General features: G+C 59.0%; 55 protein-coding genes, 1 tRNA gene and 1 pseudogene (1 of these 57 only partly in view). 37 read left to right on the top strand and 20 right to left on the bottom strand.

Annotation, left to right across the window (positions count from 1 at the left end; all coding sequences use genetic code 11):
- The 3 genes in view from CYD26_RS18850 to CYD26_RS18840 are tightly spaced (each overlapping or abutting the next) and all read right to left on the bottom strand, a layout consistent with a single transcriptional unit that may run on beyond the window.
- On the bottom strand, positions 1–18 hold the start of the coding sequence (locus tag CYD26_RS18850; protein ID WP_099773812.1) for a TolC family protein. It extends 1482 nt beyond the left edge of the window; the window shows 18 of its 1500 coding nt (coding positions 1–18); its start codon is at positions 16–18; its stop codon lies off the left edge, out of view.
- Positions 11–1219: an ABC transporter permease gene (locus CYD26_RS18845; RefSeq protein ID WP_102053303.1), complete on the bottom strand. Its 1209-nt coding sequence runs from the start codon at positions 1217–1219 to the stop codon at positions 11–13. Before CYD26_RS18845 ends, CYD26_RS18850 begins: the two co-directional genes overlap by 8 nt.
- Positions 1212–1949: an ABC transporter ATP-binding protein gene (locus CYD26_RS18840; protein ID WP_102053311.1), complete on the bottom strand. Its 738-nt coding sequence runs from the start codon at positions 1947–1949 to the stop codon at positions 1212–1214. Before CYD26_RS18840 ends, CYD26_RS18845 begins: the two co-directional genes overlap by 8 nt.
- 397 nt (positions 1950–2346) lie before the next feature.
- Here CYD26_RS18840 and CYD26_RS18835 point away from each other — a divergent pair, with 397 nt between their 5' ends.
- The 4 genes from CYD26_RS18835 (at position 2347) to nadA (ending at position 7645) form a co-directional block, all read left to right on the top strand.
- Positions 2347–3231: a hypothetical protein gene (locus CYD26_RS18835; protein ID WP_178081723.1), complete on the top strand. Its 885-nt coding sequence runs from the start codon at positions 2347–2349 to the stop codon at positions 3229–3231.
- Positions 3232–3931: 700 nt separating this feature from the next.
- A complete protein-coding gene (locus CYD26_RS18825; protein ID WP_256588047.1) occupies positions 3932–4687 on the top strand; it encodes a hypothetical protein in 756 nt (251 codons plus the stop codon).
- 152 nt (positions 4688–4839) lie between these two features.
- The gene (locus CYD26_RS18820; protein WP_065759623.1) at positions 4840–6339 is read left to right on the top strand and encodes a YdgA family protein; all 1500 of its coding nucleotides are present in this window, start codon (positions 4840–4842) and stop codon (positions 6337–6339) included.
- 247 nt (positions 6340–6586) lie between these two features.
- Positions 6587–7645, top strand: coding sequence for a quinolinate synthase NadA (nadA, locus tag CYD26_RS18815; protein WP_065759622.1), 1059 nt, complete (start codon positions 6587–6589; stop codon positions 7643–7645).
- Positions 7646–7709: 64 nt separating this feature from the next.
- Here the strand turns inward: nadA and CYD26_RS18810 are convergent, their stop codons facing one another.
- On the bottom strand, positions 7710–9143 hold the full coding sequence (locus CYD26_RS18810) for a M48 family metalloprotease (protein WP_065759621.1): 1434 nt from the start codon (positions 9141–9143) through the stop codon (positions 7710–7712).
- 125 nt (positions 9144–9268) lie between these two features.
- Between CYD26_RS18810 and CYD26_RS18805 the strand changes: the two genes are divergently transcribed.
- On the top strand, positions 9269–9508 hold the full coding sequence (locus tag CYD26_RS18805) for a sulfurtransferase TusA family protein (protein WP_065759620.1): 240 nt from the start codon (positions 9269–9271) through the stop codon (positions 9506–9508).
- A gap of 27 nt (positions 9509–9535) precedes the next feature.
- Positions 9536–10606, top strand: coding sequence for an AI-2E family transporter (locus CYD26_RS18800; RefSeq protein ID WP_065759619.1), 1071 nt, complete (start codon positions 9536–9538; stop codon positions 10604–10606).
- A 67-nt stretch (positions 10607–10673) separates the two neighbouring features.
- Here the strand turns inward: CYD26_RS18800 and CYD26_RS18795 are convergent, their stop codons facing one another.
- The gene (locus CYD26_RS18795; protein ID WP_065759618.1) at positions 10674–11147 is read right to left on the bottom strand and encodes a peroxiredoxin; all 474 of its coding nucleotides are present in this window, start codon (positions 11145–11147) and stop codon (positions 10674–10676) included.
- 10 nt (positions 11148–11157) lie between these two features.
- Positions 11158–11718, bottom strand: coding sequence for a glycine cleavage system protein R (locus CYD26_RS18790; protein ID WP_102053301.1), 561 nt, complete (start codon positions 11716–11718; stop codon positions 11158–11160).
- 261 nt (positions 11719–11979) lie between these two features.
- Between CYD26_RS18790 and dapA the strand changes: the two genes are divergently transcribed.
- The 5 genes from dapA to CYD26_RS18765 all read left to right on the top strand — a co-directional run bounded on the left by dapA (position 11980) and on the right by CYD26_RS18765 (position 15673).
- Entirely contained in the window at positions 11980–12858 is an 879-nt protein-coding gene (gene dapA / locus CYD26_RS18785; protein WP_065759616.1) for a 4-hydroxy-tetrahydrodipicolinate synthase, read from the top strand.
- 17 nt (positions 12859–12875) lie between these two features.
- Positions 12876–13991, top strand: coding sequence for an outer membrane protein assembly factor BamC (gene bamC, locus CYD26_RS18780; RefSeq protein ID WP_065759615.1), 1116 nt, complete (start codon positions 12876–12878; stop codon positions 13989–13991).
- A complete protein-coding gene (locus CYD26_RS18775; protein ID WP_065759614.1) occupies positions 13992–14759 on the top strand; it encodes an MBL fold metallo-hydrolase in 768 nt (255 codons plus the stop codon).
- A 20-nt stretch (positions 14760–14779) separates the two neighbouring features.
- On the top strand, positions 14780–15490 hold the full coding sequence (gene purC / locus CYD26_RS18770) for a phosphoribosylaminoimidazolesuccinocarboxamide synthase (RefSeq protein ID WP_009399599.1): 711 nt from the start codon (positions 14780–14782) through the stop codon (positions 15488–15490).
- A gap of 93 nt (positions 15491–15583) precedes the next feature.
- A tRNA-Ser gene (locus CYD26_RS18765) sits at positions 15584–15673 on the top strand.
- A gap of 87 nt (positions 15674–15760) precedes the next feature.
- Here CYD26_RS18765 and CYD26_RS18760 read toward each other — a convergent pair.
- Complete coding sequence (locus CYD26_RS18760) at positions 15761–16987, bottom strand: DUF3422 domain-containing protein (protein ID WP_065759247.1); 1227 nt, start codon at positions 16985–16987, stop codon at positions 15761–15763.
- A 284-nt stretch (positions 16988–17271) separates the two neighbouring features.
- On the bottom strand, positions 17272–18171 hold the full coding sequence (locus tag CYD26_RS18755) for a LysR substrate-binding domain-containing protein (protein ID WP_065759248.1): 900 nt from the start codon (positions 18169–18171) through the stop codon (positions 17272–17274).
- A gap of 151 nt (positions 18172–18322) precedes the next feature.
- Between CYD26_RS18755 and CYD26_RS18750 the strand changes: the two genes are divergently transcribed.
- Positions 18323–21340: an FAD-binding and (Fe-S)-binding domain-containing protein gene (locus CYD26_RS18750; RefSeq protein WP_065759249.1), complete on the top strand. Its 3018-nt coding sequence runs from the start codon at positions 18323–18325 to the stop codon at positions 21338–21340.
- Between the two features lie 178 nt (positions 21341–21518).
- Here CYD26_RS18750 and CYD26_RS18745 read toward each other — a convergent pair whose 3' ends face one another.
- Positions 21519–21758, bottom strand: coding sequence for a YdcH family protein (locus CYD26_RS18745; protein WP_065759250.1), 240 nt, complete (start codon positions 21756–21758; stop codon positions 21519–21521).
- Between the two features lie 288 nt (positions 21759–22046).
- Here CYD26_RS18745 and CYD26_RS18740 point away from each other — a divergent pair, with 288 nt between their 5' ends.
- The 4 genes from CYD26_RS18740 to CYD26_RS18725 all read left to right on the top strand — a co-directional run bounded on the left by CYD26_RS18740 (position 22047) and on the right by CYD26_RS18725 (position 26185).
- The gene (locus CYD26_RS18740; protein WP_065759251.1) at positions 22047–23678 is read left to right on the top strand and encodes a phosphoethanolamine transferase; all 1632 of its coding nucleotides are present in this window, start codon (positions 22047–22049) and stop codon (positions 23676–23678) included.
- Positions 23679–23747: 69 nt separating this feature from the next.
- Positions 23748–24881, top strand: a complete 1134-nt coding sequence (gene rnd / locus CYD26_RS18735; RefSeq protein ID WP_065759252.1) for a ribonuclease D — start codon at positions 23748–23750, stop codon at positions 24879–24881.
- Positions 24878–25171, top strand: coding sequence for a YcgL domain-containing protein (locus tag CYD26_RS18730; protein ID WP_065759253.1), 294 nt, complete (start codon positions 24878–24880; stop codon positions 25169–25171). The genes rnd and CYD26_RS18730 overlap by 4 nt, the downstream gene beginning before the upstream one ends.
- A gap of 81 nt (positions 25172–25252) precedes the next feature.
- The gene (locus CYD26_RS18725) at positions 25253–26185 is read left to right on the top strand and encodes a D-2-hydroxyacid dehydrogenase (protein WP_065759254.1); all 933 of its coding nucleotides are present in this window, start codon (positions 25253–25255) and stop codon (positions 26183–26185) included.
- Positions 26186–26245: 60 nt separating this feature from the next.
- On the opposite strand, the gene CYD26_RS18720 is transcribed toward CYD26_RS18725, so the two are convergent.
- Positions 26246–26839 carry a nitroreductase family protein gene (locus CYD26_RS18720; RefSeq protein ID WP_065759255.1) on the bottom strand — a complete coding sequence of 198 codons (594 nt, stop codon included), beginning with the start codon at positions 26837–26839 and terminating at the stop codon, positions 26246–26248.
- Between the two features lie 152 nt (positions 26840–26991).
- Between CYD26_RS18720 and CYD26_RS18715 the strand changes: the two genes are divergently transcribed.
- Positions 26992–27441: a YcgN family cysteine cluster protein gene (locus CYD26_RS18715; RefSeq protein WP_065759256.1), complete on the top strand. Its 450-nt coding sequence runs from the start codon at positions 26992–26994 to the stop codon at positions 27439–27441.
- 50 nt (positions 27442–27491) lie between these two features.
- Entirely contained in the window at positions 27492–28709 is a 1218-nt protein-coding gene (locus CYD26_RS18710; RefSeq protein ID WP_102053300.1) for a hypothetical protein, read from the top strand.
- A 3-nt stretch (positions 28710–28712) separates the two neighbouring features.
- On the opposite strand, the gene CYD26_RS18705 is transcribed toward CYD26_RS18710, so the two are convergent.
- Positions 28713–29183 carry an RNA methyltransferase gene (locus CYD26_RS18705; protein WP_065759258.1) on the bottom strand — a complete coding sequence of 157 codons (471 nt, stop codon included), beginning with the start codon at positions 29181–29183 and terminating at the stop codon, positions 28713–28715.
- Positions 29184–29243: 60 nt separating this feature from the next.
- Complete coding sequence (locus CYD26_RS18700; protein WP_065759259.1) at positions 29244–29615, bottom strand: YajD family HNH nuclease; 372 nt, start codon at positions 29613–29615, stop codon at positions 29244–29246.
- A gap of 128 nt (positions 29616–29743) precedes the next feature.
- Here CYD26_RS18700 and CYD26_RS18695 point away from each other — a divergent pair, with 128 nt between their 5' ends.
- Entirely contained in the window at positions 29744–30022 is a 279-nt protein-coding gene (locus tag CYD26_RS18695) for a hypothetical protein (RefSeq protein WP_065759260.1), read from the top strand.
- Between the two features lie 48 nt (positions 30023–30070).
- Here CYD26_RS18695 and CYD26_RS18690 read toward each other — a convergent pair whose 3' ends face one another.
- Positions 30071–32122: a S9 family peptidase gene (locus CYD26_RS18690; RefSeq protein ID WP_102053299.1), complete on the bottom strand. Its 2052-nt coding sequence runs from the start codon at positions 32120–32122 to the stop codon at positions 30071–30073.
- Positions 32123–32231: 109 nt separating this feature from the next.
- On the opposite strand from CYD26_RS18690, the gene CYD26_RS18685 reads away from it, so the two are divergent.
- From CYD26_RS18685 to CYD26_RS18675, 3 genes are read left to right on the top strand one after another with little or no spacing between them, the layout of a single operon-like run.
- Positions 32232–32717: an MFS transporter gene (locus CYD26_RS18685; protein ID WP_065759262.1), complete on the top strand. Its 486-nt coding sequence runs from the start codon at positions 32232–32234 to the stop codon at positions 32715–32717.
- A 27-nt stretch (positions 32718–32744) separates the two neighbouring features.
- Positions 32745–33521 (top strand): class II glutamine amidotransferase, encoded by a 777-nt coding sequence (locus CYD26_RS18680; protein ID WP_065759263.1) that lies wholly within the window; start codon positions 32745–32747, stop codon positions 33519–33521.
- A gap of 8 nt (positions 33522–33529) precedes the next feature.
- The gene (locus tag CYD26_RS18675) at positions 33530–34051 is read left to right on the top strand and encodes a DUF2937 family protein (protein ID WP_065759264.1); all 522 of its coding nucleotides are present in this window, start codon (positions 33530–33532) and stop codon (positions 34049–34051) included.
- On the opposite strand, the gene CYD26_RS18670 is transcribed toward CYD26_RS18675, so the two are convergent.
- Positions 34048–34959 carry a LysR family transcriptional regulator gene (locus tag CYD26_RS18670; RefSeq protein ID WP_102053298.1) on the bottom strand — a complete coding sequence of 304 codons (912 nt, stop codon included), beginning with the start codon at positions 34957–34959 and terminating at the stop codon, positions 34048–34050. The genes CYD26_RS18675 and CYD26_RS18670 overlap by 4 nt on opposite strands.
- Before the next feature lie 153 nt (positions 34960–35112).
- Here CYD26_RS18670 and CYD26_RS18665 point away from each other — a divergent pair, with 153 nt between their 5' ends.
- Genes CYD26_RS18665 through CYD26_RS18650 form a run of 4 tightly spaced genes read left to right on the top strand, consistent with a single transcriptional unit; the run spans position 35113 to position 38805 of the window.
- Complete coding sequence (locus CYD26_RS18665) at positions 35113–36399, top strand: MFS transporter (RefSeq protein WP_102053297.1); 1287 nt, start codon at positions 35113–35115, stop codon at positions 36397–36399.
- 17 nt (positions 36400–36416) lie between these two features.
- On the top strand, positions 36417–37190 hold the full coding sequence (locus CYD26_RS18660) for a 5-oxoprolinase subunit PxpA (protein ID WP_102053296.1): 774 nt from the start codon (positions 36417–36419) through the stop codon (positions 37188–37190).
- Entirely contained in the window at positions 37187–37891 is a 705-nt protein-coding gene (pxpB, locus tag CYD26_RS18655) for a 5-oxoprolinase subunit PxpB (RefSeq protein WP_099773830.1), read from the top strand. Before CYD26_RS18660 ends, pxpB begins: the two co-directional genes overlap by 4 nt.
- Entirely contained in the window at positions 37888–38805 is a 918-nt protein-coding gene (locus CYD26_RS18650) for a biotin-dependent carboxyltransferase family protein (protein WP_102053295.1), read from the top strand. The genes pxpB and CYD26_RS18650 overlap by 4 nt, the downstream gene beginning before the upstream one ends.
- A gap of 37 nt (positions 38806–38842) precedes the next feature.
- Here CYD26_RS18650 and CYD26_RS18645 read toward each other — a convergent pair whose 3' ends face one another.
- Positions 38843–40021 carry a VWA domain-containing protein gene (locus CYD26_RS18645; RefSeq protein ID WP_102053294.1) on the bottom strand — a complete coding sequence of 393 codons (1179 nt, stop codon included), beginning with the start codon at positions 40019–40021 and terminating at the stop codon, positions 38843–38845.
- A gap of 30 nt (positions 40022–40051) precedes the next feature.
- Complete coding sequence (locus CYD26_RS18640; protein ID WP_065761662.1) at positions 40052–40897, bottom strand: MoxR family ATPase; 846 nt, start codon at positions 40895–40897, stop codon at positions 40052–40054.
- Positions 40898–41129: 232 nt separating this feature from the next.
- Here CYD26_RS18640 and cysK point away from each other — a divergent pair, with 232 nt between their 5' ends.
- The 3 genes from cysK (at position 41130) to CYD26_RS18625 (ending at position 44474) form a co-directional block, all read left to right on the top strand.
- Positions 41130–42104, top strand: a complete 975-nt coding sequence (gene cysK / locus CYD26_RS18635; RefSeq protein ID WP_065761663.1) for a cysteine synthase A — start codon at positions 41130–41132, stop codon at positions 42102–42104.
- Between the two features lie 173 nt (positions 42105–42277).
- Positions 42278–43213 (top strand): aspartyl/asparaginyl beta-hydroxylase domain-containing protein, encoded by a 936-nt coding sequence (locus tag CYD26_RS18630; RefSeq protein ID WP_102053293.1) that lies wholly within the window; start codon positions 42278–42280, stop codon positions 43211–43213.
- Positions 43214–43577: 364 nt separating this feature from the next.
- Positions 43578–44474: a DMT family transporter gene (locus tag CYD26_RS18625; protein WP_102053292.1), complete on the top strand. Its 897-nt coding sequence runs from the start codon at positions 43578–43580 to the stop codon at positions 44472–44474.
- Between the two features lie 82 nt (positions 44475–44556).
- Here the strand turns inward: CYD26_RS18625 and CYD26_RS18620 are convergent, their stop codons facing one another.
- Positions 44557–45444 carry a DMT family transporter gene (locus tag CYD26_RS18620; RefSeq protein ID WP_102053291.1) on the bottom strand — a complete coding sequence of 296 codons (888 nt, stop codon included), beginning with the start codon at positions 45442–45444 and terminating at the stop codon, positions 44557–44559.
- 283 nt (positions 45445–45727) lie between these two features.
- Here CYD26_RS18620 and aceK point away from each other — a divergent pair, with 283 nt between their 5' ends.
- Complete coding sequence (aceK, locus tag CYD26_RS18615) at positions 45728–47449, top strand: bifunctional isocitrate dehydrogenase kinase/phosphatase (RefSeq protein ID WP_102053290.1); 1722 nt, start codon at positions 45728–45730, stop codon at positions 47447–47449.
- A gap of 1 nt (position 47450) precedes the next feature.
- On the opposite strand, the gene CYD26_RS18610 is transcribed toward aceK, so the two are convergent.
- On the bottom strand, positions 47451–48326 hold the full coding sequence (locus CYD26_RS18610; protein WP_099773837.1) for a DUF6279 family lipoprotein: 876 nt from the start codon (positions 48324–48326) through the stop codon (positions 47451–47453).
- Positions 48327–48482: 156 nt separating this feature from the next.
- Between CYD26_RS18610 and CYD26_RS18605 the strand changes: the two genes are divergently transcribed.
- Positions 48483–49319: a S1 RNA-binding domain-containing protein gene (locus tag CYD26_RS18605; RefSeq protein ID WP_099773838.1), complete on the top strand. Its 837-nt coding sequence runs from the start codon at positions 48483–48485 to the stop codon at positions 49317–49319.
- Here the strand turns inward: CYD26_RS18605 and CYD26_RS18600 are convergent, their stop codons facing one another.
- A complete protein-coding gene (locus CYD26_RS18600) occupies positions 49320–49700 on the bottom strand; it encodes a hypothetical protein (protein WP_065761669.1) in 381 nt (126 codons plus the stop codon).
- Positions 49701–50180: 480 nt separating this feature from the next.
- Here CYD26_RS18600 and CYD26_RS18595 point away from each other — a divergent pair, with 480 nt between their 5' ends.
- From CYD26_RS18595 to def, 5 genes and pseudogenes are all read left to right on the top strand, one after another.
- The gene (locus CYD26_RS18595; protein WP_102053289.1) at positions 50181–50699 is read left to right on the top strand and encodes an Hcp family type VI secretion system effector; all 519 of its coding nucleotides are present in this window, start codon (positions 50181–50183) and stop codon (positions 50697–50699) included.
- A gap of 91 nt (positions 50700–50790) precedes the next feature.
- A pseudogene (gene tssI / locus CYD26_RS18590) lies at positions 50791–52263 on the top strand (type VI secretion system tip protein TssI/VgrG); the annotation flags it as partial.
- 469 nt (positions 52264–52732) lie between these two features.
- Positions 52733–53218 (top strand): hypothetical protein, encoded by a 486-nt coding sequence (locus CYD26_RS18585; protein WP_145991800.1) that lies wholly within the window; start codon positions 52733–52735, stop codon positions 53216–53218.
- 292 nt (positions 53219–53510) lie between these two features.
- A complete protein-coding gene (locus CYD26_RS18580) occupies positions 53511–54467 on the top strand; it encodes a YihY/virulence factor BrkB family protein (RefSeq protein WP_065761767.1) in 957 nt (318 codons plus the stop codon).
- A 12-nt stretch (positions 54468–54479) separates the two neighbouring features.
- Positions 54480–55016 (top strand): peptide deformylase, encoded by a 537-nt coding sequence (gene def / locus CYD26_RS18575; protein WP_102053287.1) that lies wholly within the window; start codon positions 54480–54482, stop codon positions 55014–55016.
- Here the strand turns inward: def and CYD26_RS18570 are convergent.
- Positions 55004–55420, bottom strand: coding sequence for a GNAT family N-acetyltransferase (locus tag CYD26_RS18570; protein WP_065761765.1), 417 nt, complete (start codon positions 55418–55420; stop codon positions 55004–55006). The genes def and CYD26_RS18570 overlap by 13 nt on opposite strands.
- A gap of 283 nt (positions 55421–55703) precedes the next feature.
- Between CYD26_RS18570 and CYD26_RS18565 the strand changes: the two genes are divergently transcribed.
- Positions 55704–55961 (top strand): DUF2790 domain-containing protein, encoded by a 258-nt coding sequence (locus CYD26_RS18565; protein WP_065761764.1) that lies wholly within the window; start codon positions 55704–55706, stop codon positions 55959–55961.
- The last annotated feature ends 124 nt before the right edge of the window (positions 55962–56085 follow it).

Here is a 56085-nt window from a genome sequence, read left to right as displayed (position 1 = left end):
TGCGCACGTGTCAGTCATCACGCAGCGCCGTCACGGGTTGCAGGGCGGCCGCACGCTGTGCCGGATGGAGGCCGAAGACCAGTGTACTCAGTAGCGAGCTGGCGATGCCCAGTGGCAGCGAGGTCATTGATAGTGAAAATGACCACCCCGATAGCGTCACAAACATCCAGGCAGCAGCCACGCCGAACAAGGCGCCAGCCAACGCGCCGACCACGGCCAATGCCATGGCCTCCAGCAGGAAGAGGCTGGCGATATCGCGTGGTCGGGCACCGATTGCCATGCGTATGCCGATTTCTTGCCGCCGTTCGGACACGTTCATGACCATCACGTTCATGATGCCCACACCACCGACCAGCAGTGAAATACCAGCCAGCCCGAGGAGCAGGTAGGAAAAGGTTCGGGCCTGTCGTTCCAGCCCATCCAGCAACTGCTGGGGAATTTGCACCTGTACGGTGTGGCCTGGCGCCTTGCGGGCCAGGTAATCACGCAGCGCGTTGGCATCTTCAGCCAGGCGCTCACTCTGTAGCCCCTTGGCGATGATGCTGTTGATCTCGGGGGTGGGTGTTATTCGTCTCATCCCCTCGATAGGCAGGAGGATCGCCTCGTCCACGGGAATGGGTATGAGTGGGTTGTGCCCATGCTCGGCCAGGATGCCGATGATCTCAAACAGGTAGCCCTCAATCGCCACGGGATCCTGATTGTTCAGCGTGCTTACGTTCAGCGCTCTGGCTGCTTGTGCACCCAGCACCGCGTAGGTGCTCTGCTGATCGTAAGGGGAGAGGAATCTACCGTGACTGAGCTGCAGGCCCAATACACCTTCCAGTTCGTGGGAGGTGCCGATGACACTCAAGGGATAGGCTTGGCCGCCGATGTGGACGGTCGTCGAATAGAGTATGGCCGGCGCGATTTCACGAAGACCTGGGACGGCGTGTTTCACAAGCTGGGTGTCCAGTGCCGCAGGTGCGGGGCGCGTTACCGTGTCGGGCGTGGCGGTGAAGCTGCCTACCATTACATCGCTACCCAGGCCCTTGAATGTGCGGATGGCTTCGTGGGCCGCGTTGTGGCCTATGTTCAGCAGTGCGACCACCGAGGCGCAACCTGCGGCGATCCCCAGCAGGGCCAGCAGTGCGCGGCGCCCAAGCAGGCGCAGGCTGCTCAGGGGTTCGCTCAGTGTTTGGCGCAAGGATGGCCCGTAGCGGTTTGGCCGTGCGTCAGGCATGTGCTGGGTTCGGATACTGTTCAAGCAGATGCCCGTCTTTGACCAGCAGGCAGCGCTGCAGTGTCTGGGCCAGTGATTCGTCGTGGGTGACGATCACGAGGGTGACGGCCTGTTCTCTATTCAAGGCCTGTAACAGCGCTAGCACTTCCCCGGCGGTGGCGCTGTCGAGGTTGCCGGTGGGTTCGTCGGCCAGAATCAGGTCGGGGCGGCCGACCAGGGCCCGAGCAATGGCTATGCGCTGGCGTTGTCCGCCGGACAGCTCTGCCGGGCGATGATGGGCGCGATTGGCCAGCCCGACACGCGTGACTTCCTGTAAGGCGAGGCGCTGTGCCTCTGCGTGCCCGTACCCTCGATAGCGCAGGGGCAGTGCCACGTTTTCCAGTGCGCTAAGGCGAGGGAGCAGGTTGAAGCTCTGGAATACGAACCCGATGCGCTGGTTGCGTGTTTGGGCACGTATGTGCGCCTTGGCGCGGGTCATGTCGTGCCCGTCGAGTAACAGGCGACCGGATGTGGGCTGGTCAAGCAGGCCAATGATATTGAGCAGCGTGCTTTTCCCTGAACCGGAAGCGCCGACGATTGCGCAGCTTTGTCCTCGCATGATGGACAGCGACACGTTGTGAAGTGTTGGCCGAAGCCCGGCCGCTGTTGAGTAGGTGTGGCCGATACTTTCCAGCTGTAGAAGGTTTTCGCCTGGCAAGGCGGTTGTGTGGTTGTTTCCGTTGTTCGGCACGGCCTGCTCCAAAGTATTTATCTAGTTTTCTATGGTTTTTGTGAGTCAGGCAATAAACAAGGTGTTGATGAGTGGTGGGTCGAGTTATTCAAAAGGTTAGCGAAGGTTTAATTGATGATGTGTGCTGTCTTGGTTTTGCTGGGTGTTAGGTGTTTATTTTATGCCTGGTTGTTTGTATGAATATTCTGATGTTCGAGAATTTTCTTTGGGTATGAAAAGGTATTGTTCGTGAAAAGGGTTGACGTTATTTGTTGTGCCGACTAAGAATTGCAGCCGGTTACAGCGATAGCAGCAGTTGTGGCAACGTTCTTTACGGTTGTAAATAGCGTGATGAGGTCAGGCTGCAATGTGGTCGGCTTATTTCAAGGGCGCATTGCAAGTGTGATAAGCCGAAGGCATGTCTGTGTCGCTGGAACGCTTCGCGTTAAATAAATACGCAGGGAGGGCCGCCATGGTTGGCGTTACAGGCTATACATCTTTTTCCGGTACCAGTGCGCTGACCCGGGCCAGCCCAAGCTTGCCCGTTAGCACCGACGACACAGCGTGCTCCGCTGCAGTCATCCCGCCAGCGAGTGATGCAAGTACGGTGTCTACGCTGGCTCGGCAGCTCAGCGAGGCGGCTGCTCGCGCCGAGGCGCGCGATGCTGGGCTTGATTACAAGGCGTTGGGTGAGGCGGCAAAAGTGCTGTTGAATCAAATATCGGGTGATAGCTATACACTCAACAAGGCTCGGCACGATGCGGAGCTGCCGAACAGTGATGACCCAGAACTGCTGGAGCGGGCCAGGCAGGCAACCGATTTCGTCAACAGTCGTTACCCAGGCTCCAACATCGTCGGCAAGAATCCTTTTGCGGGCATGTCACGAGATCAACTGGCTTTGATTGCCTATGACGATAGCGGTGCTTTCACGGTCAATGAGCGGCGCGCAGCCTTTTACGAGGCGCATGAGCAGGAGGAAGCTTGGCGTCGGATGGTGCTGGCAAAAGGTGACGCTGAATACAACAGTACCGGCAAGCTCACCAGCTTTTTCACCGAGGTGCTTGAGCATTATGAAAGTCTGCCGGCTATCGAGCAGGCACAGTACCCTGGCAATTATGTGAGCCAGTTGCAGGGATGGATTGATGGCGGTTTCAACTACATCACTCACCAGTCTGAGGGCAACGCTACGACCTTGGTCGGGTTACTCGAAGAGTGGATGACTTCAGCGTCGCCCCAACAAAATGATGCAACGGATGACCTGCCCGCTAGAACAGGTGATGAGGCTGCGAACAAACGCAATTGAGTGCGCAGCGCAATCAGGCGCAGTCAGTTGGGTTTATCGAGAAATCATCAGTTCAGCATTGCTTTTGGCGTCGCTCCAAGAGGAGTCGCTGTAATTTAATAATGCCTGTTCAATCACATGGAAGACATAAAGCATGAATGTACATAAGGTGGTGCTTGCGCTGTTTTCGATCGTTACTTTGTTTGCTGCAGGTGCGGCGCATGCTGGGCCTAAGGTTATGGTGACCTTTAAGAATAACGCGATCTCAGATGCTGTATATGTAATTGAGACGTAAAATGAAGCCAGCACCAATGTAAATGCATCACCAAGACCGATAGCTATAGTGCCTACCGGAGGGACTAGCAGCTATGCGGTTCAGAGCAATATCTCTCCTGATACAAATTTCGCTGCTGTCCGCTACAAGGTTGGCGGCAAAACCTGTGCATTTACCACGACGTATGTGAATACATACAACTCAAGCGGTATCAAAGTGCCGTCCTGGAACAAGACGTTTACCCCCAGTGGTGGTGCCACGTGTACCGCGACTATCACGTCGACCAATTACACGAGTCACGAGTGGTCGGTAGAGTTTGCAATGAAGTAATAATCCCTATGGCCGGTGCGGTATTAGCCGGCCATTTTTTTGCAAGACCTATTCGTCAGTCGAAGGAGGGCCGCCATGGTTGGCGTTACAGGGTATACATCCTTTTCCGGTACCAGTGTGCTGACCCGGGCCAGCCCAAGCGTGCCCGTTAGCCCAGACGACACAGCGTGCTCCGCTGCGGTCATCCCGGCAGCGAGTGAGGCAAGTACGGTGTCTACTCTGGCGCGGCAGCTCAGCGAGGCGGCTGCGCGTGCCGAGGCACGGGATGCCGGGCTTGATCGCAAGGCGCTGGGTGACGTCGCGAAAGCACGGTTGAATGAAATTTTGGGTGACAGTTATTTCTTTAACAAGGCGAAGCATGATGCCGAGCTGCCAAACAGTGATGACCCGGAGCTGTTGGCACGGGCCAAAGACGCGACGGACTTCGTCAATGGCCGTATATATGGCTCCCGTTCCGGGACCAATCCTTTTGCGGGCATGTCACGAGATCAATTGGCCTTGATTGCCTATGACGATAGTGGTGCTTTCACGGTCAATGAGCGGCTTGCCGCATTTTACGAGGCTCATGAGCAGGAGGAAGCTTGGCGCCGGATGGTGCTGGCAAAGTCGGATATTGAATACAACAGCACCGGCAAGCTCACGGGCTTTTTCATGGAAGTGCTTGAGCATTATGAGGGGCTACCTGCCATCGAGCAGGCGCAGTACCCCGATACCTATATGAGCCAGTTGCAGGGATGGATTGACAGCGGTTTCAACTACATTACTCATCAGGCCGAGGGCAATGGCATGAACCTGAGCGGGTTGCTCGAGAAGTGGCTTGTGGAAAGCCCGGATGGCCGCAAGGGCGTGTTGAACAGTATCGACCCCGCATAGTGTGAAGCGTCTCATGATCCTGGTGAAGTACTGGGGGAAAGGGCGGGCAAAGTGATATTCTTCGCGCCTTCGGTCAACCCGTGTCGTCGCGGCATGCCGGTTTGGCTGAACAGTCATACTTCCCCCATTATGGATATCGTTCGGGTCAGTTCATGAAGAAATCAGTAGGCGTACTTTCCGGTCTTGCGGTACTCGCGGCCTTGACGAGTGCAGGTACCTGGTACACCGGCAAGCAGTTGCCTGACGCCTTGAAGGCCTCTATTGCGCAAAGTAACGAGCAGGCCCAGAAGGCATTGCTTGGCACGGGCGCCAGTGCCAGCGTCGAGTTGGTTTCGCTGGAGCAGCACTTCTACACCAGTACCGCCCATTACCGTGTGAAGGTTGCAAACCTGGATGCCGGTGACGAGTCGGTGAGCCTCGAGTTGAACTTCGTTGATCGCATCGAGCACGGCCCGCTGCCATGGTCGCGCTTGAAGGCGTTCAAGCTGATGCCGGTCATGGCAACCAGCAACTATGCGCTGGAGAAAACTGAAGGTACGGCCAAGTGGTTTGCCGCGGCCAAGGAAGTTGCGCCGCTGCAGGGCCAGGTCAGCCTGGGTTATGACCGTTCGGTACAGGGCAGCATGAAACTGTTGCCGCTGGACGTTACCGGTGACGACGGCTCGGTGGTGAAATTCTCCGGCTTCAACCTGGATGTCGACAGCAGTGCCGATGCCGAGAAGGTCAAGGTCAATGGCACCATGGGCAGCCTCGCCATGTCGCTGGTGTCGCCTGACACTGCGCCGGTCAAGATCGACCTCAATGGCATGAACATTACGGGTGACCTGACCAAGACCACCTATGGCTTCTATGTGGGGCAGGTTGACTTCGGGTTGGCCAGCAGCCAGTTCGTGTTCGGTGATCAGCAGTCGACGTTGCTGCTCAAGGCGCTTGAGCAGCGCAACGATTACCGCGCTGAGGGCGACAAAATGTCGGGCCGCCTGACCTACAAGGTCGGCGACATCAGCTACGAGGGCAAGTCGGTCGGCAGTGCGCAGATGGTCATGAGCGTGAAGAGCCTGGACATTCCGGCGCTCCAGTCGTTGATGAGCTGGTATGAAAGCCATCTGCCCGAGATTCAGCAGGCCGCCGCCGAAGGGCGGTCCATGCCGCAGTTGGCGATGAGCCCTGAAGAAGAGGCGAAGGTACGCGAGGATATCCTGAAGATGCTCGCGGCCAAGCCGCAGGTCGCGCTGGAAGATTTGTCCTTCAAGACCGCCAACGGTGAAAGCCGTTTCAGCCTGGCGGTTGAGCTGAACAAGCCGACCTCGTTGGAACTGCCACCGGATCAGTTGGGTCGCCAATTGATCTCCCAGCTCAAGAGCAACCTGACGCTGTCCAAGCCGATGATCGTTGATCTGGCGGTTCTGCAGGCTGCCTTCCAGGGTGAAACCGACACCCAGGCGATTGCCCAGCAGGCGTCCATGACCAGTGAAATGGTCGGGCAGATGGCGCTGCAGACGCAGTTGGCCAAGCTGCAGGGCAGTGATGTCGTTGCCAACTTGAACTATGTCGATGGCCAGGTGGAGTTCAATGGGCAGAAAATGACCCTTGAAGAGTTCGCCGGGCTGGTCATGGCCAACCTCGGTGCCATGGGTCAAATCGGCGGTTGATGTGATGCAAGGGGCGGGCAGCCGAGGCTATGGCTGCCTGCCCTTGGCCGTTTCAGGCCAAAAAAGCCTTTAGAATTCATCTGATTATCTGTAGCCTTCGGCCTCCTATGAAGCCGAGGCCGCAGAGGCTTTACGGTCCAGCCGCAATTGCCGTTCGGGCACTTGCCGACGGAACCTGTAGCCGATTTGCCGGGGCTCGGTGATACACTCGACTTACGCGTATCAGCGCCTGCAGGTCTTGCCGAACATGACGCATATCTCCGAACGCCTTCTGGTTCAAGCTCACTTGGATGCCAAGCAACCCAAGCCACTGACACCGGAAGAAGAAGCCCATTACCGTGCCGCCATCGCTGCTGAGCTCAAGGCGCAGGATGCGGTCCTGGTGGCGCACTATTACTGTGACCCGGTTATTCAGGCACTTGCCGAGGAGACGGGCGGCTGCGTGTCTGACTCGCTGGAAATGGCTCGCTTTGGCAACAAGCACCCGGCCAAGACGGTCGTAGTTGCCGGTGTTCGCTTCATGGGCGAAACCGCCAAGATCCTCAACCCTGAGAAGCGTGTGCTGATGCCAACGCTTGAAGCGACCTGCTCGCTCGACCTGGGTTGCCCGGTGGACGAGTTCTCGGCGTTCTGCGACAAGCACCCTGAGCGTACCGTAGTGGTTTATGCCAATACGTCGGCAGCAGTCAAGGCGCGGGCTGACTGGGTGGTAACCTCCAGTTGTGCGCTGGAAATCGTCGAAAGCCTGATGGATAACGGCGAGACCATTATCTGGGGGCCGGACCAGCATCTGGGTCGTTATATTCAGAAACAGACCGGCGCCGACATGCTGCTCTGGGACGGCGCCTGCATTGTTCACGAAGAGTTCAAGTCGCGACAATTGGCGGACATGAAAGCGCTGTACCCCGATGCGGCGATTCTGGTTCACCCTGAATCCCCTGAGGCAGTGATCGAGCTGGCCGATGCGGTGGGTTCCACCAGCCAGTTGATTGCCGCGGCGCAAAGCATGCCGAACAAAACCTTTATCGTCGCCACTGATCGCGGCATCTTCTACAAGATGCAGCAGCTGTGCCCGGACAAGGTCTTTGTCGAAGCGCCTACCGCAGGTAACGGTGCCGCATGCCGCAGTTGCGCCCACTGCCCATGGATGGCCATGAACACGCTGGAGCGCACCCTGCAGTGCCTGCGTGAGGGCAGTAACGAGATTTTTGTGGACGCTGCGTTGATTCCGCAGGCCATTCGCCCGCTCAAACGCATGCTGGATTTCACCCATGCAGCGCGGATGAAGTTGTCCGGTAACGCCTGATACACGCCGAATCCTGCGTCGGCAGGGCAGCCCCATGTGCTGTGGGGCTGCTGCCGTACGTGGGTTAGCGCATCATTTCCTTGACCATGCGTTGCTGCTCAAGCATTTCCCGTTGCCGTGCATCGAGGCGCGACGCCAACTGGAAGTTGTTGCCGGCACGGCGTTTGGCGTAATCAAGCTGCTGAATTGCCTGGTCGTAGTCGCCGACCAGGGCAAAGTACTCTGCGCGAGCCTGGTGCAGGCCTATCGTGTTGCCTGACAGGCCGCGTGCCTCGGCCACTTCATACCAGACATCCGGATCGTCTGGGCGGTTCTTCAGCAAACCGTCCAGCGCCTTTTCCGCTTCGGCGGGGCGATTCAGTTTCAGCAATACATCGGCCCGGGCCTGCTGCAGTGGGTAGCTGCCGGGGTAGAGGGTGAGCATCTTAGTCACCCGTTGTTCGGCGTCGGCCAGTCGATTATTGGTAATGTCCAGGTCGATTTGCGCCAGGTTGTAGGTGATGTCGTTCGGTGCCTTGGCCAGCAAAGGCTTGAGGTTTTCGCGGGCTTCGTTCAGTTGGCCGCCCTTGGTCTGGGCGATGGCCAGGCCATAGCGTGCGGCATCGAGTGTGGGGTTTTCCTCGAGCATGGCGCGGAAGCGTTTGGCCGCAAGGCCGGGGGTGCCCTCGTAGGTCAATTGCACCCGAGAACGCATCAACTGGTAACGCAGGCTGTCTTCGGTGCCGCCGGCAGGTGCCTGTTCGGCACGGTTGCGGGTGTCGGCAATACGCGACTCGGTCACCGGGTGAGTCAGCAGGAATTCTGGCGGCTTGGCGTCGAAACGGTACTGGCGCATCAAACGCTCGAACATGCTGGGCATGTTCCGTGGGTCGTAGCCAGCCTTTTCCAGGTTGATGATGCCGATACGGTCGGCTTCCTGCTCGTTCTGCCGGGAGAAACGTCGCTGCTCCTGGATCGCGGCAGCCTGAGAGCCGGCGATGGCGGCAATACCGGCATCCCCGGCACCGGAAGCAGCAACCACGATCCCCGCCAGCAGGGCTGCCATCATCGGCAGTTGCATGCGTTGCTGGGCTTCAACACCACGGGCAAAGTGGCGTTGTGACAAGTGCGCCAGTTCGTGGGCGAGTACCGAGGCATATTCGCCTTCGTTCTGGGCGTTGAGGAACAGCCCTCCGTTGACCCCGACAATGCCGCCGGGCGCAGCAAAGGCGTTCAGCTCTTTGCTGTCGATCAGGATGAACTCCAGGCGCCGGTCCTGCAGTTGGCTGGTTTCGGCAAGCCGGTAGACACTGGTCTCGACATAATCCTTGAGCTGGGGGTCGGACAGTTGGCCGACATTGCCCCGCAACAGACTGAGCCAGGCACGGCCCAGTTGGTGCTCCTGTTGCGGCGAGACAATGGCCGAGCTGGCGTCGCCGAGTGACGGAAGGTCGTCGGCATGGCTCGGTAGCGCCAACAGGCAGGCCAGCGTCAGCAAGGTAGGGCGCAAAAAATTCATGCACGAAGCTCTGGTCGACAAAGACCTTACTGTAGCCCGCTCGCACGTCTGCGACCAGAGGCGGTATTCTACCGGGCTTGCTTTGTATCAATGCCCTTGACCGGGCGCCTGCCAGGAGAGAACCGATGACCGATAGCCTGCCCTGTGACGCCGAGCTCGATGCCAGTGGCCTGAATTGCCCGCTGCCTCTGCTCAAGGCCAAGCTGGAGCTGAATCGGCTTGCCAGTGGCGCGGTGCTCAAGGTGATCGCCACCGACGCGGGTTCGCAACGTGATTTTCGCACTTTTGCTCAATTGGCAGGTCACACGCTGCTACTCGAAAAGGCCGAGGCCGGGGTTTTCAGCTACTGGCTGAAGAAAGCCTGAGTCTTCCCCCGTATTTAAGGATTGTTGATGTTCAAAGTGCTTCGCGACTGGATGCAGCGCTATTTCTCCGATGAGGAGGCAGTGGTGCTGGCGGTGCTGCTGTTCCTGGCGTTTGCCGCGATATTGACCCTTGGCGGGATGCTCGCGCCCGTGTTGGCAGGCATGGTCCTGGCGTTTCTCATGCAAGGCCTGGTCAATGCCCTGGAGCGTTTCAAGGTTCCCAGCAAGATTGCCGTGGCACTGGTGTTCACACTGTTCATGGGGGCGCTGGCGGTATTCCTGCTGGTGCTGGTGCCGTTGCTGTGGCATCAGTTGATCACCCTGTTCAACGAACTGCCCGGCATGCTTGGCAAATGGCAGTCGCTGTTGTTGCTGCTGCCGGAGCGTTATCCGCACCTGGTCTCGGACGAACAGGTCTTGCAGGCCATTGAAGTGATGCGTGGCGAGATCGGCAAGTTCGGCCAGTGGGCGCTGACCTTCTCGTTGTCCAGCCTGCCACTGTTGGTCAACGTCATGATCTACCTGGTGCTGGTACCGATCCTGGTGTTCTTTTTCCTCAAGGACCGTGAACTCATCGCACGTTGGGTCAGTGGATACCTTCCGCGTGAGCGGGCCTTGATGACCCGTGTGGCCGAGGACATGAACCGGCAGATCGCCAACTACATTCGCGGTAAGGGTATCGAGATCCTGATTTGCGGGGTCGCGACCTACATCGCCTTTGTCGCCCTCGGGCTGAACTACGCGGCGCTGCTGGCACTGCTGGTCGGTCTGTCGGTGGTAGTGCCCTATGTCGGGGCGGTGGTGGTGACCGTGCCGGTGACATTGATCGCCTTGTTCCAGTGGGGCTGGGGAGACCAGTTCATTTACCTGATGGCGGTGTACGCGATCATTCAGGCGCTGGACGGCAACGTGTTGGTGCCGTTGTTGTTCTCCGAAGCCGTCAGCCTGCACCCGGTCGCAATCATCTGCGCCGTGCTGTTGTTCGGCGGGCTGTGGGGGTTCTGGGGGATCTTCTTTGCGATTCCGTTGGCGACCCTGTTCAAGGCGGTACTGGATGCCTGGCCTCGCCGGGAACCGCCTGTGGCGCCATTGTTGTAACGCCAGGTGGGGTTGATAACCGGCAAGGCCAGCTCCAGCAGGAGCCGGCCTTGCCGACGATAGCGCTTCAGGCCTTGTTCAGCGCCTGCGCTTGGGCCAGCACGGCTTCAACGTGGCCCGGTACTTTCACGCCACGCCACTCCTGGCGCAGTACACCATCCTTGTCGATCAGGAAGGTGCTGCGGTCTACGCCCAGGTATTCCTTGCCATAGAGCTTCTTCAGCTTGATCACGTCGAACAACTGGCACAACGCCTCGTCCTTGTCGCTGATCAGCTCAAACGGGAACGCCTGCTTGCACTTGAAGTTCTCGTGCGATTTGAGGCTGTCGCGGGAAACGCCGAACACCTCGGTGTCGGCCGCCTGGAAGGCCGCGTAGTGATCCCGAAAACCCTGGCCTTCGGTGGTGCAGCCCGGGGTGCTGTCCTTGGGGTAGAAGTACAGCACGACCTGACGGCCTTTCAGAGCTTCCAGGTTGATCTGCTTGCCGCTGGTGGCCTCGGCCTGGAAAGCGGGTACCGATTGATCGAGTTCAACAGCCATGGTGCATTCCTTACATGGGGTTTTGTGGGCGCCAGGGTTCGATCAGCGCATCCAGGTTGAGTGCGTCGGCGAAGTCCAGGAACTGGTCGCGCAGCCAGCTGATCTGTGTGCCCGCAGGCAGCGTCACGGTGAACGTGGCGTTGAGCATGGTGCCGCCGGTTTGCGGTGCCTGATAGGTATCGCAGGTCAGGTTCTCCAGCTCTACCCGGTGGTCGAGGAAGAACTGGCACAGCTCATTGATGATATCGGGCCGATAGGCGGCGCTGATGTAGGCGACGTACGGCAAGGACAGTGGGCGAACCTCCAGGCCTGCGCTGCGCACGACATTGACCGTGAAACTGTGCTTCTTGGCCAGGCTTGGGAGTGCCGCCTCGAGCCGCGCCAGTGCGTCCCAGCTGCCCGATATCTGGAGCACCAGTGCGCTGCATTCCCCGTGGCGTGTCAGGCGCGAGGTTACGACAGAGCAACGGTTGTCGTTGCTGGTGCGGCACAGGATGTTGGTCAGCTCCATGGGATTGGGGCCCAGGGCGCTGATGACAAGGAATTGTTCGCGAACGGTGGGGGTGGACATGCAGCATTCCTAAAGCGATGAGCGGTCAGTACGTGACGTGGCAAGAGGCTGTGCTTTATATCGTTCCGCCGCTCAGAATCGAGGGTCAGGGCGCAGCCGAGGTGCATCATCAGCAAGCCAGGGGGCTGCTGCGTACCGATCAAAGAGGGAAGGGTAGCGAAAACTGCTGCCGAGGGGAATGCTCCGGCCACCTGCTTCGCTTGTGCAAGCCCGATGGCGCCAGTACCATTACCGCTCTCTTTTTCCGGCAGGAGCAGTTTCATGATTGCGGGCAGTATGGTGGCATTGGTCACACCCATGGATGCACAAGGGCGTCTTGACTGGGACAGCCTCAGCAAACTCGTGGACTTTCACCTGAAAAACGGTACTCATGCCATCGTTGCCGTCGGTACGACCGGCGAGTCTGCGACCCTTGATGTCGAAGAACACATCAAAGTCATCGAGGCTGTAGTCAAACAGGTCAACGGGCGTATCCCGGTGATCGCTGGCACCGGCGCCAACTCCACGCGTGAAGCGGTCGAGCTGACCCGCAACGCCAAGAACGCCGGGGCTGATGCCTGCCTGCTGGTGGTGCCGTACTACAACAAGCCTACCCAGGAAGGCTTGTACCAGCACTTCAAGCATATCGCTGAAGCCGTAGACATCCCGCAGATTCTCTACAACGTGCCCGGCCGTACTTCCTGCGACATGCAGGCAGAGACCGTCATTCGTCTGTCGACCGTACCGAACATCATCGGTATCAAGGAAGCCACAGGCGACCTGAAGCGCGCCAAGGCCATCCTGGATGGCGTCAGCAAGGACTTCATCGTCCTGTCCGGCGATGATCCAACCGCCGTTGAGCTGATCCTGATGGGCGGCAAGGGCAATATCTCGGTAACCGCCAACGTTGCGCCACGCGAAATGGCCGACCTGTGTGAAGCCGCCCTCAAGGGCGATGCCGAAACGGCCCGTGCCATCAACGAAAAACTGATGCCGCTGCACAGGGACCTGTTCATCGAAGCCAACCCGATCCCGGTGAAGTGGGCGTTGGTGGAAATGGGCCTGATGCACAAAGGCATTCGCCTGCCGCTGACCTGGCTGAGCGAACCTTGTCATGAAACGCTGCGGCAGGCCATGCGCCAGTCCGGCGTACTGGTTTAACTGAGGAAGTACACCGCATGAAGCGATTGGCTGGTCTTTCCGCCCTTGCCTTGATTATCTCCAGCACCAGCGGGTGCGGCTGGCTGTGGGGTGAAGACGGTTACTTCCGTGACCGTGGCGGCGACTATCTGGAGGCTACCCAGAAGCCGCCGATGCAACTGCCACCGGATGTCAGCAGTGCCAAGCGTCTCGACCCGCTGCTGCCGATCCCGCGTAACGTCGCGGACAGCAGTACCAAGGGCGAGTTCGACGTGCCGCGTCCGCTGCCGTTGTCGGCGGCGGGTGAAGCCAGCGACTTCAGCCTGCAGAAGAGTGGTAACTCGCGTTGGGTACTGGCCCAGCGTGCACCGGCTGAAGTCTGGCCAGTGGCTCGTCAGTTCTTTGAAGACAACGGTTTCCGTATTGCCGAAGAGCGTCCGCAAACCGGTGAGTTCACGACCACCTGGCAGCGTTCCGACGAGCTGTCGGCCGCCATGGCAAAACGCTTGGCAAGCACCGCCACCAGCGGTGACAGTGAAATGCGTGCGCGTGTACGCATCGAACCGGGTGTGCAGCGGGGCACCAGTGAAGTCTATGTGGTGACTGCTGAGCGTCCGGCCGGCAGTACCGCCGAGGTTGATTTCCCGGCGCGTTCCGTCAATACCGCCGCTGATGCCCTGCTGGTCGATGAAATGCTCGCCAGCATGACCCGTAGCGCCGAGAAGGGCGGTTCCGTCTCGCTGCTTGCTGCTCGTGATTTCGATGCCCCTAGCCGTGTCAGCCTGAGCGAAGACGGCAGCGGCAACCCGGTATTGAACCTGGGCGCCGACCTTGATCGTGCCTGGTCCAGTGTGGGCCGCGCCTTGGAGCACGGTGAGTGGCGTGTCGAAGACATCAACCGCAGCCTGGGCCTTTACTACATCAACCTGGCCGAGAAAGCCGAGAAGCACGACCAGGAGCCTGGTTTCTTCGGCAAGCTGTTGGGCAGCGAGCCGAGCAAGGAAGAGCGTGAAGCCCGTGCCGAGCGTTATCAGGTTCGCCTGAGCAAGGTGGGTGACAGCGTCCAGGTTACGGTCGAGAAAAACATCAACACCGTCGCGCCAGCTGATGTCGCTCGTCGTGTGTTGAGTGTCATTCAGGACAACCTGGGTTAAGTGCGCTTCGCCGTACTAGGAAGCGGTAGCCAGGGCAATGGTACGCTGATCGCCAGTGACGACACCTGTGTGCTGGTCGATTGTGGCTTTTCCCTGCGGGAAACCGAGCGGCGCCTGGCGCTGCTCGGCGTAGCGCCAGATCAATTGAATGCCATCGTCGTTACCCATGAACATGCCGACCATGTTCATGGCGTTGGTTTGCTGGCGCGGCGCTACAATCTACCGGTCTACCTCAGCCGTGGGACGTTGCGTGGGATGCGCAAGCCCGTCGAGGTCGCAGGCTTCCTGGCCGGTGACGAGCGGTTACAGGTGGGCAGCTTGAGTATTACCGCTGTTGCTGTGGCGCACGATGCGCTGGAGCCACTGCAGTATGTGTTCAGTGACGGTCATCGGCGATTGGGTGTGCTGACCGACCTGGGTTCGTATGATGATCGGCTGTTGACTCACTATCAGGATCTGGACGCCTTGTTGATTGAGGCCAATCACTGCCGTGATCTGCTGGCGAGAGGGCATTACCCCTATTTCCTCAAGCAGCGGGTGGGTGGTGATCTAGGACATTTGAACAACCATCAGGCCGCGCGCCTGGTGGCCGAGTTGGGTTGGCACAAGCTGCAGCATCTGGTGCTGGCCCACCTCAGTAGCAAGAACAACCAGCCACAGCTGGCCCGGCAGTGTTTTGTCGACGCCTTGGGGTGTGACCCGGGCTGGCTACAGGTGGCCAATCAGGATTCAGGGCTCGACTGGCGCGAAATCGCCCGGCCCATCTAACTTAGCAAGCGGAGCCCATCATGGAAAAACGTGAAGAACTCTACCGCGGCAAAGCCAAGTCGGTTTACAAGACCGATGACGCTGACCGCTTGATCCTGCTGTTTCGCAACGACACTTCGGCGTTCGACGGCAAGCGTATCGAACAGCTCGACCGCAAAGGTATGGTGAACAACAAGTTCAACGCCTTCATCATGCAGAAGCTCGAAGAAGCGGGTATCCCGACTCAGTTCGACAAACTGCTGGGTGACAACGAGTGCCTGGTCAAAAAACTCGACATGATTCCGGTCGAGTGCGTCGTGCGTAACTATGCTGCTGGCAGCCTGGTCAAGCGCCTGGGTGTTGAGGAAGGCATCAAGCTGGAGCCTTCGACCTTCGAACTGTTCCTGAAGAACGACGAAAAGGGCGATCCGTTCATCAACGAATCGCACGTTGTTGCGTTTGGTTGGGGCACTGCCGAGCAACTGGCGAAAATGAAAGCGCTGTCGCTGAAGGTCAATGAAGTACTGACCAAGCTGTTCGACGACGCTGGCCTGCTGCTGGTGGACTTCAAGCTGGAGTTTGGCGTATTCCACGGCGAAATCGTGCTGGGTGACGAGTTCAGCCCGGACGGCTGCCGCCTGTGGGACAAGGAAACCCGCAAGAAGATGGACAAGGACCGCTTCCGTCAGGGCCTCGGTGACGTCATCGAAGCTTACGAAGAAGTGGCCAAGCGCCTGGGCGTACCGCTGTAAGCTGGCGTTTTAACGCAAGCGCCTGATACCACGCGAATTTTTTTCGCAAGGCGCTTTGCCTTTTGGCAAACTGCTGGTATCATGCGCGCCACTGGAGAGATGCCGGAGTGGCCGAACGGGACGGATTCGAAATCCGTTGTACTGGCAACAGTACCTAGGGTTCAAATCCCTATCTCTCCGCCATACATGAAGTACACGAAACCCCTGAAAGCGTTAAAGCTTTCAGGGGTTTCGTGCTTTTGGGTGTCGTTTTTTCAGGCCGCTGCGGTTTCAATGCTCGCTCTTCGCTCTTTTTATCCGGATCAGGATGAGCAGGAGAATGCTGATGGCCAGTGGGCTCATGGTCAGCATGGCTTCTTTCGGGGACATCTCCAGCCCCAGGGTGTGTGCGCCCGAGTAGAGCAGCTTGAGTAGACTCAGCAGGTAGTAGGTGATGGCGATGATCGACAGGCCTTCTACCGCGCGTTGAATTTTTATTTGGGTATCCGCGCGATTGCTCAGGCTCTTGAGGATTTCCGCGTTCTGTTCCTCCATTTCGACTTGTACGCGCGCTTGCAGCAGGTCGCCGAGGTTGGCGACGCTTTTGGCCAGTTGATCCAGGCGTTGTTCGGTGACTGCGCAGTACCTGACGGTGGGCTTGAATCGTCTTTCGATGAAGATACCGAGCCGCTGGCAGTCTCCGACATGGCTTTCCCGTAGTTCGCTCAAGCGCTCAAATACCAGTTGGGCATAGGCTTGTGTGGCGCTGAAGCGGTGCCGGGTTTTCGCGGTACTGCTGACCACTTGTGCCGACAGGTTGGCGATGTCGGCCAGCAGCGCCTTGGCATCGCCGGTCTCGGCGCCGGCGTTGCGCTCTGAGAGGTTGACCAGCGTTCTGTCGAAGGTATTGAGTTGAGTACTCAGGTTTTTCGCGGTGGTGAGTGAAAGCGAGGCCATCATGCGGTAGGTCTCGATTTCCAGCAGGCGCCGGATCATGCGCCCTTGACGGTACGCATTCAGGCGTTTGTTCACGAACAGAAAGCGATTGGTGCCATCTTCGCTCAAGCGGAAGTCGCTCCACACCACCGCATCGCCGCCACCTATGCAAGAGCCGCAGGGGTCTTTGAAACCGAAGCTGGAAAGGTCACCGTTAAAGGACGTATCGGCGCGTACCACAATTTGTACGGCGTTGATCATTTGCTGCAAGTAAGGCGCAACCCGGTCCATGAGGGCCTTTGGCGGCGGGTTCCAGCCAGGTTCGGGGTCGGACGAGGTCACCACCACTGTCAGGGTCAGAAACTCGGCGTGCCGCTCCCATTTCAATGCGTGACCTTCTAGCTGGGTGATGCCCTGAACAGTGTCGGGATCGATGGGGTCGCGGCAGAAGCTGCTCAGGAGGGTGTCGCACGGCACCTCGTGGGTGAGGAATGCCAGGTGGTAGACGTTCGCGGGCTCGTCGAAATACAGCGACGGACGGGCGTGCAACTCATTGTGCAGGGTCTTTCTTTGCGGGTGCATGTCGTTCAAGCCATCTTGGAATTGTTCTTGGCGCTTTCGATGATGCCGATGACGAAGGTGGTCAGTGCTTGTGTCAGGTTCTGCTCACTCACCTGCACCTCACGCCCCTGGTGTCCTCACTCGTTAGCAATGATCGGGCTGAGGATTGATGCGTGGCTGCTTTTCAGCGCATCAATCTGCTGCTGTTCTTGGGACAGGCTGATGTGCGCCCGAGTCACCCGTTGCGGGCGATGAGTTTCCAGAACTGAAGCTGACAACGGCCTGGGTGACGGGTTGCCCGCGATCTATTGAAGCTGCATGTCAGCGTTATCCAGCAGCCAGTCCCTGAACGCCTGTAGCGCGGGCAGGGCCTTGTTACGTGGCGGGTACACCAGGTAGTAGCTGCGTGAACTGGCGTAAGGCAGCGCCGGGCTGCTCAGCTCGCCACGGGCCAGTTCGTCGGTAATCAGGATCCTGGGTACCAGGCCGATACCGATGTCGGCGCGCACGGCCTGGATAAGGTGCGAGGTCAGTTCGAAGCTCGGCCCCAGGCGCATGGCCTGATGCGTCAGGCCATGGTGGATGAACCACTCGCCCCAGGCGTTGAGGTTGTTTGCGACGCTGAGCAGCACCTGTTTGCTGATGTCTTCGGGCGTCCAGCAGGGCCGTGTGGCGGCCAGGGTTGGCGAAAGGATCACCATAAGTTCTTCGGCATGCAGGCGGTGGCAGATCAGCCCCGGCAGGTCGCTGGCCGCGACTACGATGGCGGCGTCGATACCGCTGGTCGCGAAGTCGATGGGTTCGATCCGCGAATTGATATGCACCAGTACCTCGGGGTGGCTGCGGTAGAACTCATGCAGGCGCGGAAGCAGCCATTTGGAGCCAAAGGTTGGCAGGGTCGCCAGGCGCAGGCTGCCGCCGCCGGCTTGATGGGCAATCGCGTGCAGGGTGGCGCTGCGCACACGGCCCAATGCTTCGCTGATTTCTCGCTGGTACAGACGTCCGACATCGGTGAGCTGGACGGCGCGGCCTTCACGACGGAACAGTGTCACCCCCAATTGGCGTTCCAGGATCTGGACCTGGCGGCTGACGGCGCTCTGTGTCAGCGACAGTTCTGCGGCTGCGCGGGTGTAGCTCTCGTGGCGGGCAGCGGCCTCAAAGGCCAGCAGCAGGGACATGGATGGGGTGAGGTTGCGGTAATTCATTCGTAAAAGTCATCGAAGGCTGCGTGAGTATCCGTTTGTGTCTGGCTTGAAGCTCCGGGATCATGGTCATCATCCCCTACCTGATGGTGTGCCAGCCATACCGTTTTAGCAGGTATTCATGATTAAACCGATATAAATGAGGCCATCCCCAATGATCGCCCGATTGACTGGTGTCACGCCGGCCACCCTGTATGCCGATTTCCTTGATGCGTTGCGCGCTGCCGGCTTCCGTGGCCAGATCAGTGCCGACTACGCCACCCGTACGGTACTGGCAACCGACAACTCGATCTATCAGCGCTTACCTCAGGCGGCGGTATTCCCGCAGGATGCCGAGGACGTGGCGCGTGTCGCCGCGTTGATGGCCGAGCCGCGCTTTCGGCAGGTCAAGCTGACGCCACGTGGCGGCGGCACCGGTACCAACGGCCAGTCGTTGACCGATGGCATTGTTGTCGACTTGTCGCGGCACATGAACAACATTCTCGAAATCAATGTCGAGCAACGCTGGGTGCGGGTTCAGGCGGGGGTGGTCAAGGACCAGCTCAACGCCGCCCTCAAGCCCCATGGGCTGTTTTTTGCGCCAGAGCTGTCCACCTCCAACCGTGCCACAGTGGGCGGCATGATCAATACGGATGCCAGTGGGCAGGGCAGTTGCACCTACGGCAAGACTCGCGATCACGTACTTGAGCTGCATAGCGTGCTGTTGGGTGGCGAGCTATTGCACACCGGGCCCATCGATGATGAGGCGTTGGATCAGGCCTGCGCACAGGCCGGGCGCAGCGGTGAGGTTTACCGTATGGCCCGACAGATCCATGAAACCCAGGCTGAATTGATCGAGTCGACCTTCCCCAAGCTCAACCGTTGCCTGACAGGCTACGACCTGGCACACCTGCGCGACGAGCAGGGACGCTTCAACCTCAACAGCGTGCTCTGCGGCGCCGAAGGTTCCTTGGGCTACGTGGTAGAGGCCAAGTTGAACGTGTTGCCGATTCCCAAGTATTCGGTGCTGGTCAACGTGCGTTACAGCAGCTTCATGGACGCCTTGCGCGATGCAAACGCGTTGCTGAGCCACAAGCCGTTGTCCATCGAGACGGTTGACTCGAAGGTGTTGCTGTTGGCCATGAAGGATATCGTCTGGCACAGCGTTGCCGAGTACTTTCCTGCCGACCCAGAGCGCCCGACACTGGGGATCAACCTGGTGGAGTTCAGTGGTGATGAACCGGGCGAAGTGAACGCCAGGGTGCAGGCGTTCGTCAAACACCTGCAGGCTGACACCAGTATCGAGCGTTTGGGCCATACCCTGGCCGAAGGTGCCGAGGCGGTGACCCGTGTCTATACCATGCGCAAGCGCTCGGTGGGTTTGCTTGGCAACGTTGAAGGTGAAGTGCGCCCGCAGCCGTTTGTCGAAGACACCGCCGTGCCGCCTGAGCAGTTGGCCGATTACATCGCCGAGTTCCGCGCCTTGCTGGACAGCTATGGCCTTGCCTATGGCATGTTCGGGCATGTCGATGCTGGCGTGCTGCACGTTCGACCGGCGCTGGACATGAAAGACCCTGCCCAGGCGGCACTGGTCAAGCCGATTTCCGATGCCGTGGCGGCGCTGACCCAGCGTTATGGTGGCCTGCTCTGGGGTGAGCACGGCAAGGGCTTGCGCTCGGAGTACGTACCGAGCTTTTTTGGCGAGCTATACCCGGCGCTTCAGGCGCTCAAGGGCGCATTTGACCCGTACAACCAACTCAACCCCGGCAAGATCTGTACGCCGGACAGCAGCGAGAGCCTGCTCAAGGTTGACGAGGTGACACTGCGCGGTGACCTGGACCGGCAGATTGACGAGCGGGTCTGGCAGAGCTTCGACAGCGCCATGCATTGCAACGGCAATGGCGCCTGCTACAACTTTGACCCCAACGACGCCATGTGCCCGTCCTGGAAAGCTACCCGCGAGCGTCAGCATTCACCTAAAGGCCGTGCTTCGCTGATTCGTGAGTGGTTGCGCCTGCAGGGTGCGGCCAACATCGATGTGCTGGCGGCAGCGAAAAAGAAAACTTCCTGGCTCAAGACGTTGCCCGCCCGGCTGCGCAACAACCGGGCGCGCCAGCGGGGTGAGGCGGACTTCTCTCATGAGGTCTACGACGCCATGGCCGGCTGCCTGGCGTGCAAGTCCTGCGCGGGGCAGTGCCCGATCAAGGTCAATGTGCCGGAGTTTCGCTCGCGCTTCCTCGAGCTCTACCATGGTCGCTATCAGCGGCCACTGCGCGATTACCTGATTGGTTCGCTGGAGTTCACGATCCCGTACATGGCCTATGCGCCAGGGCTGTACAACTGGGTGATGGGTTCGCAATGGGTCAGCCGACTGCTGGAGCGTCATGTCGGCATGCTCGACAGCCCGCTGATCAGTCGCTACAACCTGCAGGCGACGCTGACCCGTTGCAATGTCCGGCCGGCCAGTGTTCCGGCGCTGCGCGAACTGACGCCGGCGCAGCGCGAGCGCAGTATCGTGCTGGTGCAGGATGCCTTCACCCGTTACTTTGAAACACCGTTGCTGGCGTCTTTCATTGAGTTGGCTTATCGGTTGGGCTATCGGGTATTCCTGGCGCCCTACAGTGCCAATGGCAAGCCATTGCACGTTCAGGGTTTTCTCGGCGCGTTCGCCAAGGCGGCGATTCGCAATGCCAGCCAACTCAAGGTTCTGGCCGATTGCGGTGTGCCTTTGATCGGCCTGGACCCGGCCATGACGCTGGTCTACCGGCAGGAATATCAGAAGGTCCCGGGCTTGAGTGAGTGCCCGAAGGTTGCGCTGCCACAGGAATGGTTGATTGACGCGCTACCTGAGCGGGCCGTTTCCAACCCGGAGACCTTCCGCTTGCTGGCTCACTGCACCGAGAAGACCAACGTTCCGGCCAGTACCCGGCAGTGGGAGCAGGTATTTGCTCGTCTGGGGCTGAAACTGGTCACCGAGGCGACCGGCTGCTGCGGCATGTCGGGTACGTACGGCCACGAAGCTCGTAACCAGGAAACCTCGCGGACGATCTTTGAGCAGTCCTGGGCCGGTAAACTGGACAAGCAGGGTGAGGCGTTGGCAACAGGCTACTCCTGCCGCAGCCAGGTCAAACGCATGGCCGACCGCACGTTACGGCATCCTCTGGAGGTGGTGTTGCAGCACCTCTGTCGTTAAGAGCGAGTAGAGAGCCCCTCTTGTTGCTCCACCCTGCATCAGGAGGGGCTGCAGAAGAATGTCTATTGAGGTCGCCAGCATGGCGACCTCAATCGTATCGGGAGCGACTCACCTCAAGCCGCTCCATCAGAGAGCGGGTGTCAGTCGACGTTGAACAATGGCTTTCCCTCCTGCGTACTCAGTTGGGTTTGCCTTTTTGCACGTGAGCAACAATGTCATCCTTGAGTTTCAGTCGCTCCTTGCGAAGCTGGGTGACCCGGTCATCCGAGGCGCCATTGCCCTCTGCCACGACGACTTCGGCATCCTTGGCATTGTACCTTTCATGCAGTCGGTCGAGTTGTGGGTCGGTTTTCCTGAGGGCATCGAACGCTTCCTTGGTCAGATTAAGGTCTGCGAGCAAATCGTGCTTAACCGGCATGTCTCCACCTCTGCGGGCTACTGAGTAAGGGCTTGAGTTATGAGGATAGCCGTCTTTGCCAGGTTCTGTGGCAGGGCTGGTCTGTAGCCGTATTTCTCAATCCTGATGCGCTGCAATGCCTTGTCCTGGCAGGAAGTGCAGCGTGTATGAGGCTGGCTGGCAAAAAGGCATCAAACCCTTTGTTGCCATCTTTTTCACGAAAGTTTTATGAGGCGGCGCCTAGAGTTTCGGCAGTTTTAAAGCCGTGCCAACGCGCACTCTCTCGAATTACTTTTCAAGCGAAGTCTCATGTTCAAGGTAAAGCCGCTGCGTCCAGAATGGGTCACACTGATCGCTAGTTTGTATCTGCTGTTCGGATTCAACTTCACGCTTTGGCAGCACCTGTTCACGATCATTCAGGGCGACGGGCAAGGCATGCTGCTGCGCATGGCCTTCGCATTGATGCTGCTGTGCGCCTTCAATCTGATCCTGACGTTTCTGGCCTTCAAAGCTGTGCTGAAGCCTGTACTGATTGCGCTGTTCATGATCAGTGCCAGCGTTGCGTACTTCATGAATCAGTACGGTGTGCTGATCGACGTGGGCATGTTGCGCAATGCTGTTGAGACCAATGCGACAGAAGTACGTGACCTGCTGTCTCTGAAGTGGCTTGCATACGTCTTGCTGTTGGGCGGTGTGCCGTCATTCCTGCTGATCAAGACCCCGATTCAGTACCGTGCCTGGCACCGTGAACTGCTCAGCAAGCTGGTCGTCAGCGTGGGCTGTGTTGCGGCGCTGGGCGGTGTTGCGTTGCTCAATTATCAGGGCCTTTCTTCGCTGTTTCGCAATCACCATGAACTGCGTCTGATGATCGTGCCCAGCAACTATGTGGGGGCGTCGTTCGGTTTGCTGAGTGAGCGCGCAGGTTCTGCGGTCAAGCCCTTCCAGAAGTATGGTGAAGATGCGCACCTGGCATCGTCCTGGCAGCAGCATCCACGCAAGTCGTTGACCGTACTGGTTGTTGGCGAAAGCGCTCGTGCGGAAGACTTTGGCCTGCTGGGTTATGGGCGTGATACCACCCCGCAGTTGAGCCGTGAGGCCGGCCTGATTGCATTCAATAATGTAACCTCGTGTGGTACCGAGACTGCGGTGTCGGTGCCTTGCATGTTCTCGGGAATGACCCGCAAGGATTACTCGGCCAGTGAGGCCAAGCGCCGTGAAGGGCTGCTGGATGTGCTTCAGCGTGCCGGGCTTGTCGTGCGCTGGCGTGACAACCAGTCTGGGTGCAAAGGTACCTGTGATCGGGTGGTGTTCGAGGATGTCAGCAACCTTCAGGACCCGGCGTTGTGCGCCGACAGCGAGTGCCATGACGAGATCCTGCTCAAGGGGTTGGAGGCTTCCCTCGACAATCTGCAGCAGGACACCGTACTGGTGCTGCACCAGATGGGCAGCCACGGGCCTGAATACTACAAGCGTTATCCGAAAGCCTATGAGCGGTTTACGCCTGTGTGCCAGAGCAACGCACTGAACACCTGTAGCCGTGAAAGCATCACCAATGCCTATGACAACACGTTGGTCTATACCGACCATGTCCTGGCATCGCTGATCGATATCCTGCGCAGCAAGTCAGACAAAGTGGATACCGCAATGATTTACCTGTCCGATCATGGTGAATCGCTGGGTGAATACAACCTGTTCCTGCATGGCACCCCCTATATGCTGGCACCGGAGCAACAGAAACATGTGCCGATGCTGGCGTGGTTCTCCGAGGGTTATCAGCACAGTTTTGCTGTCGATACGGCCTGCCTTGCCAAGAGCAGCAGCCAGCCGCTGAGCCAGGACAACCTGTTCCATTCGATGCTTGGTTTGCTGCAGGTTCAAAGTGGCGTGTACAAGCCTGATCTTGATCTGTTTGCCGGTTGCCGCCAGGTGACGAGCCGCTGACGGTCGTACCGTTTCCCGACGGTGGCCCGCGTTGTATATACTGCGGGCCATTGTTTGTGGGAGAGCCTTGTGGCCATCGATATTCACTGGATTTGCGACGACCGCAGCCTGGCCGAGCACTGCCTGCAGTGGCAGCAACTGCCCTTCGTGGCGCTCGATACCGAGTTTATGCGGGTTGATACCTTTTATCCCAAAGCCGGTTTGATCCAGGTTGGTGATGGGGCACGGGCTTTCTTGATCGATCCCCTACAGATTGGTGACTGGCAGCCGCTGGCGCGCCTGCTTGAAGATCAGCAGGTGACCAAGGTGCTGCATGCCTGCAGCGAAGACCTTGAAGTGTTGATGCGCTTGACCGGTAGCTTGCCTGCGCCCTTGTTCGACACGCAGTTGGCCGCGGGGTACCTCAACCTGGGGTTCTCCATGGGCTACTCGCGGCTGGTTCAGGAGGTGTTGGGCATTGACCTGCCCAAGGGTGAAACCCGCTCTGACTGGTTGCAGCGTCCGTTGTCGGAAACCCAGGTCAGCTATGCGGCCGAAGATGCCGTGCACCTCGCTGAGCTTTACGAGCGCCTGCGTCCGCGGTTGTCGGATGACAAGTACGCCTGGGTACTGGACGATGGTGCGGAGCTGGTTGCGCAGATGCGCCGCGAAACCGACCCGTACGAGTTGTACCGCGAAGCCAAGCTGGCCTGGAAGCTGTCTCGCCAGCAACTGGCCGTCATGCGTGAGCTGTGTGCCTGGCGTGAGCGAGAGGCGCGCGCGCGTGATCTGCCACGCAACCGGATTCTGCGTGAGCCATCCTTGTGGCCGCTTGCCCGGACCCAGCCCGACAACCTCTCGGCGTTGGCGAAAATCGAGGATATGCACCCCCGTACCATTCGCCAGGATGGTGAGTTCCTGCTCGCTCTGATCAAACAGGCCGCAAGCATTGCGCCCGCCGAATGGCCACCGGCCTTGCCTGAGCCGTTGCCAATCGAAGCCTCGGGGGTGCTCAAGCAACTACGTGCCATCGGTCAGGCTGAAGCCGAGCGCCTGGGTATTGCCCCAGAGCTGATGCTGCGCAAGAAAACCCTGGAAGCCCTGCTCAAGAGCGGTTTTCCCAATGGCCCCTATCAACTGCCCGACTCCCTGCGCGGCTGGCGCCGCGAGCGGATGGGCCAGGCGCTGCTTGACTGCCTCGCCGGTGCCGGAGAACAACGATGAAACGAATCTGTTCGATCTACAAAAGCCCACGCAAGAACGAAATGTACCTCTACGTACTCAAGGCTGATGGCCTGGAGCGTGTGCCTGAAGGCTTGCTGCCGTTTTTTGGAACCCCTTTGCATGCCTTCGACCTGGTGCTGACACCCGAGCGCAAGCTGGCCCGTGAGGACATCGCCAAGGTGCTGGAAAACCTCGATCAGCAGGGCTATCACCTGCAGATGCCGCCCGCAGAAGATGAGTACATCGAGCACTTGCCCGAAGAGTTGCTGCGTCGCAACGACCCCGTCTGATTGCTGCCCTGAACATCCCCTGAGTGCGGCCATGCCATCGTGTTTGGCCGCATTCAGCGCTTCTGCAAGGTTGTATAAAACATGCGTGTTCTGATCGCCGAACAGGATCATGCCCTTTACGCTCGTCTGTTGCGTGAGAGGGCTCCGGACCTGGAGGTTCTGACCAGTGGTGACTCCGCCGAGCTGGCGCGTCAGGCTGCAGATTGCCCCGTGTGGCTAGGGCAACCTGATCTGTTGGCGAGCCTGTTGCGCCAAGGGCACCAGCCTCAATGGCTGCAGTCGACCTGGGCGGGTATTACACCACTGCTCGCCAATGAACTGCCTCGCCATTACCGCCTGACGCGGGCGGTAGGGATTTTTGGCCAGGTCATGGCTGAGTATGTGCTGACCTACATGCTGGTCCATGAACGTGAGGTGCTGGCCCGGCTGGTCAGCCAGGTAGAACGTAAATGGGATGGTCGCCCCGGACGTACGCTGGAAGGTCGGCGCGTATTGATTGTCGGCACCGGCGACATTGGTCAGCGGGTTGCGGAGTTTCTGTTGCCCTTTGGCGTCAAGCTGTATGGCGTTGCCAGCCAGGCGCGTGAGCAGGCACCGTTTATCGAGGTGGCGGGATTGAATGACCTCGGCCGGCTGGTTGGCGAGGCTGACTATGTGATCAACCTGTTGCCAGATACGCCGGCTACCCATGATCTCTACAACGCAGCATTGTTTGCCCGGTTCAATCCGTATGCATTGTTCATCAATGCCGGGCGTGGTGTGGCGGTGGTGGATGCCGATCTGGTCAAGGCGTTGGAGAAGGGGCATTTGGCGGGCGCGGTCATCGACGTTTGTCGCCAGGAGCCTCTGCCGCAGCGCCACCCGTTCTGGACAGCCCTGGGGTTGTTGCTGACGGGACACAGTTCGGCACCGACCTCGCCAGAGGCGATGGTGCAGTTGTTCGTTGAGAACCTGAAGGCTTATCGAGCCGGTGAAGCGCTGCGCGGCGAAGTGGATTTCAACCGCGGCTACTGATGGATCGCGTCCTGCAGGTGTTGGGCCGCACGGTTGCCCAGCACCTGGCAAGCGCCGTGCTTACAGGCTGAAGTCGCCTTCGGCGGCCAACTCGCTCAGCGGGCGGCGTGGGCTGGGGACTTCGCGGGCTTGCAGGCCTTCAGCCAGGCTGGCCTTGTCGCCCAGCTTGCCAATCGCCACGACGGCATGCAGGTCATAGCCTTCAGGGATCTTGAGCTCTTTGCGGGTCAGGGCCTGGTCGAAACCGGCCATGCCATGGGTGTACCAGCCGCTCAAGCTGGCTTGCAGGGCCAGGTGGCCCCAGGCCGAGCCGGTGTCGAAGGTATGCCACAGTGCCGGGGTTTCTTCGCTGGCGCCAGGGGCGGTGAAGGTGGTCTTGGAGGCAATAATCACCAAGGCCGACGCGTGTTGTGCCCAGCTGCGGTTGAATTCGTTGAGCAGGCCCAGGTAGCGCTCCCAGTTTGGCGTGTCACGGCGCGCGTAAAGGAACCGCCAGGGTTGTGAGTTGTAGGCCGACGGCGCCCAGCGGGCTGCTTCCAGGAAGCTCAGCAGGGTTTCTTCGCTGATCGGCTCGGCAGTGAAGGCGCGAGGCGACCAGCGCTGGATGAACTGATCGTTGATGGCATAGTCGGCAACACGGGGATTGGCGCTCATGGAGGCGTTCCTGACGGGATTGAGAAATGACAAGTGGGCTCAAACTACTGTGCCGAGTCAGCGCTGACAAGCGGTCTGGCAATGAGTGATGACACGACCTAGACTGGCGCCGCCGCGCCGCTGCACATGAATTGAAACAGGAACCTGACACGATGGCTGTTAACGCCGCCCCCTTCTGGATGCGCAAAACCCTCGAGCAACTTGACCGCCAGGAGTGGGAGTCGCTGTGCGATGGGTGTGGTCTGTGTTGCCTGCAAAAGCTCGAAGATGAAGACGACAACAGCGTCTACTACACGCGTATTGCGTGCAAACTGCTGGACCTGAAGAGCTGCCAGTGCCGCGACTACCCGAATCGCTTTGAGCAGGTGCCTGACTGCATCCAACTCACGCCGGGAACGGCCGACCAGTTCAAATGGCTACCGCCAACCTGTGCGTATCGCCTGGTCAGCGAGGGGCAGGACTTGCCGCAGTGGCACTACCTGGTGTGTGGTGATCGCGAGCAGGTGCATAAACAGCGTATTTCCCAGTCCGGCCGAATGCTCAGTGAGACGACGGTGGCTGAGGATGATTGGGAAGACTATCTGATCTTTCGCGCCAGTTGAGGCGTACAAGCGCGCTGGGGCGCGGCATGGTGTCGTTGCAAGGAGTCGTTATGCGTGTGCGTTACCTTTGGGTGCTGGCCCTGCTGCTGTCGAGTGCGCCCGCCTGGGCCAAGAAAGTCGATCTGGATTATCACGTCCAATTATTGCCGCAGACGGGTCTGGCGCTGGTCAGCCTGACCCTGGCCGATGGGGCCGTAGTGCGAAGCCTGGATTTCGATCTGGGTACCCTGGGCAACTACAGCGAATTCAAGGGTGAAGGCCAGTGGCAACTCAAGGATAACGGTCGGCGTGGCCTGTGGCAGCCGGCGGCGGGCAAGTCCAGCCTGACCTACAAGGTGCAGTTGGATCACCGGCTCAAGGGCGGCATGTACGACAGTCGAATCACCCCGAACTGGGCGCTGCTTCGTGGTGATGACCTGGTACCACCCGCACGTCTGGATCAACAGGACGGTACCGAATTGGTGGCGCGTCTGACCTTTGAACTGCCCAGCGGCTGGAAGAGTGTCGAAACTGCCTGGCCACGCATCGGCAAGAATCGCTTCCGCATCGACCAGGTTTCCAGGTTGTTTGACCGTCCGACAGGGTGGATGCTGGCGGGCAACATCGGTAGCCGTCGCAGCCGACTCGGGGATACCGAGGTCACGGTAGCCGCCCCGAAAGGGCAGGGTATGCGCCGTCTTGACACCCTGACGCTGCTGACGTTCGTATGGCCGCAGTTGCAAGCCGTGTTTCCGCGCAATCCGCCCAAACTGCTGATCGTCGGTGGCCATGATCAACTCTGGCGCGGTACGCGCGCTGCAAACAACTCGATCTACACTCACAGCAGCCGGCCGTTGGTGAGCGAGAGCGGCAGCAGCCCCTTGTTGCGTGAGCTGGTGCGGGCCTTCGCCGGGGTCAACGACATCCAGCACAGTGACTGGATAGGTGAGGGGCTGGCCGAGTACTACAGCATTGAATTGCTGCGCCGCTCCGGTGGGCTGGCCGATGACCGTTATCAAGTGCTGCAGGACAGCTTGACCAAGGCCTCAGCCAAGGTCACCAGCCTGCGTGGTGCCCAGGTCGATGGGCCGACCATTGCACGCGCCGTGCTGCTGTTGCAGGCACTGGACCGGGAAATCCGTTTGCAGACCCACAACCAGCGCTCATTGGATGACGTGAGCCGGGCCATGATGCGCCTGAACAGCGTCAGCACCCAGGAGTTCGTTCAGCTCAGCGAGAGTGTGCTGGGTGGTTCGTCGAAGGTGCTGCAAACCAAATTGCTGGACTAGTCGTTACTTGAATTTTGGCCCGGACCGGGTGTTGTTGCCTTTGGCCATGCGGTCGTAGAGCACCACGTTCACAGTGGCTGCCAGGTTCATGCAGCCCTCGGTCGGTATGTAGATGGTTTCTTCGCACCAGTCGCGCACGCTTTGGTCGAGGGAGCCGTCTTCAGGGCCGAAAATGTAGATGGCCCGATCCGGGTGGGTGTAGGTCGGCAGCGGGCGGGCGCCCTCGACCAACTCCACCGCAACGGGCGTGCAGCCCAAGGGAATGATTTTCTGCAGATCGTCGATGCCGATCAGTGGGATGTCGTAATGTACGCGCTTGGTATCGGTGACGAAGTCGCGGGCGCGTTCATAGCGTTTGCCCGTGTAAAACACCGAGTTGACGCCATAGCAGCCTGCCGCGCGCATGACTGAGCCGACGTTTTCTGCAGATTTGGGGTTGAACAGTCCTATGCAGCTGTACCGTTTGTTCGCCACGTGCCGGGGCCCTTGAGAAAAAACACGATTATACGGGCTTGCCGGCACAGGCGGGGACGATCAGTCTTTTTTCAGCAGGCTCGCCAGCCCGGCGAACGGGTTATGGGTTGCCTTGGCGATCGTCGGGCTGCTGGTCGACCCTTCGCTGAAGTACTGCTGGTCGGTATAGCGTGCGTGTTCGTTGTCGTGGCAGAACAGGCACAGCAGCTCCCAGTTCGAGCCGTCCTGGGGGTTGTTATCGTGGTTGTGGTCGCGGTGATGCACGGTCAGCTCGCTCAGGCGCTTGCCGGAGAACTCACGGGCACAGCGTCCACAGACATGCGGGTACATCTTCAGGGCCTTGTCGCGATAGCCCATTTCACGGTCGCGTTTGGCATCGGCGAGGATGCGGTCCAGACGTGCGGTGGCGGAGGAGGGTGTTGCCGAGCTCATGGAGGTACCTTTTTATCGGGCTTGTTACGGTTATGCCCTTGAGTTTAGCTGTTTGCCAAGGGAATCGGGCAGGCGCATTTGCTGTCTTAGGCGTAGCCTTTAGACAAACGGCCCGAAGGAGCACTGGTATGCGCTATCTGATTGCAGCAGTAATGGTCCTGACTACCCTGGGGGCTGCTTCAGCCCAGGACCTGCAACCACGGCCTATCGCGCCCGTTCCGGGAGCGCCGGGAACGCCAACGCCGACCCCATACCCGCAGGTGGCACCACCAAGTATCCCCAAGGCTGGCGATAGCCGCAGCGGTTCGCCGTTGTTGCCACCGATGCCGCTGCCGAACCCGCCGAAAGATCAGCCACTACCGGGGCTGACCCCCGCGCCAGACGTCGACAAGCCGACCAAGGACTAGGTCGATGGGCGGCTTTGCTCAGGCGTGGTGCGGCAGTCAAAAACGGCGTTACGCCAGGCCCAGCACCTTGAAGACAAAACCGTACTCCAGCGCTACATCGCGCAGCCCTTGGTAGCGACCGCTCATACCGCCATGGCCTGCGCCCAGGTCGGTCTTGAGCAGCAGCAGGTTGTCGTCGGTCTTGGTTACCCGCAGCTTCGCCACCCATTTGGCGGCTTCCCAATACTGCACGCGGCTGTCGTTGTAGCCTGCAATCACCAGCAGTGCGGGGTACGCCTGAGCCTTGACGTTCTCATACGGTGCGTAGGCCTTGATCCGCTCATGGACGGCTGGCTCTTCAGGGTTGCCCCACTCGTCGTACTCGGTAACGGTCAATGGCAGATCCGGGTCGAGCATGGTGTTGAGTACGTCGACGAAAGGCACCTCGGCGATGGCAGCCTTGAACAGTTCCGGGCGCTGGTTGAGTACCGCCCCGATCAGCAGGCCGCCAGCACTGCCACCACTGATGACCAACTGCTCGGCATGGGTGACGTTGCTGGCAATCAAGTGCTCGGCACAGGCGATGAAATCGCTGAACGTATTGCCTTTGTGCTCCTGCTTGCCTGCACGGTACCAGGCTTCGCCCAACTCGCCGCCGCCACGTACATGGGCGATGGCAAAGGCCACGCCGCGTTCAAGCAGGCTCAGGCGAGCGTGAGAGAACCAGGGGTCGAGGCTTTCGCCGTAGGCGCCGTAACCATACAGGTACAGCGGAACGGGCTTGCCGACGTCCTGGCGACGTTGAACCAGGCTGATCGGCACGCGTGTACCGTCGGCGGCGGTAGCCCACAGGCGCTGGCTGACATAGTCGTCAGCATCGAACGGGCCCAGTACGGGGGTCTGCTTGAGGACCTGTTGCGCACCGTTTGCCAGCTCCAGCTGCCTGACCTGTGCCGGGCGATTGAGTGCCTCGTAGCGCAGGCGGACTCGTGTGCTGGTGAACTCCAGGCTGTCCTGCACGTAGAGGCTGTAGGCGGCATCGGGCAGTTCGACGCGGTAGGCAGCACGACCTTGAGGCTGCACTTCGATGATCGGCAGGCCGCCTTCACGCAGGCTCAGGGTCAGGGCGCTGGCATTAAGGCTGAAACCTTCGAGCATCACCTGCTCGCGATGGGGTACCAGCACCTGCCACTGGTCGCGTGTCGGGATGCTGTCGGCCACTGCGTGGAACAGCGCAAAATTGATGCCGTGCTGGTTGCTGCGGATAAACCAATGCCATTCACCGTCAAGTTGGCCGTGGTCAGGGTAGTACTCATGGTCTTCGACGCGTGGCGCCAGGCACGTGAAGTTCGCTTGCGGGTGATCGGCATCCAGCACCCAGGCTTCGCTGGTGGTCTTGCTGTTGAGCAGCAGGACCAGTTGACGTTCGGAGCTTGAACGGTAGCAGTTCAGAAAGAAACGTCCGTCAGCCTCCTCGAACACCGTTTCGGCCTGAGTGCTGCCCAGGCGATGACGCAGCAGCTTGTAGGGGCGGTGGGTGTCGTCCAGTTCGGCAAAGAACAGTGTCTGGCTGTCGTTGGCCCAGGTCATGCTGCCGTCGCAGTCGTCGAACGGCAGTGCCTGGACGGCGCCGTTGCTCAGTTCTTTGACGTACAGGGTGTAAACCTCGTCGCCGCTGGTATCCAGGCTGTAGGCCAGGCGCTGGTGGTCGGGGCTGACATTGAACGCGCCCAGCGACAGGAAGCCGCCATTGGCCAGGCTGTTGGGGTCGAGTAGCAGTTCTTCGCGGCTTTCGTCTACGGTCGGCGAGTCGTCAGCCGGGCGTGGGCAGCGGTAGTGGCGGGGGTACTCGTCGCCGGCGGTGGTGCGGGTGTAGTAAAGGTACGGTCCCCATGGCGAGGCCAGCGACAGATCGGTTTCCTTGATCCGGCCCTTGATCTCCTGGAACAGCTGTTCGCGCAGCTCGGCCTGGTCAGCGAGCTGCGCCTGTTGATAGGCATTCTCGGCTTCCAGATAGGCCATGACCTCAGGCGTGTCACGTTCCTGCAGCCAGGCATAAGGGTCGCTGCCGGCAGCTTTATGGGCCACGGGGGCGTTGGAAACGGGGGAAACGGTGGGCATTGGAAGTTCTCTTGGCAGATCGGCGGCGAGGCCGTCTCAGACAGGGGGCGCCGGCACGCGGAAAAATCGTTATCATAAGCGTCTATTTGCCTAGCTTGCCACGGACGTCATGACCGAGAACGATTATCTGCTCGCCTGGGGCCTTTATGCCTTCGCAGCCTTGGGCTGCCTGTTGGTTTGGTTTCGCCTGACTCGCTGGATGTGGCGCTGGCTGCGCGAGCCACTGCGGGTGGCCGTCGCGGTGTTGCTGTTCACCCCGACCATTGTCGATCCTGGCCGTGACCTGTTCGCACCGGCCATTGCCATCAGTGCCCTGGACCTGGCCTTCAAGGTGGGTAGTAATGTGCTGCGCGCCGCGTCTGACCTGGCCATGTACGGCATGTTTGCCTTTGTCGCCTATCTGCTGTTCGTACTGGTGCGCTGGCCGCTGGAGCGCAACGCCCGTGCTCGCCGTGAAGCTGCCGAAGCGGCTGCCCAGCAGCGTGCCAACGCGCTTGAAGAGCAGGACCAACCGTTCACCAGCTCCGACCCTGGCCGCTACCGCAACGAGCCACCAGCCAGCAGTGGTTCGCTACGGGTTGAACCACGCCTCTAACGCCTGCCTCAGAAGCGAGAACCGAGCATGTGTGAATTGTTGGGCATGAGCGCCAATGTGCCGACTGATATCGTTTTCAGCTTCACAGGGCTTATGCAGCGCGGTGGCCGCACTGGCCCTCACCGCGATGGCTGGGGTATCGGTTTTTACGAGGGCCGCGGCCTGCGACTGTTTCAGGACCCAGCGGCAAGTTGTGAGTCGGAAGTGGCCAACCTCGTACAGCGCTACCCGATCAAGAGTGAGGTGGTCATCGGGCATATTCGCCAGGCCAACGTCGGCAAGGTTTGCCTGTCCAATACCCACCCGTTCGTTCGTGAGCTGTGGGGGCGCAACTGGTGCTTTGCCCACAACGGCCAGTTGGCGGGCTTCCAGGCCTTGAGGACCTTCTACCGTCCGGTGGGTGATACCGACAGCGAAGCGGCGTTTTGCGATTTGCTTAACCGCGTGCGCGAGGCGTTCCCGGAGCCGGTCGACGTCGAGCAACTGCTGCCGGTGCTGGTTGCTGCGTGCGATGAGTATCGCAGCAAGGGCGTGTTCAATGGCCTGCTCAGCGATGGTGACTGGCTGTTCTGCTATTGCTCGACCAAACTGGTGCATATCACCCGGCGCGCGCCTTTCGGCCCGGCCCGTTTGAAAGATGTCGACATGATCGTCGACTTTCAGGCTGAAACAACACCCAATGACGTTGTCACGGTCATCGCCACCGAAGCGCTGACCGAGAACGAAACCTGGCACCGTTATGAGCCCGGGCAGTGGGGGCTTTGGCGGCGCGGGGAATGTATCGCTCAAGGCCGGACGGAATAAGGATCATCATGCTCAGGAGCTACTTGCGGCTGTTGTTGTTCACCTGCGGTTTGCTGTTGGGTGTGCAGGTGCCCGGTTTGATCAATGACTACAGCCAGCGGGTGCAGGCCCATCTGTTGGAGTCGCGTGAAGGGCTAAAGGGCTTTGAGCAGACGGCTCAACGTTTCTTCAACGGCGATCTGCAGGCCTTGGTGCGGCATTACCGGGCCAGTGACGACCCGGTGTTCCGCAGTGATGCAGACAGTATCGATAGCCTGCTCGGCCGCAACCGCCTGCTTGAGGGCGAATGGCAGATCCTGCAGGGGCCGTGGCTGGCCCGTACCTGGCATGTGCTGGTGGCTGCCGATGCTCAGTTACGCGACGAAACACTGAAGGGCTACAGCTATCAGGTCTTGCTGGTTCCCGAGGCGATTGCCTGGGGCCTGGGGTGCGCATTGTTACCGGCATTGCTGCTGGAGAGCTTACTGTTGTTGATCGGCTGGGTATTGCTGGGCGGGCGGCGCAAGCCGGTGCAGCCGAGCTGGCGTTAAACCAGCACGATGTGCTGCGCTCCGGCATGGCTGGCATAACGCTCGAGCACGTTACGGCACAGGGCGACGACCTCGTCCGTCCATTGCACCCCGGTTTGCCAGGCTACCACCAGTTCAAGGCTTGGCGGTTGTCGCTCAAGGTGCAGTTGGCTGAGTTCGCCCCGTGCCAGTTCTTCGCTGACCAGTGCCGGCGGTAAGGCGCCGATGCCGAACCCGTCGCGCAGCAGGCGTGTGATGGCGGCCACGGAGTTCACGCAGTTCAGCCGAGGCGTACTGACGCCTTCCGCCTGCAACAGGCTCAAGACTTCCTGGTGGGGGCGCGAGTTCTTTGAGAAGGTGACGATGCGCTCACGGGCCAGGTCAGCCAGTGAGGTGTATGCCCGGTTGTAGATCGATTGACTGGCGACGATCCAGCCCATGGGATACCGCGCCAGGTCGAGGCTGCGGATTGAGGCTTCGCGGAGCAGGTCGGTCTGAAGGATGACATCGAGGAAGCCCTTCTGCAGTTGCTCGCGCAGGTTGAGTGCCGTGTCGGCGACCAGCTCGATTTCGACCTGCGGGTAATGCTCCATCAACTCCGACACCAGGGTACTCATCCAGGTGTGAATGACCGTGTCCATCACCCCCAGGCGTATGCGTCCGACCTTGGCTCGGTTGCTGTCCAGCGATTGCCTCAGGGCCTTGGCGGTGCCCAGCATCTGTTCGGCATATTCCAGCACCTTACTGCCTTCGGGCGTCAGGCTGACGCCGCGTGAGTCACGTAGCAGCAGCCGCACCCCGAGGTCTGCTTCCAGTGCAGCAATACGGCTGGAGATCGAGGCCTGCGTGGTGAAGAGTTTTTCGGCCGTCAGGCGAAAGCTCTTCAGGCGGGCCACCCAGACGAAGGTTTCGAGGAATTTGAGATTCATTGCAGGCTCGCTCAAGCAGGGCAATCAAATTTTTCTTATGCCAGACCGCAGCTTTTTCTCGTTGGACGGGCACCTGCCTGACGTCAAAAAATGTTCGCCAGGCTGCGACACAGAGCGTCGCCTTAAAAACAATACCAACAAGCTGAGGCAAGCATGAACCCATCTGGCGTGCAGCAACAGGTCAAATGCAGTGATGTGGCCGGGCCATTTGCCTGGTACCGCAACATCAACAAGCAAGAGCGTCGAACATTCTGGAGCTGCAAGATCGGCTATGGCCTTGATGGCATGGATACCCAGATGCTCAGCTTCGTGATCCCGACATTGATCGCGCTGTGGGGGATCACCACTGCCGAGGCGGGCCTGATTCATACCTCTACCCTGATCGCGTCAGCGTTGGGCGGCTGGATTGCCGGGATTCTTTCTGACCGTATTGGCCGGGTCCGTACCTTGCAGTTGACGGTGCTCTGGTTTGCGTTCTTCACCTTTCTATGTGGCTTTGCCCAGAACTACGAGCAATTGCTGATCGCTCGGACCTTGATGGGCTTCGGCTTCGGCGGCGAGTGGACTGCTGGGGCGGTGCTGATCGGTGAGGTCATCCGTGCCCAGGATCGGGGCAAGGCCGTAGGCATGGTGCAGTCCGGTTGGGCCATCGGTTGGGGGCTGACAGCAATCCTCTACGCTGTGCTGTTCTCGTTGCTGCCAGCCGAAGATGCCTGGCGCGCATTGTTCCTGCTCGGGCTGGTTCCAGCGGTATTTGTGATTTTCGTTCGTCGCCTGGTCAAGGACCCTGAGGTCTACCGTGCGGCCAAGGCGGTTGAATCAGCAGAAGCACCGTCGCACTTCTACGAAATTTTTGCTCCGGGCATGCGCTCGATTACCTTGCGGGCATCGCTGCTGACCACCGGTGCGCTGGGCGGCTATTACGCCATCACGTCGTGGTTGCCAACGTTCCTCAAGAACGAACGCGGCCTGAGTGTGCTGGGAACGGGTGGCTACCTGGCCATGGTGATTTTCGGCTCTTACGTCGGCTATGTGATCAGCGCGTACCTCACTGATCTGTTGGGGCGTAAAAAGAACTTCATTCTCTTTGCCGTCGGCTCGTTCGTGATCGTGCTGTTGTACACCCAGATCCCGGTCAGTGATGGTGTGATGCTCTGGCTGGGTTTTCCACTGGGTTTCTTCGCTTCAGGTATCTTCAGCGGTATGGGGGCGTTTCTGACCGAACTCTTTCCGACGCGCATTCGTGGTTCGGGGCAGGGGTTCTGTTACAACATCGGTCGGGCGCTGGCGGCATTCTTTCCGTTGCTGATCGGCCTGCTTAGCCAGAAAGTCCCGTTGAGCCTTGGAATTGGTGGTTTTGCCGCAGTGTCGTATGGCGTAGTGATCCTGGCAGCATTGAGCTTGCCAGAAACGCGCGGCAAAGAACTTGAAGCGCGTTAAGGTAGGGGCCAGAAGAGATGGACGAAGGAGCAACGCGTGTGAGCCGCCTGTTACTCAATTGCGACATGGGTGAGAGCTTTGGTAGCTGGACCATGGGCCTGGATGCCGAGGTCATGCCCTTTATCGACTGCGCCAACATCGCCTGTGGCTTTCATGCCGGCGACCCAGGAATCATGCGCAAGACTGTGGCCTTGGCCGTTGCCCATGGCGTGACCATTGGCGCCCACCCGGCGTATCCGGACCTGGTGGGGTTTGGTCGCCGTTCCATGGCCTGTAGCGCCGAGGAAGTTCGCGACCTGCTGCTCTACCAGGTGGGTGCGCTGGAGGGGATTTGCCGGGCGCAAGGCACCCGGGTGGCCTACATCAAGCCCCATGGGGCGCTCTATAACGACATGATGGCCGATCCGCGAACGTTGCGCGCAGTGCTGGAGGCCGTTGTTGCCTACGATCAGCAATTGCCCTTGATGCTGATGGCTACTGCCGATGATAGCGAGGCAGTGGCGTTGGGCCGCGAGTATGGTGTGACGTTGTGGTTCGAGGCATTTGCGGATCGGGCTTACGACCCAAACGGTCGGCTGGTGTCGCGGCGGTTGCCGGGGGCTGTGCATCATGACCCCGCGCGGATTGTCGAGCAGGCGCTGCGCCTGGCGCGCGGCGAGGCGCTAACGGCCAGTGATGGCAGCCCGGTGCTGCTCAAGGCCCAGATGCTTTGCGTGCATGGCGATAACGACAGCTCGGTGGCGGCTGTACGGCAGATCCGTCAGGCCCTCGATGCGCTGGTGACGTCATGAAGCTGCGGATCGAAGTGGTCGCTGTCGACAGCCTGATGGTGCGGTTGTTCGATGTCATTGATGAAGCCAACATGCCCTGGATGCTGGCGGCACGTCAGCGGTTGCAGGCCGCCTTTGGCGGGCGTCTTGTGGACCTGGTGCCGTCCTACACCACGTTGATGGTGCAGTTCGACCTGCTGCAGATGTCCCCCACTGAGGCGCGCAGCTGCATTGAACAGGCGCTGGCGCATGTGCAGCCTGACCCCGGCAGTGCTGGTCGGCGTCATGAAATACCGGTGTGGTATGACCCCAGTGTCGGTCCGGAACTGACAGTGCTGGCTCAGCGCATTGGCAAGTCGCCGGCTGAGGTGATTCGATTGCACAGTGAGCGCGAGTATCAGGTGTTCGCGTTGGGCTTTGCGCCGGGTTTTGCCTTTATGGGGTTGGTTGATGAGTGCCTGGCGAGCCCGCGTCTGGCAACCCCGCGCAAGCGCGTGGCAGCCGGCAGCGTGGGGATCGCCGAGCGCCAGACCGCGGCCTACCCGGCCGTATCGCCAGGGGGCTGGAACCTGATCGGGCGTACGCCAAGCGCGCTGTTTGACCGTGATCGTGAGGGCTACAGCCTGTTGCAGCCTGGTGATCGGGTGCGTTTTGTGTCCGTCGATCATGCGACGTTCATGCGCCTGGGTGGTGACGATACGCCATTGGAGGTGCAGGCATGAGCCGACTGATGATTGAGGCCAGCACGCCATTGTGTCTCTTGCAGGATGCCGGGCGTTTTGGCGTGCGCCATTTGGGTGTCACTCAGGGCGGAGCGCTGGATTGGGTGTCGATGCGCTGGGCCAACTGGCTATTGGGTAATGCCTTTGATGCCCCGGTGGTTGAAATCGCCTTGGGTGGATTCAGCCTGATTGCAGAACAGGACGCTTGCCTGGCGCTGGCGGGTGCCGACCTGGATGCACGGCTCGATGGCCAACCGCTGGCGCCATGGCGCAGCTTCACGATGAGAAAAGGCCAGCGCTTACGCTTCAACCAGCCATTGTCGGGGGCGCGGGCTTACCTGGCAGCACCAGCAGGCTTTGTCGCGCCGTTGGTGTTGGGAAGCTGTGCTTGCGTGGTACGTGAAGGGTTGGGTGGCCTTGACGGTTTTGGGGCGCCCTTGGCCGAGGGTGAGTACCTGACCTACGCGGGCGTGGCCTCAGGCCCACGGGAAGTTCCTGTTCAGCAGCGCCCCGACCTGCGCAGCAATGCACCACTGGATATGGTGCTGGGCGCACAGATTGGCGACTTCAGTGGCCAGAGCTTGTTCGATGCGTTCAACTCAGCGTGGGCACTTGATCGTCGCGCCGACCGGATGGGTATTCGCTTGCTTGGCCCAGCCTTGCAGTACCAGGGAGAACCGATGATTTCCGAGGGCATTCCCTTGGGCGCGGTGCAGGTACCGCCTGACGGTCAGCCCATTGTGCTGCTCAACGATCGGCAGACCATTGGCGGCTACCCGCGCCTTGGCGCACTGACGCCGTTGGCGTTGGCACGACTGGCACAGTGCCTGCCTGGAAACGTCGTCACCTTCAGGCCGGTGCTGCAGGTACAGGCATACGAGCAGCAGCTGGCGTTTCTGCGTCAGTTTGAGTGAATGCCCATTGCCAGGTGTGGTTCCGGGCATTGTTCTCTTACTTGGACAGAAACCGCATCCCTTCCTCAAGCCCGCGCAGGGTAAGCGGAAACATACGGTCTTCGATCAACTCGCGGACAATGTTGGTCGAGGCCGTATACCCCCAGGTATTCTTGGGGTAGGGGTTGATCCAGATGAGCTTCTTGTACTTTTCCATGAAGCGTTGCATCCAGACGTAGCCCGCCTCTTCGTTCCAGTGCTCGACGCTGCCACCGGGCTGGGTGATCTCGTAGGGCGCCATGGCCGCATCACCGACGAACACCACTTTGTAGTCGGCACCGTACTTGTGCAGCAGGTCCATGGTGGAGGTGCGCTCGGAGGTACGACGCAGGTTGTTCTTCCACACCGACTCGTAGATGAAATTGTGGAAGTAGTAGTACTCAAGGTGCTTGAACTCGGTCTTGCAGGCCGAAAACAGTTCCTCGCAGATCTTCACGTGGGCGTCCATGGAACCGCCGATATCGAACAGCAACAGCAGTTTTACGCTGTTGCGTCGTTCTGGGCGCATCTGGATATTCAGCAAGCCGGCATCACGGGCGGTGTGGTCGATGGTGCCGTCGATGTCCAGTTCGTCGGCCGCCCCCTGGCGGGCGAACTTGCGTAGCCGACGCAGGGCCAGCTTGATATTGCGCGTGCCCAGTTCGACCTGGTCGTCGAGGTTGCGGTATTCACGTTGGTCCCAGACCTTGACCGCTTTGCCCTGGCGTTTGCCTGCATCGCCGATGCGGATGCCTTCGGGGTTGAAACCGCCGGAGCCGAAGGGGCTGGTGCCGCCCGTGCCAATCCATTTGTTGCCGCCGGCGTGGCGTTCCTTCTGTTCTTCCAGGCGCTTCTTGAACTCTTCGATCAGCTTGTCCAGCCCGCCAAGGGACTGGATCTGTGCGCGTTCTTCGTCGCTGAGCGAGCGCTCGAACTCCTTGCGCAGCCAGTCCTCCGGAATCAGCGCCTCCAGGTGTTGATCGAGGTTTTCCAGGCCTTTGAAGTAGGCCGAGAAGGCGCGGTCGAACTTGTCGAAGTGGCGTTCATCCTTGACCAGAATCGCCCGTGACAGGAAGTAGAACTCGTCCATGTCGGCAAAGGTCACGCCCTGCTTGAGTGCGTTGAGCAAATCAAGCAGCTCGCGTACCGACACCGGTACCTTTGCCGCGCGCATTTCATTGAACAGGTTGAGCAGCATGGCAGTCGCCCCTGATTGGTCTGTGGCAGATCAGCGATTGCCGCGACGGCTCATGAACGCCAGGCGCTCCAGCAGTTGTACGTCCTGCTCGTTCTTGACCAGGGCGCCAGCCAGCGGCGGAATGGCCTTGGTTGGATCGCGCTCGCGCAGCACGGCTTCACCGATGTTGTCGGCCATCAGCAGCTTGAGCCAGTCGACCAGTTCAGAGGTAGAGGGTTTTTTCTTCAGGCCCGGTACCTTGCGCACGTCGAAAAACACATCGAGTGCTTCGCTGACCAGGTCCTTCTTGATGTTGGGGTAGTGCACATCGACGATCTGCTGCAGGGTGTCGCGGTCAGGGAAGGCGATGTAGTGGAAGAAGCAGCGACGCAGGAAGGCATCAGGCAGCTCCTTTTCGTTGTTCGAGGTAATGATGATGATCGGGCGCTGCTTGGCCTTGATCGTCTCGTCGGTCTCGTAAACGTAGAACTCCATCTTGTCGAGTTCCTGCAACAGGTCGTTGGGGAACTCGATGTCAGCCTTGTCGATTTCGTCGATCAGTAGAATGACGCGCTCTTCGGACTCGAACGCCTCCCAGAGCTTGCCCTTCTTCAGGTAGTTGCGCACGTCGTGCACCTTGTCCACACCCAGTTGCGAGTCGCGCAGGCGGCTGACCGCATCATACTCATACAGCCCCTGATGGGCCTTGGTGGTGGACTTGATGTGCCAGGTGATCAGTTTGGCGCCAAAGGATTGGGCCAGTTGTTCGGCGAGCATGGTCTTGCCGGTGCCGGGCTCACCCTTTACCAGCAACGGGCGTTCCAGGGTAATCGCCGCGTTGACCGCCAGTTTCAGGTCGTCTGTGGCGACATAAGCGCTGGTGCCTTCGAACTTCATGTAGCGATCCTCTAACGTAGCCCCAAGGGTACGTGGCCCCTGGTGGAAAAATGGTTATTCCCGACTATAACGCGCTGCCCGCTTGGCTGGGAACGCAGACGGAGCATTCAGTCTCTGAATGCTCCGTCACTTGGTGACTGATGTGGCGGATGTTTGTCCTTTTGAGGGCTGGACGCACTTCAGGGGCAGGCTTACCCTTGAAGTTTTCGCAAGGTGCCAAAAGGACCCCGCCATGAGCCGCATTTTTGCTGACAACGCGCATTCCATCGGTAATACACCGCTGGTGCAGATCAACCGTATCGCCCCGCGCGGAGTGACCGTTCTGGCCAAGATCGAAGGGCGTAACCCTGGCTATTCGGTCAAATGCCGAATTGGCGCAAACATGATTTGGGATGCTGAAGGCAGCGGAAAGCTCAAGCCTGGCATGACCATCGTAGAGCCGACCTCGGGTAATACCGGTATTGGCCTGGCGTTTGTTGCGGCGGCCCGTGGCTACAAGTTGGTGCTGACCATGCCGGCGTCGATGAGTATCGAGCGTCGCAAGGTGCTCAAGGCATTGGGTGCCGAGCTGGTGTTGACCGAACCTGCCAAGGGGATGAAAGGCGCCATTGAGAAGGCCAACGAAATTGTTGCCAGCGACCCTGCCCAGTACTTCATGCCACAGCAGTTCGATAACCCGGCAAACCCGGCGATTCATGAAAAAACCACAGGGCCCGAAATCTGGAACGATACCGATGGTGCGGTGGATGTGCTGGTAGCGGGTGTTGGCACGGGCGGCACGATCACCGGCATTTCGCGTTACATCAAGAAGACCAAGGGCAAGGCGATTCTGTCGGTGGCGGTGGAACCCATGGTATCGCCGGTCATCACCCAGGCACTGGCCGGTGAAGAGATCAAGCCCAGCCCGCACAAAATCCAGGGTATTGGCGCAGGCTTCGTGCCGAAGAACCTTGACCTGTCGATGGTCGACCAGGTCGAGTTGGTCAGCGATGAAGAGTCCAAGACCATGGCCCGGCGTTTGATGCAGGAGGAGGGCATCCTCTGTGGCATTTCCTGTGGTGCCGCGATGGCGGCGGCGATACGCCTGGCCGAAAAACCGGAAATGCAGGGCAAGACTATCGTGGTCATCCTGCCCGACTCCGGTGAACGTTACCTGTCGAGCATGTTGTTCAGTGACCTGTTCACCGACCAGGAAAACCAGCAGTAATACCGCTGCCTGTGCCGGTTTGCCTGATCCGCGGCAATATTCGCTGCCGCGCTTTGTTGCACAATCCTTAACAGTGATTGTCCGGCTCTGGTTGTTTTTACCAGAGCCGGATCGGTTTATCATGGCCGATTAATCGGCAGCGATGGCCTGATCGAAATTCCAAGGAGTGTTGCATGACCTTTTCCTTTGTCGCCAAGGCGGGTGTACTGCTGCTGTTTTTCGGCAGCACGCTCTATGTACATTTGCGCGGCAAGGCGCGTTTGCCGCTGTTGCGCCAGTTCGTCAACCATTCGGCATTGTTCGCCCCTTACAACGCCTTGATGTACCTGTTTTCCGGGGTGCCGTCCAAGCCCTACCTGGACCGCAACCGGTTCCCGGAGCTGGATGTGCTCAAGGACAACTGGGAAGTGATCCGCGAGGAGGCCATGCACCTCTTCGACGAGGGGTACATTCGTGCTGCCGAGAAAGACAACGACGCCGGTTTCGGCTCGTTCTTCAAGAAGGGCTGGAAGCGTTTCTACCTGAAGTGGTACGACAAGCCGTTGCCGTCGGCCAACGCACTGTGCCCGAAGACCGTTGAACTGGTCAGCAGCATCCCCAACGTCAAGGGCGCCATGTTTGCCCTGCTGCCTGGTGGTAGCCACCTGAACCCGCACCGTGACCCCTTTGCCGGTTCCCTGCGTTATCACCTGGGCCTGTCGACGCCCAACTCGGACGACTGCCGGATCTACGTCGATGGTCAGGCGTATGCCTGGCGCGACGGTGAAGATGTTATGTTCGATGAGACGTACGTGCATTGGGTGAAAAACGAAACCGACACGACGCGCGTGATCCTGTTCTGTGATATCGAACGGCCGCTCAGCAGCCCGCTGATGACACGCATCAACCGCAGTGTCAGTGCGTTCCTTGGCCGTGCCACGGCACCGCAGAACACCGATGACGAGCGTGTTGGCGGTATCAACCAGGCGTATGCCTGGAGCAAGCGTTTCAGTAACGTCATCAGTAGCAAGGTCAAGCAGTTCAAGCGGGCCAACCCAAAAGCCTATCGGGTCATGCGCCCGGTGCTGGCCGTGCTTGTTGCCTACCTGTTGTATCGCTGGTTGTTCTGACCCCTTGCGCTGTTACCGGGTGCTGACTATAGTCAGGCCCGGTAAGGCCATGTGCCTTCCGTTAATCCCCCTATTGAAGAACTGATCATGCCCGCATTCTGTCCAGTCACTGCATACGCTGCCGCGCCCGACGCGGTAGTTGTCGTGCGTGGCGCGCAGCAGCCGGCCATGATCAGCCATTACCCACCACCTGTCAGTGGCGTTCCAGGGTGTGTCGTAGCACCCCCAGGCGTGGTTGTCGTAGTGGGCTGAGCAGCTGGTGCTGCGACATCCCCTGATTACGCCTGAACACTACTGAAAGCGGTTGACTGTCCTTTTGCGGCGGCACCGTTCGGCTTACTTGCCCGAATACAGGTGGCATTTCATGTCTGTTATTTCGAAAGAATCCGTGGCCGCGGCGGCCACGACCAGCCTGTTCGTCCTGCTCTGGAGCAGTGGCGCAATTGTTTCCAAGTGGGGCCTGGCCCACGCAAGCCCCTTTGCCTTTTTGCTGATCCGTTTTGTCATCGCCCTGGCAGCGTTACTGCTGCTTGGCCCCTTGTTGAAATTGCGTTGGCCGCAAGGCCGGCGCGCGTGGCTGCAGGCGATTTCAACAGGGTGCGTGCTGCTTGGCGCTTATCAGATTTTCTACCTGTTGGCCCTGGATGCTCACGTCACACCCGGGGTAATGGCCACCGTGATGGGGGTGCAGCCGATTCTCACCATCGTGCTGATGGAGCGTCAGGGCTCCTGGAATCGGCTGTTTGGCTTGTGCCTGGGCCTGGCCGGGCTGGTAATGGTGGTTTATCAGGGCATAGGCTTGGGAGGCGTATCGTTTGCCGGCATGTGTTTCGCGTTGCTAGCGCTGGCGAGCATGACCCTGGGCACGATCATGCAAAAACGTATTACCGCTAATCCATTGGGTACCCTGCCGTTGCAGTACCTGGCGGGGTTGCTGCTGTGTGGGGTGTTTGCGCCCTTTCAGCCGCTGCATATCGATCCGGGCAGTGATGTGCTGCTGTCGGTGCTATGGATGGGATTAGTGGTTTCGGTGTTCGCCACCTTGCTGCTCTACCGGTTGATTGCCGGGGGCAATCTGGTGAATGTCACCAGTTTGTTCTACCTGGTACCGGCGGTGACCGCCATCATGGACTACCTGATCTTTGGCAACCGACTGGCATTGCTGAGTGTACTGGGCATGGGGCTGATCGTTATCGGCTTGCTGTTCGTCTTCCGCAAGCCGGCCTACGCGCCTCAGTCAGGCAGGGTTGAAGAGGCCTAGCGGTAACTGAGCCTGGCACGGCGTACAGGCAGCCAGCCGTACGCCGCGCCTGGCTGCGCGCTCAACGACGGGGTACAGGTCTTTACCTGATCACGCTGGGCTTGAGCACCAGCCACAAGGCCAGCGCAATCAATGCACCACCGTACAGGTGGGCAGCAGACAACGGTTCGTCCAGTAACCAGGCTCCCCAGAGTACGCCAAACGCGGGAATCATGAAGGTCACGGTTGACGACTTGACCGGGCCGATCTCGCTGAGCAGGCGGAAGTACACGATGTAGGCAAAGGCGGTGCAGACCAGCCCCAGGCCCAGCAGCGATAACCAGACCTCCCAACCACCCCAACTGGCCGGTGGCTGGGTCATGACGCTGTAGCCGAACAGGGGCAACAGCAGCAGAGTGGCGCCGAGCATGCTGCCCAGCGCTGAAAGGCGGCTGTCCAACCCGCCCTGGTGGTCGAGCCAGCGTCGGGCAAGAAAACCCGCGAAGCCATAGCAGGTGGTTGCCGCCAGGCAGGACAGGGCGCCTTGCAGCAGGTTCAGGTCGAAGGCTACCGGCCCGGCGCCACTGAGAATGCCGACGCCGAGCAGGCCGAGAAAAATGCCAGCGAGTTTGCTCAGGGTCATGGGTTCGCGAAAGAACAGCGCACCGATCAATACGCCCATCAAGGGCGTGGTGGCATTGAAAATGGCCGAGTAGCCGGCTGGCAGCACTTGCGCCGCGACGGAGTACAGGGTTGCCGGAATGCCTGAGTTCACCATTCCAAGCACAAGGCACGCCTTGAGTTTGCCGTGAAAATTCCACTCCACTCGCAGCAGTGCAAGGATCATCAGCAGCCCAGCACAGGCAATCGAAACACGGAAGAACGCCGTGGGCACAGTGCCCAGTACCGGCGCAATAATGCGCATGAACAGAAAGCTGGCCCCCCACACGGCAGCGAGGGTCAGCAGGCGGGTCAGGGCGATAGGGCTCACTAGGGTCTCCGGTCCGTGGTGCGGGCCGCGAGTTTACGGTAAATGCTTGATCGCCTCGCTCTGTTTCTTGCGCTGGTTTCCTGAGTAAGGATCATGCCGTTCGCGCGGGCCGGTTGCAGTAGCGTTGTCCGTCCTCCAGTAATTCCAGGGATGGGCAGTACACCGGCGTGCGGAATCAGATCTGTTTGCTACCTTTTGGCCGAAGTATCGGTGCGAGGAGTCTTTTCGTCCTGTAGGAGACTGACCTAAGCTCAGGCTTTATCCACGACACCGAGGTCCCTGTATGCCCCAGCCATGGCCGGCCGCTGATATTGCCCGGATGATCCTCGAAGGTTTCGACGACTACCGTGAGCATTTCCGCTGTATTACCGACGGTGCCCGTAGTCGCTTTGAGCAGGCCCAGTGGCAGCAAACGCAGAGCGCCTCGGCGGCACGGATCAACCTTTACGAAGACAAGGTCAGCGAGGTCAGTCAACGCCTGCACCAGGCGTTTACCGATGAGGTGCTGCTGGATGTCGCCTATTGGCCATTGGTCAAGAGTGCCTATATCGACCTGATTGATCCACGACTGGACGATGAGCTCTCCGAAACCTGGTACAACTCGATTTTCTGCAGTCTGTTCAGCCATGACCTGATCAGCGATGGCTGCATGTTCATTCACACCACCCGGCCTTCGCTGCGCAGTCACGAGCGAGCCGCGCAAACGCGCATTTACCGTCCTGACGGGCACTTGGCGGCTATGCTTGCGCAGGTCTTTGCGGATTATTCGTTTGACGTACCCTATGCCGATTTGCAGGGCGATCTGGCGCGACTTGAAGTGCAACTTCGAGAAAGCCTGCCGGACTGGGTGTGCAAGGACCCCCAACTGCAGGTCGAGTTGTTTTCCTCGGTGCTCTACCGCAACAAGGGTGCCTATCTGGTCGGGCGGATTTTTACCCAGGACGAGCAATGGCCTTTGGTAATCCCGCTACTGCACCGCGAAGGGCACGGTATCGAGATCGATGCACTGATTACCGACGAGGCGGACGTCTCTATCATCTTCTCGTTTACCCGTTCCTATTTCATGGTGGATGTACCGGTACCCGCCGAGTTCGTTGGCTTTCTCAAGCGTATTCTTCCGGGCAAGCACATCGCTGAGTTGTACACCTCGATTGGCTTTTACAAGCATGGCAAGTCGGAGTTCTACCGGGCACTGATCAACCATCTGGCCAGCACCGATGACCGCTTTATCATGGCGCCCGGGGTGCGTGGCATGGTCATGAGCGTGTTTACCCTGCCGGGCTTCAATACAGTGTTCAAAATCATCAAGGACCGTTTTTCACCCTCCAAGAGTGTCGATCGGGCCACGGTGATCGAAAAGTACCGCCTGGTGAAGAGTGTTGATCGCGTCGGGCGCATGGCCGACACCCAGGAATTTGCCGACTTTCGTTTCCCGCTGAGCAAGTTCGACCCGGAGTGCCTGGCCGAACTGCTGGAGGTGGCACCGTCTACCGTCGAGGTGCATGGTGATACCGTACTGATTCGCCACTGCTGGACTGAGCGACGCATGACCCCGCTCAACCTCTACCTGGAAAATGCCAACGATGCCCAGGTGCGTGACGCGCTGGAGGATTACGGCTTGGCCATCAAGCAGTTGGCGGCGGCGAACATTTTTCCAGGTGACATGTTGCTGAAAAACTTTGGCGTGACGCGCCATGGTCGGGTGGTGTTCTACGACTACGATGAAATCTGCTTTCTGACCGAGGTCAATTTCCGCTACATCCCGCCGCCGCGCTTCCCGGAGGATGAGATGGCCTCGGAGCCCTGGTATTCCATCGGCCCGCTGGATGTATTCCCTGAAGAGTTTCCGCCGTTCCTGTTTGCCGACAGCGCCCAGCGTCGCCTGTTCAGCCAACTGCATGGCGAACTCTATGATGCCGATTACTGGAAAGGCCTGCAGGAAGCGATCCGTGCGGGCAAGGTGATCGACGTCTTCCCGTACCGGCGCAAATGCCGCGAAGCGTGAGTCAGACGCCCGCCTTCAGGCATTTGAGCTGGCTGAAATCCTGGTGCACCTGTGCCAGCTTTTTCTCCAGGTGTTGCCGCTGATAGGGGCTGCTTTGAGCCATCAGGTCGACCAACAGGCTGCGGGTAGCGGCTTCGTTCTGTTGGTAGGCCTGGCGGTACGCAGGGGTCCAGAGACGTTCCCGGTCGATCAGCAAACGCTCCAGGCGCTCTGGAAAGTCTGCAGACTGCCGTTGCTCCACGGCGGCACTGAACTGCGCCTGCCATTCTGCGCGGTTGGTGATCCAGACATTACCCTGAGCGCCCAGTGAGTGTGCCCACTGGGTGATCCGCAACTGCTGTTGCGCGCTGAGCTCACCCAGCCAGGGTGTCAGACGCTTTTCCATGCGTCGGGTACGCTGGGCGATCTGTTTATCGAAGGGTGTATTGGCGTAAATTTCCTGCTTTTCGCGGGTATCTTCGGTAAACGCCTGACGCATGGCGCGTACCTGATCATCATCCAGGGCGCGTAACAGTTCTACCGCCGAAGGCGTGATCTGCCTGGCTACGTTGTCGATCGCGTGCTTGATTTCGTTGGTGCGCGCCTGCAATTGCGCCTCGGACACCTGATTGCTGGCCACCATCGACTTCACCCGATCGAGCCATTCAAGGTAACCCGGCAGTTGGGTGCGGCAGTGCCAGCTCAAATGTGTCGTGAGGCGCTGTTTAAGCCAGGTTTTCTGTTCGCGGTTCATGTCCAGGTAGTCGTTCAGCGACCAGGGCACGAGGATGTCGAGGTTGCGGTAGGCCAGATCAATCCGGTTGCAGGCTATCAGTGCGGCACTACAGAGAACCGCTAGCAGGAGAGGGCGCAGGTACTTGGACAGGCGGCTGTACATGAGCGGATCCTTGCATGGGCATGCCCTTTCTTTATAGAACAGGCAGGCTCTCTTGCCGACCCCACAGGTACGAACGGTTGAAAGAGACCTTCAGTGACCGGGCGGTGCCTTCGGTTCAGGTGTAGAATACCGGCCTCGCAACGAGGATTTTCGGACATGGCTTTAGTTGGGCGTTACAACAGTTTGCAAGTGGTAAAACATACGGACTTCGGTCTGTACCTGGACGGTGGAGCAGACGGCGAGATCCTCTTGCCCAACCGCTACATCCCCAAGGACACGCCCACTGAAGTTGAAGATTGGCTCAACGTCTTCGTCTACCTGGACAGTGAAGACAAGCTGATCGCCACCACCGAGAAGCCCAAGGTGCAGGTTGGCGAGTTTGCCAGCCTGAAGGTGGTCGAGATCAACAGCATTGGCATTTTCCTCGACTGGGACCTGCCCAAGGACCTGTTGATGCCGTACTCCGAGGAAAAGCATCCACTGCGTGCGGGCGACTACTGCGTGGTGCATGTCTACCTGGACAAACGCACCCGCCGCATTACGGCGACTTCACGTCTGGACCGTTACCTGGACAAGGTGCCGGCCAACTACAAGGTGGGGCAGCAGGTCGATCTGCTGGTCGCCGGCGAGACGCCCATGGGCTTCAAAGCGATCATCGACAACAAGCACTGGGGCCTTATCCACAAGAACGAAGTGTTCAAGTTCCTGCGTTCCGGCAAGCAGGAGAAGGGCTATATCAAGGAACTGCGCAGCGACGGCAAGATCGCCCTCAGCCTGCAGCCAATTGGCCAGCAGGCCGTTAACAGCCTGCACGACCTGATCCTCGACAAGCTCAAGGCGGCCAACGGCGTGTTGCCGGTCAGCGACAAGAGCGACCCGCAACTGATCAGCGACCTGTTCGGGGTCAGCAAGGGCAACTTCAAGAAGGCCATTGGCGCCTTGTACAAGGACGGCCTGATCGTGATCCACGCCGACCGTATCGAACGGGTCTGATCAGCTCTGCAGGAACCGGGCGAAACTGACATTGTTGCCGCCCGGACGCTGATCCTGCAGCCACGCATCGCGGTCGGCGCTCAGCGCCAGGCTGATGGTGGTACGGCGCTTGTGCGCATTACGCACCTCCATTTCCTCCAGGCGTGTGCGCAGGAAGCTGGTCGGCACCTTCAAGTGCTGCAACTGGTCGTTCTCCGGAGTGTGCAACAGCAGGTTGATCCAGTCACCCAGGCCGGTGTGCAGGCGCTTCACCGGTACATCAAACCACCAGATATTGCGCTTGTGATCGAGCGCGGCGAACAGGCAGTTGTCGGCGCTCAGCACCGGTGTGCCCAATTGCTGGTTGCGGCGGGCAATAGCGGTGGCTTTGTCGATTTTCATTGCGGGTTCCTACGGGTGACGCTTTGGCACGGTGTCAAAGATGCCGGGCATTTTACGCGTTCTGTGCGTTGCTGGGGTTAATTCCTGAGCCCTGATTGCTGCACTCTGGATGCCCATCGAACGATGATTTTCTCGGGCAAAAAACAGCCTGTTAATCACATTTTTTTGCATGATGGCTTTAGGCTATTGTGCGCAAGAAGTTGCGCACTGAAATGTGGATAACCCTGTGTATAGATTTGCGTAGGCCATATATTTCGGTGTGTACAGACGAGTGCGCAAGAAGTTGCGCAGCACTGCGCAACTTCTTGCGCACTTTTTCCTGATTATTTGTGCAAAAAACGACCAGTTCTGTTTGGTTTGTTTTTAAGCTTATGATTTTAAAGCATTTTAAAAAGTTGGCACGATCCTTGGCATTAGTCATTTCGTCGTGGGGCGGATTTCGCCCACGGTTTTAATGACTTTTTAGCAAGGAAAATACCAATGGCTACTCCTGCATACATGTCCGTCGAGGGCACCAAACAAGGCCTGATCACTGCCGATGCCTTCACCGCGGATTCCGTGGGCAATACCTATCAGGAAGGTCATGAAGACCAAGTCATGGTCCAAGGCTTCCAGCACGAAGTGATCATTCCCCGTGACCCGCAATCTGGCCAGCCTACAGGTCAGCGCGTACACAAGCCCGCAGTCGTCACCAAAGTGTTCGATAAGGCTTCGCCGCTGCTGCTGGCGGCACTGACGTCCGGTGAGGTGCTTAGAAAGGTCGAGATCAAGTGGTACCGCACCTCGGCGTCCGGCACCCAGGAGCATTACTACACCACCACCCTGGAAGACGCGATCATCGTCTATATCAAAGACTACATGCACAACTGCCAGGACCCAAGCAACGCGCATTTCACGCATCTGCAAGACGTGCATTTCACCTACCGCAAGATCACCTGGACGCATGAGGTCTCGGGTACCTCCGGCTCTGATGACTGGCGCGCGCCGGTTGCCGGCTAAGGCTGATTGATCTTACTGCGCAGCGGTCGGCCTTCGTGTCGCCCGCTGCGCACTGCCTGGCGCTGCCGATACCCTGACGGAGGAACATTGGATGTTCGCACCGGCCAATCAACCGCATTTCCGCCTGACCATAGAAGGTCTGGAACATGACCTTCAGGTGCTGTCCTTCAACGGGCAGGAGGCGATCAGCCGGCCGTTTCACTTCGAGCTCGAACTGGTCAGTGAACGACCCTCGCTCGATCTGGAGGGCCTGTTGCACAAGCTTGCTTTTTTGCAGTTTTCGCCCAATGGGCATGGCATACATGGGCAGATCTACCGCGTTGCCGTGGGCGATGCCGGTAAGCGCCTGACGCGCTATCGGATCACGCTGCGACCGCGTCTGTCCTATTTGGCGCACCGCAGTAACCAACGCATTTTTCAGCACCTGACGGTGCCGCAAATCATTGCTCGTGTGCTTGAAGAGCACGGCATCTTCAGCAACACCTATCGGTTTCACCTGAGTGGGGTCTATCCCGAGCGCGAGTACTGCGTTCAATACGCCGAGTCTGACCTGCATTTCATCCAGCGTCTGAGTGAAGAGGTCGGTTTGCACTATCACTTTCAGCACAGCGTCGAAGCGCACACGCTGGTGTTCGGTGATGATCAGACGGTGTTTCCGGTTCTTGCTCCTGTGCGTTATCAGCCTGACACGGGCATGGTCGCTGAAGTACCCGTGATCAAGCACTTTGGCCTGCGGGTAGAGACGCGTACCAGCCGCGTCACTCGGCGTGACTACGACTTCAAGACACCGCGCCTCGAACGGGAGGGCAAGGCCGAAAGCGAGGCCAGGCCAGACCTTGAGGACTACGGCTACCCTGGACATTTCAATCAGGACAAGCAGGGTGCTCTGCTGGCCAAGCGAGCGTTGGAGCGCCATCGCAGCGATTACCAGCAAGCACACGGCGACAGTGATCAGCCCTTGTTGGTCAGCGGGCACTTCCTGCGCCTGGCCGAGCATGGCAACCCTGCCTGGAACGACCTGTGGCTGTTGACCGAAATCACCCATGAAGGCCGACAGCCTCAGGTGCTTGAAGAAGCCATCGTCAGTGATTTCGAGGCTGACCTCGACGGTTTTCATCAGGGCTACCGTAATCACTTCGTCGCCACGCCTTGGGATACCCCATTCCGTCCACCGCTTGAGCACCCCAAACCGAGGTTGTTCGGCACGCAGAGCGCAGTTGTCACCGGTCCCGAAGGCGAAGAGATCTATTGCGATGCCTATGGGCGGGTGAAGGTGCAGTTTTTCTGGGACCGTGAAGGCCAGGCCGACGAGCGCACCAGCTGCTGGATGCGTGTGGCCTCCAACTGGGCCAGTCAGGGTTTCGGGGCTATCTCGTTGCCGCGTATTGGCATGGAAGTATTGATCAGCTTCCAGGAGGGGGATCCTGACAGGCCGTTAGTCACCGGTTGCCTGTTTCATGGCGTTCATCTTCCGCCTTACCGGCTACCTGACTTCAAGACCGTCGCGACGGTCAAGAGCAAGGAGCACAAGGGTAGCCGCAGCAACGAGCTGCGCATTGACGACACCAATCAACGCACAGACGCCCGTGGCTACATGTTCCGTGTGGCCTTGCGCGACTCTTTACGTGAGGCCGAGCGCCAAAATACGCTGTTCACGGACATGCTGCCTGAAGAGCAGAAGCTGGAGAAACACAGTCTCTACGGGCTGAATCTTCAGGTGCCAGAGGGGATGGCGAAATGAAGGTTTTAGACGGGTTGTCTAGTGTGAAGTCTCTGCTGAGCCACTGGGTCAGGCCACGAGAACTGCCGCCTCAGCTGACGTGGAAATATGCACATGAGTCTGAACTGCTGGGCTGGAGGATAAAAGCGCGAAACTATAATACCGTTATTGCTAATGGGTTGTTTGTTTTCTGGCTGGTGGTTGCTGTTTGGTTTGGGTTTTCTGTGCACTCAAATTTTGAAAGGTACGATGAGCCTACGCGCTCATTGTGCGCTCTTTTGTTTTTTCTGTATTGATGGTAGCTGTGTTGAGCATGACCCATCAGCGCATGAACTTCGCCTACCGTTTTACAGCATCTGGTGCTGAATTTTGTGAGTGGAAAAATTTTCCAGAGTGGGCACTGAAATTCTTGACGTGTCTCGCGATTATTTCGGCGATTCTCTTTGCCTGTATGGCAAGCCTCTATCGCGACGCTAGCTTTCTAATCTATGCCGTGATCGCGCCCGCGAAGATGATGCTTTTGCGCGCGTCAATGAACTCAAAAAATTATCGTGGGGTACACACGATATTTCATCTGAGAACCTTTGAGTGGTCTGAGTTTACAGAGGTTGTTATTGATAAAAAGCAGGGGTTAGTGGGTTTGGAGTTTGCTTGGTATGACAATTATATGAAGGAGAATGCCCTTAGTGTCGCACCGTTGTTTGCCAAATGCTGCGAGCTTGATCATCTACTGGCCTTTTTCGAGGCGCGACTTCCACATCTTCCGCGTGTCGCCCGTCCCATAGACCGGGCTGCTTGAAGAGGGGCAAGCTGGCCGCTTCCAAGGCTTTAGGCGATTGCCAAGGATGCAGGCACCAGTGTACTCACTGGCATCTGCGCTGAAGCCATCGCAGGCAAGCCTGCGTCCCACAGAGAGCGCACGGCAAGAAAAATGGAACGTTGAGGGCGCAGTGTGGGTCAATGGGGCGATTGATCTCTTTGCAGTTGCGTTGTGCTGCCTGCCCGTTGCTCATTTAAACTAACGTGAGTTGATCACTGTTACCGCGCACATGGAACCTGCCGATGACTGTCGAGCAGTGACAGGAGACACCATGATATTTCCCGACTTGCGCGGCTTGCCGCTTCACCGTGTGCTGGTGAGAACGGTCCGCGAGTTTCTCAATGATGAGATGTCCACCTATGCGTCGGCACTGGCTTACCAGATGCTGTTTTCGCTGTTCCCCTTCCTGCTGTTCCTGATTGCATTGATCGGGTTCCTGCACCTGCCGGACTTTTTCTCCTGGTTGCGCTTGCAGTCTGAGCTGGTGCTGCCGCCGCAGGCACTGGAGCAGGTCAACCCGGTGATTGACCAGTTGCAGCAGTCCAAGGGTGGGTTGCTCTCGATTGGTATTGTTGTTGCGTTGTGGACGGCATCGGCGGGCGTACGGTTGATGATGAGTGCGATGAACGCGGCCTATGATGTGGTCGAGCAACGGCCTATCTGGAAGCGTTTTCCGCTGTCGATCATCTACACCGTGGGCATTGCCGGTATGTTGCTGGCTGCCGCTGCCTTCATGGTGCTCGGGCCGCAGGTGATGGCCTGGGTCGCGTCGCAGGTGGGGATGGAGGACTTCATCGTTACGCTCTGGATGGTGCTGCGCTGGCCGGCCATTGTCATTTTGTTGATGGTGGCGGTGGCATTGATCTATTACGTGATGCCAGATGTGAAGCAGAGATTCCGTCTGATCACACCGGGTTCGGTGTTGGCGGTAGTGGTATGGATCATTGCGTCTCTGGGCTTTGGTTATTACGTCAAGACCTTTGCCGATTACAACGCCATGTACGGCAGTATCGGTGCGATCATTGTGCTGTTGCTGTACTTCTATATCTCGGCGGCGGTGTTGCTGTTGGGCGCAGAGATGAACGCGGTGATCGACCATATGTGCGAGGAGATCAGCACCCTCGGCAAAAAGGCGTTTACCGATGACGATCATAGCCATGATAAAAAGCATGTTTCCGGACTTGGTCGCGATCATTCGCTCCAGCCTGAATCCGATCCCGAACGTTGAGTCGAATGCCCCATGATTCGTGAAATCCTGAAAATGGGCGATGAGCGCCTGTTGCGCATCGCACCACCGGTGCCAGCCTATCTGTATGGCAGCCTCGAGTTGGAGCAGTTGATTGCTGACATGTTCGAGACCATGCGCCATGTTGGCGGGGTCGGGCTGGCTGCACCTCAAATCGGTGTTGACCTGCAGTTGGTCATCTTTGGTTTCGAGCGCAGCGAGCGTTACCCGGATGCCGAGGCCGTGCCGCAGACCATCCTGCTCAACCCGGTGATCACACCGTTAGGCACTGAAGTCGAGGACGGTTGGGAAGGGTGCCTGTCGGTGCCGGGCCTGCGTGGTGTAGTACCGCGCTATACCCGTATTCGTTATGAAGGCGTTGACCCTCTGGGCATGCCGATTCAGCGAGTGGCTGAAGGCTTCCATGCCCGCGTGGTGCAGCATGAATGCGACCACCTGATCGGTCGGCTGTACCCTTCGCGCATTCACGACTTCGCCAAGTTCGGTTACACCGAAGTGTTGTTTCCAGGCTTGGTCGATCAGGACGATTGAGGCCGAACCATCGCCAGCAGGGCTTTGCTGCGTTGATAGCGCACCAGGCGGTCCGCCAGTGGGGCGGGCAACGTGTGGGCTGATGCAAAGCCCAGCCGAGCGTAGAACGCCTGCAGATCAGGATGACAGAACAACCAGACGCTGCCTTCCTCTTGGCGCGTTGCTGTTTCTATCAGGCCCCGGGCAATGCCCTGCGCACGCCATTCTGTGCCCACCAGTAATCCGGTCAACCAACTGCCACCGGGCACCGCCGTAAGGTTCAGCGCGGCGATGAGCTGTGGTGCGCGTGCAACCCAGTGTTGCCCGCCGGGAGCCGCACGCATCGATGAACCCTGGCTTTTGTAGAATTTATTCAGCAGTGGCTGCTCAAGGGCAGGCAGCAGGCAGTAGTGGATCTGAGGCACGATGGGTTTCCACGCAAGGCTCTATCTCGCGGTTTTACACCAGGGGGTGTCGGCCCGTCGAGCCCTGTGCAAGGTGGTTATTGTTACGGAATCGGTAATAGTGAATGTACGGCTTCGGGATTTAACGACGGAAGTTGCGCTGTAAACTAAGCACATCCCAAACAGAATAGTTAATTGGGGTCGGTACTTCGTGTTACATCAACCTGTGATGTAACAACTTCTCCCCGCCCATCCGGCGCATGAAGTGAATTTGTTTGTTTGATTGCTTTGCAGGCCAACTAACATGAAAAAATTACTTGCATTCGCCTTGATCGGTTTTTCTACATTTGCGCTGGCAGATGAAGTTGAAACGGCAGCCGCTCAACCTGTTGCCGAGCAGTATGATTACTCGCAAAACCTCGATATTGCCAAGGTAATCAGCCTGTCGACCCTGCCAAATGTGTGTGAAGTCGTGCCAGCAACCATGACTTATGAAGACCATCAGGGCCAGCGTCATACCATTGAATACCGCGCCATGGGTGACGGTTGCAGCAACGGTTAATAGGCATTGCCAGATGTTCTCAAGCCCCCGCAGCAGCGGGGGTTTTATTGTTGTGCGCCAGGCATGGCGCGTTGCGCGTTAGCGCAACCCGTTTGGCTGTGGTGGCTGAATGGGTGACTTGGAG

The sequence above is a fragment of the Pseudomonas sp. FFUP_PS_473 genome, from assembly GCF_002858665.1.
Taxonomy (GTDB): Bacteria; Pseudomonadota; Gammaproteobacteria; order Pseudomonadales; family Pseudomonadaceae; genus Aquipseudomonas; species Aquipseudomonas defluvii.
Note: the sequence above shows the minus strand (reverse complement) of the source record. Positions and strands in the feature narration are given on the sequence as shown.

Excerpts from the sequence above, each read along its gene's own strand:
- CYD26_RS18585 (WP_145991800.1), top strand. The coding sequence starts at position 52,733 with ATGACCCATCAGCGCATGAACTTCGCCTACCGTTTTACAGCATCTGGT.
- CYD26_RS18630 (WP_102053293.1), top strand. The coding sequence starts at position 42,278 with ATGACCTTTTCCTTTGTCGCCAAGGCGGGTGTACTGCTGCTGTTTTTC.
- CYD26_RS18665 (WP_102053297.1), top strand. The coding sequence starts at position 35,113 with ATGAACCCATCTGGCGTGCAGCAACAGGTCAAATGCAGTGATGTGGCC.
- CYD26_RS18565 (WP_065761764.1), top strand. The coding sequence starts at position 55,704 with ATGAAAAAATTACTTGCATTCGCCTTGATCGGTTTTTCTACATTTGCG.
- CYD26_RS18700 (WP_065759259.1), bottom strand. The coding sequence starts at position 29,615 with ATGAGCTCGGCAACACCCTCCTCCGCCACCGCACGTCTGGACCGCATC.
- nadA (WP_065759622.1), top strand. The coding sequence starts at position 6,587 with ATGACGCATATCTCCGAACGCCTTCTGGTTCAAGCTCACTTGGATGCC.
- CYD26_RS18795 (WP_065759618.1), bottom strand. The coding sequence starts at position 11,147 with ATGGCTGTTGAACTCGATCAATCGGTACCCGCTTTCCAGGCCGAGGCC.
- CYD26_RS18805 (WP_065759620.1), top strand. The coding sequence starts at position 9,269 with ATGACCGATAGCCTGCCCTGTGACGCCGAGCTCGATGCCAGTGGCCTG.
- CYD26_RS18845 (WP_102053303.1), bottom strand. The coding sequence starts at position 1,219 with ATGCCTGACGCACGGCCAAACCGCTACGGGCCATCCTTGCGCCAAACA.
- CYD26_RS18720 (WP_065759255.1), bottom strand. The coding sequence starts at position 26,839 with ATGAGCGCCAATCCCCGTGTTGCCGACTATGCCATCAACGATCAGTTC.
- purC (WP_009399599.1), top strand. The coding sequence starts at position 14,780 with ATGGAAAAACGTGAAGAACTCTACCGCGGCAAAGCCAAGTCGGTTTAC.
- CYD26_RS18790 (WP_102053301.1), bottom strand. The coding sequence starts at position 11,718 with ATGTCCACCCCCACCGTTCGCGAACAATTCCTTGTCATCAGCGCCCTG.
- CYD26_RS18650 (WP_102053295.1), top strand. The coding sequence starts at position 37,888 with ATGAGCCGACTGATGATTGAGGCCAGCACGCCATTGTGTCTCTTGCAG.
- CYD26_RS18610 (WP_099773837.1), bottom strand. The coding sequence starts at position 48,326 with ATGTACAGCCGCCTGTCCAAGTACCTGCGCCCTCTCCTGCTAGCGGTT.
- CYD26_RS18675 (WP_065759264.1), top strand. The coding sequence starts at position 33,530 with ATGCTCAGGAGCTACTTGCGGCTGTTGTTGTTCACCTGCGGTTTGCTG.
- CYD26_RS18625 (WP_102053292.1), top strand. The coding sequence starts at position 43,578 with ATGTCTGTTATTTCGAAAGAATCCGTGGCCGCGGCGGCCACGACCAGC.
- CYD26_RS18580 (WP_065761767.1), top strand. The coding sequence starts at position 53,511 with ATGATATTTCCCGACTTGCGCGGCTTGCCGCTTCACCGTGTGCTGGTG.
- CYD26_RS18820 (WP_065759623.1), top strand. The coding sequence starts at position 4,840 with ATGAAGAAATCAGTAGGCGTACTTTCCGGTCTTGCGGTACTCGCGGCC.
- CYD26_RS18605 (WP_099773838.1), top strand. The coding sequence starts at position 48,483 with ATGGCTTTAGTTGGGCGTTACAACAGTTTGCAAGTGGTAAAACATACG.
- def (WP_102053287.1), top strand. The coding sequence starts at position 54,480 with ATGATTCGTGAAATCCTGAAAATGGGCGATGAGCGCCTGTTGCGCATC.
- CYD26_RS18710 (WP_102053300.1), top strand. The coding sequence starts at position 27,492 with ATGCGTGTGCGTTACCTTTGGGTGCTGGCCCTGCTGCTGTCGAGTGCG.
- bamC (WP_065759615.1), top strand. The coding sequence starts at position 12,876 with ATGAAGCGATTGGCTGGTCTTTCCGCCCTTGCCTTGATTATCTCCAGC.
- CYD26_RS18690 (WP_102053299.1), bottom strand. The coding sequence starts at position 32,122 with ATGCCCACCGTTTCCCCCGTTTCCAACGCCCCCGTGGCCCATAAAGCT.
- CYD26_RS18835 (WP_178081723.1), top strand. The coding sequence starts at position 2,347 with ATGTCTGTGTCGCTGGAACGCTTCGCGTTAAATAAATACGCAGGGAGG.
- CYD26_RS18760 (WP_065759247.1), bottom strand. The coding sequence starts at position 16,987 with ATGCACCCGCAAAGAAAGACCCTGCACAATGAGTTGCACGCCCGTCCG.
- CYD26_RS18660 (WP_102053296.1), top strand. The coding sequence starts at position 36,417 with ATGGACGAAGGAGCAACGCGTGTGAGCCGCCTGTTACTCAATTGCGAC.
- CYD26_RS18810 (WP_065759621.1), bottom strand. The coding sequence starts at position 9,143 with ATGAATTTTTTGCGCCCTACCTTGCTGACGCTGGCCTGCCTGTTGGCG.
- CYD26_RS18595 (WP_102053289.1), top strand. The coding sequence starts at position 50,181 with ATGGCTACTCCTGCATACATGTCCGTCGAGGGCACCAAACAAGGCCTG.
- CYD26_RS18755 (WP_065759248.1), bottom strand. The coding sequence starts at position 18,171 with ATGAATTACCGCAACCTCACCCCATCCATGTCCCTGCTGCTGGCCTTT.
- pxpB (WP_099773830.1), top strand. The coding sequence starts at position 37,187 with ATGAAGCTGCGGATCGAAGTGGTCGCTGTCGACAGCCTGATGGTGCGG.
- cysK (WP_065761663.1), top strand. The coding sequence starts at position 41,130 with ATGAGCCGCATTTTTGCTGACAACGCGCATTCCATCGGTAATACACCG.
- CYD26_RS18715 (WP_065759256.1), top strand. The coding sequence starts at position 26,992 with ATGGCTGTTAACGCCGCCCCCTTCTGGATGCGCAAAACCCTCGAGCAA.
- CYD26_RS18800 (WP_065759619.1), top strand. The coding sequence starts at position 9,536 with ATGTTCAAAGTGCTTCGCGACTGGATGCAGCGCTATTTCTCCGATGAG.
- CYD26_RS18730 (WP_065759253.1), top strand. The coding sequence starts at position 24,878 with ATGAAACGAATCTGTTCGATCTACAAAAGCCCACGCAAGAACGAAATG.
- CYD26_RS18600 (WP_065761669.1), bottom strand. The coding sequence starts at position 49,700 with ATGAAAATCGACAAAGCCACCGCTATTGCCCGCCGCAACCAGCAATTG.
- CYD26_RS18685 (WP_065759262.1), top strand. The coding sequence starts at position 32,232 with ATGACCGAGAACGATTATCTGCTCGCCTGGGGCCTTTATGCCTTCGCA.
- CYD26_RS18740 (WP_065759251.1), top strand. The coding sequence starts at position 22,047 with ATGTTCAAGGTAAAGCCGCTGCGTCCAGAATGGGTCACACTGATCGCT.
- CYD26_RS18750 (WP_065759249.1), top strand. The coding sequence starts at position 18,323 with ATGATCGCCCGATTGACTGGTGTCACGCCGGCCACCCTGTATGCCGAT.
- dapA (WP_065759616.1), top strand. The coding sequence starts at position 11,980 with ATGATTGCGGGCAGTATGGTGGCATTGGTCACACCCATGGATGCACAA.
- CYD26_RS18725 (WP_065759254.1), top strand. The coding sequence starts at position 25,253 with ATGCGTGTTCTGATCGCCGAACAGGATCATGCCCTTTACGCTCGTCTG.
- CYD26_RS18680 (WP_065759263.1), top strand. The coding sequence starts at position 32,745 with ATGTGTGAATTGTTGGGCATGAGCGCCAATGTGCCGACTGATATCGTT.
- CYD26_RS18745 (WP_065759250.1), bottom strand. The coding sequence starts at position 21,758 with ATGCCGGTTAAGCACGATTTGCTCGCAGACCTTAATCTGACCAAGGAA.
- CYD26_RS18645 (WP_102053294.1), bottom strand. The coding sequence starts at position 40,021 with ATGCTGCTCAACCTGTTCAATGAAATGCGCGCGGCAAAGGTACCGGTG.
- aceK (WP_102053290.1), top strand. The coding sequence starts at position 45,728 with ATGCCCCAGCCATGGCCGGCCGCTGATATTGCCCGGATGATCCTCGAA.
- CYD26_RS18640 (WP_065761662.1), bottom strand. The coding sequence starts at position 40,897 with ATGAAGTTCGAAGGCACCAGCGCTTATGTCGCCACAGACGACCTGAAA.
- CYD26_RS18670 (WP_102053298.1), bottom strand. The coding sequence starts at position 34,959 with ATGAATCTCAAATTCCTCGAAACCTTCGTCTGGGTGGCCCGCCTGAAG.
- CYD26_RS18695 (WP_065759260.1), top strand. The coding sequence starts at position 29,744 with ATGCGCTATCTGATTGCAGCAGTAATGGTCCTGACTACCCTGGGGGCT.